Source organism: Prevotella sp. C0026C3, assembly GCF_056590795.1.
Genome location: NZ_JBWPWW010000009.1, coordinates 57,672 through 102,048, shown reverse-complemented (window position 1 = coordinate 102,048; position 44,377 = coordinate 57,672). Strand labels below are relative to the sequence as shown.

The following is a 44,377-nucleotide window of genomic DNA, read 5'->3' as shown; positions in this document are numbered from 1 at the left end:
TTGCTGTATGGATTGTTCAGCGATGCTGCCTCGACTCTGCAACGACCCAAAAGAGCCTCTTTTGACGATCAAGGGAGCAGGTTATACAAAAGAAATGCGGTAGAAAGCATATGCAACTACTTTCTACCGCACTTACGTCGGAATATATACTTTAAAAAGATATATTACTTCTTCAGCTTACCGTAACGGTTCATGAAGCGGTCTACGCGACCTGCTGTGTCGACAAGCTTGCTCTTACCCGTGTAGAATGGGTGTGAAGTGCTAGAGATTTCGACCTTAACCACTGGGTAAGTCTCACCTTCAAACTCTACTGTATCTGTAGCCTTGCATGTAGATTTTGAAAGGAACATATCGCCGTTGGACATATCCTTGAATACGACGGGGCGATAGTTTTCTGGATGAATACCTTTTTTCATTTCGTTTTAATATTATTGTTTGATAATTAATCTTGCTATATGCAATTCGAAGTGCAAAAGTACTAATTATTCCGCAAGCCGCCAAATAATTGTTTTATTATTTCTTTTGGGTTCGTTTTTCATTATGGTAAATTGACCATTTTATGGAAAAAGCAGTATATTTGCACGATAATGCAAGAGATAGAAGTTCATCCTTTCGAACCGTGGTTGCCCTCCGATGCTCGTTTGTTGATGTTGGGTACGTTCCCACCTGCACCGAAACGTTGGTGTATGGAGTTTTATTACCCCAACTTCCTAAATGATATGTGGCGTATCTTCGGCCTCTGTTTTTATGGCGATAAGAATCATTTCGTGCTCCAAGAGCAGAAAACGTTCGACTTGGAAGGTATCAAACAGATGCTTAGAGAGCGCCGCGTGGCCCTATTCGATACTGCTTTGCGCATTCGTCGTACCAAGAACAATGCCTCGGATAAGGATTTGGAGATTGTGGAACAAGCCGACTTGGACGGCATGTTGCGCAGTTTGCCCGACTGTCAAGGCGTTTTGGCGGCCGGACAGCTGGCTACCAGCGTGTTCACAAGCCATTATGGCATCACCGAAAAGCCTGCCATGGGGCATTATACCGAGTTTGAATTCGAAGGACGCAAGCTCTGTCTCTATCGCATGCCAAGCAGTTCGCGGGCTTATCCGCTTGCCGTAGAGAAGAAAGCTGCCTATTATCAAACGATGTTTGACGACATACTATGAATCAGAATTTAGATAAAATCACCATTATCGGCATTGCCGGAGGTACGGGTAGCGGCAAGTCTACCGTCGTACGCAAGATCGTTGAGGCCTTACCACCGCACTATGTGGCTGTGGTTCCGCTCGATTCGTATTATAACGATACCACAGAGATGACCGAAGAGGAACGCCATGCCATCAATTTCGACCATCCCGATGCGTTCGATTGGAAGTTGCTTGTGAAGCACATGAAGGATTTGAGCGAGGGGATAGCTGTGGAACAGCCCACTTATTCTTACTTGAAATGCAATCGATTACCCGAAACCATCCATGTAGAACCGCGTCCAGTGATTATCATTGAGGGTATCATGACGCTGCTCAATAAGAAGTTGCGCGACATGATGGATTTGAAGATATTTGTGGATTGCGACTCTGATGAGCGTCTTATTCGTAACATTCAGCGCGATATAGTGGAGCGTGGGCGCAATGTACAGATGGTTGTAGACCGCTATTTGGAGGTGCTCAAGCCCATGCACGAGCAGTTTATAGAACCCACGAAACGCTATGCTGACCTCATCATACCGCAAGGTGGCGAGAATATTACGGGCATTGGCATCGTTTGTAAATACATCGAAGGACTCGTACCTAAGGAATAAAGAATTCTATTATAAACGAGAACGGCTCGCATGCTATAATGACATGCGAGCCGTTTTTCTGTTTTGTAGGGTTTAACCTTTTGGTCGTTTAGAGCCAAATACCACCTTTACCGTGTCCCGGAGTATAGGTATAATAGTAGTATTCATGCAATGCTTCGGCCCAAGTGATACCGAATGCTTTCATAATGCGATGCAAAGTGGGGTTACTGTCTTCGTCGAAATCAGACTCTTTGAGCTTAGATAAATCAGCATCTTCATCAACATCAACAGACATTTCATTTCTATCCATGTACACGATAAAGGGAACATCAACGTTCACATCCCATGTTCCGGCCTGAATGAGTGAGCCTGATGGCTTGTTGAATGGGCAGAACTTGTTGGTCTTAGGATCGGTCTTGCCTTTGTATCCGTGGTAAAGGCGAATTCTAAGGTCGAACTCTTTGTCGTTTTTCAAGAATCTGATGACTCCCTTAAAGCCCACAGGATTCTCTTTACCAGTGATTTTTGCTGTGCCTTCGTGTTTCGTTCCGTCCCATGGAGTAGTATCGGTGTAGAGGTAATCTACCAATTCAGACTTATCGGCATTGTCTGTTTCAGGCTTTCCATCAACGAAAGACTTTACGTTAACCGGTGTAAAGAAGTGCTGATGGATGCGTGCTTGGTCTTCTGTCATGAACTCTTGGTTGATGAGTTTTCCTGCTGTATTGTAGTATTTGATGAACAACAAGTACACCGGTGCAGGCTGAAACTCTTTGTTAGCTCCATTTTCATTGTAGTACTCTCCATTCTTCATGACGTAGAATTTCTTTGGACTACCCTCAGCCAATTGCCATCCTTTGCCCTCAACATTTTGATATGTGATGGTTTGAATCTTCTTCATGTACTTCGTTTTGTCCGATTCTGTGTTCTGGTGGGGGCCACCTACCTCTTGAATATTCTCCCAAGCGGTGTGCAAGTGACACTCAACGAGCTGTATTTCCATCTTTGCCGGGTCTTCGTGCAGCTTGTTCTTGCGCTCATCTTGAGGATTTTCGGGATCGTTACTACATGCTGTGAAAGCCATGGTTGCGATGATTCCCATGAATAGGAAAGCCGCTGTCTTTAAAAAGTTTCTTTTCATTGTTGTTTGAATTATATAATTAATAATATGTTGTTAGAATATCCATGAGAGCGTACAACGCACGTCTCGTCCCATATCGTGGGCGTAATAGCGTGCGCGGTTGGTGTATTCCTTGTACTCTTTGTTGAATAGATTGTCGGCCGAAATGAATAATTTCAGTCGTTGTTCGTTCTTCATCGTATAGTTAATGCCCACTTCCAAGCCGAACAAACTGTACGATGGGGGAGCGAAACTGATGAGGTCGGACTCCGGATTGAAGCGTCTTTGGCGTGCCACAAAGCGGTGGTTAGCCTCAGCCCAAGCTGATATGCGGCCACTCATGTGAGGCATCCACTTCAAATGATGGTCGAAACGAGTTGACGGAATGCACGGCAAATAGTTGCCGGTGCTGCGTTCATTGGCCCAAATAAAGGATGTCATGGCGTGATAGGTGAGCGTAGGCAGGGGCTGAAAGCGCAAATCTATGTCTACACCACGGAAGAAGGCAGTGGTCTGTCGATATTGAAATATAGGGTAAGCACCCGATATAACGATGATATTTTGGTGGGTCGGAGCATCGTAGATATAGTTGTCTACCCACTGTAGATAGCCGTCTACGCGTGCTTCCATCCAATCGTTGTGGTATTGGAGCGATGTTACCCACTTGTAACTCCGCTCGGAATTCATCGTAGAATCGCCTATTACGAACATTCCCGAACCCAATTCATTGCCGTTACTGTATAGTTCGTAGACGTGAGGAGCACGCCAAGCGAGTCCCATATTAGATGTAATAGACCAGTGATTGTCAATGCGGTAGCGGCCTCCAAGACTGTAAGTGAAGTTGCCAAAGTTACGAGTTCCACCATAAAGACTCCCTGTCCAGTCGTATCCGCTAGCTTTGGTCTGTTGATAATCGAACCGTACTCCGGCCTCGGCATCCCACTGCTTACGACTGTATTTCTGTACTGCGTAGAGGCCAAAGGTTGTCTCTGTGTAGTTCGGAATGATGGGAACGACACCTGTTCCGGCCTGATTGGTATTCTTGATATAAGCCATTTGTGCACCGGCCTCGCTCTTCCAAGCACCGTAAGTCTTGTCCCATCGAAGTTGGTTGAGCAGAGAATGCAGGTGCAGACTTACTGCGGGTATGTTCGAATGGTTCATTCTGCGGATGCGATTCTCTGTACGGTCGTCGTCTTGATAGGCTGTTTGCCAAAAGAAGTTGCCTATCTTGCCGGGTTGATAGTATATCTTCCCGATAGCCGTTTGGTGAATAACTTCCTGCATGGGATAGTCTATGTGGCGTGAAAAGGGATATACATCGACCGGTTGTCCTAGTTCGATGCGTTCTTTCAACAGGTCGATACTACCCATTTGGGCACTCCGCATGACGCCCAACTTCAAATTGTAGCGGCTGTAATAAGCCTCGGTACGCAGTTTGCGCGTTTGATAACCGATGCCGGCAGAGAAGTCCAATTCGCGTGTGCCAGTATTGTTGAGCAGATAGTGAGCTGTCTTTTGGTCACCGCTATTAGCGTAAGTGCCTTGTACACGCCATGCAAACGACGAGAAAGAACCCTCAGCCGTGCCCACAAGAGAGTAACGTTGGCCGTTGCTTCCATACATGGTGGCCATGCGTCCATGCACCTTTTGTTCACCATATGGTAGCTTGTTTTGTTCCATGACGATGATACCACCGAGTGCTTCAGAGCCATATCTCACGGCTTCGGCACCTTTTACCACTTCTATAGTAGTGCTGCTGTTCTTATCGATTTCGGGTGCATGGTCGGCTCCCCATTGTTGTCCGGTCTGCCTAACACCGTTGTTAACGATGAGGATCCGGTTGCCATACATACCGTTGATGACAGGTTTAGCCACTGTGGTACCCGTATGGATAGAGCTGACACCGCTCACTTGTTCCAACATGGAGGCGAGTGAGAGTCCCATCGACTGGTCAATGACACTCTTTGAAAGCTGGGTAGATACGCTATTGACGCTCGTTAGCCGGCGTCGACCAGTCACAACGATTTCGTGAATGTTCTGTTCTTGGTGTATGGAGGTGGTGTCCTTACTATTCTGTACGACCTCGTCTGCCCCGGCCCATGCCTCTTGTGGCATGGCTACAGCAGCCATTACACCAAGAGCAGTCGCGTACATGCGGTACGCAAATGTTCTTCGTTTCATTTGAAATATGTTATACTGAATGTGATGCTACACTGGTTTTCTTGCATTGAAGAAATCATGTGAGCATAGGATTTGACGCATTCCGGCCATAGGGGCGGCATGCGTTAGTCCATAAAATGTGTGATAATTACGCCACGAAAGGGGGCGAATGGCTGTTTATGGCATCAATATGGCGATAAACAGTTTGCTGTACGAAATGGTAAGGAGTCACCACTACATAGCACAAAATAGGCTGGTAAGTGGTCGACTTGGCTACATCTACTTTGTGTAATACGAAATCGCAGATGTGACAAACAGCGTTGAAAGCTGCCGTTCCTTGCTCTTGATGAGTCTGAGAGAGTGCACTATCGGCACTATCATGGATGTGGAAATCCTTGATACCCAGCACTGCCATGAATGCAACGAGTAGCACCCAAGCATAGATAGTACGTATGTTTCTGCTGTGTCTCATCAATATGCTGCCAGATAAAAATCTGTATGGAGTTAATAACTTATGCTACAAAATTATGCAAGAAATATGGAATGTGCAAATACATAGTCCGTAATTCTTGCATAATCACTCATTTTTAGGTATTATAAGCAACCGTTATAATCCCTTAATAATATCATTGAGCTTCGTTTTGTGTTTCGTCTTCGGTTTTGGTAGCAGTGATGGCCACTTTTTGGGCGGCTTCTGTTGCAGCTTTATACTGCTTGCGGCACCGGTAAATCTTGATAGACTGAATACACTCTGTCGCTCCATAAAGAATCATACACCACCCTATAATAAATAAAGGTGTGGCTGCTGTCTCCATAGGTTTCACCATTACGAAGATGGCTATGAGCATGATGATGGAGGGGAGAAGCCAATAGAAGAATCCGATGCGGGCTATTTTGGTCACACCGGCAAGCACTACGTATTGGCTAATGGCTCCCAATACGAGGATGGCAGCAAGGATGTACATCAGTCCGGTGATGAAGGTGTTAGGCAGGAAGGCTAAGATGACGCCTAGAATCAGACTGCCCAAGCCTACCAAAGGAAAGCTGGGGCGGAGTCCTGCAATCTGATTTCCATCGGTATCGAATACTTCCACGTCGCCCGACTTGCGCTTGGAAGCGTAGTAGGCAGCCAATGAAATGATACCCGAAAGGAAGAACAACACGCCGATAGCAATGGTAATCCACGTCACGGTCTGCTCGCGATACTGGATAATGAGCGCACCTACGATGATAGCAGAGATGGCTCTGAAGAATGAACTTTGCAATACTTTCATGCCACAAATATAAAGAAAAAAAGCAGATTGTGGTTCATATTCTTCTAAAAAAGTAGATATTGAAGGCTATTTACGCCATTTCTGAGATGCTGGTATGCTCTTCCTTGCTTTGTTGCAGTGGCGTGGCAGCGCAGTGAGTTTATGAGTTTTTGAGTTCATGAGTTATAGGTTAAAGGCTAACAGTAATATGGACACATGATTAATGCTACTCGTATTACGCATGTCTTGAGGTAAAATTGATGAGAAACAGAGAACGAGTAAGGGGGTAATATACCGCATTCAACTTTGTATAGTCCCATTATAATAAATGAGAAGTGATGACGTTATAGTGATAATATGAACCGTTTGAAGACAAAACTGTATGTTTGCCTAAGCTTGGTAGCACTGCATGCCATGCCGATGATGGCTCAAGAGTGGGGCGATAAAGCAAAATCATGGAAACCGTTAGAACAATTGGACTATAAGGTAGAGATGCAAGCCTCGTTGTCGAGAGGACATACGCCGTTGTGGCTGAATGCCAATAAATATGGACTCTCGTCGCTCGATAAAGGGAATGGATATTTGCGCATGGGCGTGATGCGTCCATTGAAGACCGATTCTGTGCGTCGTTGGGGGCTGGGTTATGGACTTGATGTGGCTGTACCTTGGCATTATACCAGTCATGTGGTGGTACAACAAGCCTTTGCTGAAGTGCGTTGGCTGCACGGATTGTTAACTATTGGTAGCAAACAAGAGCCCATGCAACTGAAGAATAATACTTTGAGTAGTGGCTCACAGGCGCTAGGTATCAATGCTAGACCGGTGCCACAAGTGCGCTTGTCGTTGCCTGATTATTGGATACTACCTTTTGCTGATGGATGGTTGCGCGTGAAAGGACATATAGCCTACGGTCGTATGACGGATGATGCGTGGCAGCACGACTTTACAGGAAAGCGTTCGCGTTATGCCGACAATGTGCTGTATCACAGCAAGGCGGGCTATCTGATGATAGGAAATCCCGACCGCTTTATGCCTCTGACGTTGGAATTGGGATTGGAGATGGCTGCTACGTTTGGCGGAACATCCCACATGATGCAGGATGATGGGACGTTGGCGACGGTCAAGAATGGTACCGGACTGAAGTCTTTTTGGAAAGCTTTCATTCCGGGAGGGGCTGAGACGGTAGAGCAGGGTACGGTATATCAGAATGCCGAAGGCAACCAACTGGGTTCATGGTTGGTGAGATTGAACTACGATGCTACTAATTGGCGATTCTCATTGTACGCCGATAAATATTTTGAAGACCATTCTTCGATGTTCCAACTCGATTATGACGGTTATGGTACAGGCAAGGAATGGAACGTGAGGAAGAAACATCGCTATCTGCTCTACGACCTACGCGACATATTGTTAGGTGCCGAGTTGGAGTTGAAACGTGGATGGTGGCTGCGTACCATCGTGCTGGAATATCTGAATACACGCTATCAGAGTGGTCCTGTCTATCATGACCATACGCAGTCTATCAGCGACCATATCGGTGGAATAGACAATTATTATAATCATCATGTGTATACCGGTTGGCAGCATTGGGGACAGGTGATGGGCAACGCATTGTTCCTTTCGCCGATATATAATACTGATGGGAAAATCGGGGTGAAAGACAATCGCTTCAGAGCTTTGCACTTAGGGCTTGCCGGTTCGCCCACCGACAACATTGATTATCGCATTCTAGGTACGCTCCAAGAGGGCATGGGTACCTATGCCTATCCCTATACGGCTCACCGATATAATATAAGTGTGTTGGCAGAGGTGGCAGCTAGGTTGCACAACGGTTGGTCAATGAAGGGTGGATATGGCATGGATTTAGGTTCAATTCTAGGCCATAACTACGGTTTTCAACTGACTGTGACGAAGCAAGGAGTGTTTAAGTTTGGAGGGAAAAAATAAGATGAAGAAGTGTTTGTCGATATATGCGCTTACCGGTTTGCTGGTAGGTATGCTCACCTCTTGCGAGGTAGAGATTTCGGGCAATGGAAATTTGGATGGATTTTGGCATCTAGAGCAGGTAGATACATTGTCTACCGGTGGTGTGGCTGACTTGTCCGGGCAATTAATGTTTTGGTCGTTCCAGCATCATTTGATGGCTGTGGTAGACCGGAACAATAAGAATCCAGAGATGGTTTTGCGTTTCTTGCACGACTCAAATCGACTCGTGGTATCAGAACCTTATATCTCTGACCGGGAAACAGGAGATATAAAGGTGACCGATGCCGGCCAACTGGCACCATACGGTATTACGGCTTTGGCCGATACCTTTACTATAGAAAAATTGAAGAGGAGTACGTTTATACTGAAAAATAAGACGTTGAGGTTGACATTGAAGAAATTTTAGAATGCTAAAATTTCTTCCCGATGGCGATATTTAAGAATGTATTGATTAGAATTTTGATGTCAAGCAGCCACGAACGATGTTCCAAATAGTATAAATCAAGTTCGAGTCGGCGCAACATTTTCTCCATACTGTCTGTATAACCATTATATAATGTGGCATACGATGTGACTCCCGGACGAATTTGATAAAGGTAGGTGTAGCGTGGATCGTGTTTGATGATTTGGTTGATATAATACTGTCGTTCGGGGCGTGGTCCCACAAACGACATGTCACCTCTTAATACATTCCACAATTGCGGAAGCTCATCAAGATGGTGAGTACGCAGGAAACGCCCTGTTCGCGTCATCCTTTTGTTTTTTTCATGTTGATAGAGTGAAGGCCCACTCTTCTCTGCATCAAGGCGCATAGACCGGAATTTGTAAATATAGAAAGGTTTTCCGAAACGTCCGATACGCTCTTGTTTGAAAATCACAGGACCACCGTCGATGCATTTGATGACTATATAGCAAATAAGGAATAAGGGAGAAAAGACAACCATAGAAATAGTTGACACACATATATCTATGAAACGCTTAACAATGCGTTCCATGATAGTCATCCCATCTTTGTACGAGTCGTTCAAAATTCTTATATTTCCAATGATAGCATTTCCCAATATCATGACGTTTACTGTTTTCAATAAAACGACAGAGTCTCTGAATTATTGCAGGGGAATGGTAAAAATATAGTGTTTTAAGCTAAAAGAAAAATTTTAATAACGATTAAGTTATTTCCTTTTTCTAAGAAATTTGATATAAAAGACTTTTCTGAAACTGTTAGGAAGTAGTCTTACAAGGATTCTTACAACAATGTTGCTAAGAAAGATGAATGGAGAAATAAAGTGATATTTTAATAATTGTTTCTGAAATTTTATTTCTGAACGAATGTACTTGATTCCACCTCTACGATTGAACATCTCATTCGATTGTCTGAAATATAGGAGTGGTTGTTGGATGTTGTGAAATATATAGCCACGGAGAAGCAATCTAATCCAAAGATAATAATCTTCAAACCAATAGAAGGTTTTGTATCCTCCAACTGCTTCAACCGCTTGTTTCCTAAGCACTACTACTGGGTGATTGATAGGATTGCGCCGCTTGGCGAAAGACAGTATTTCTTGATGGGATTCAGGTATAGTGCGTATAAAGTTTATATTGTTTGTGGTATCTATAAATTCGGAAATCCATGAACTTAAAATAGCAACTTCCGGATGGGCTTCCATATATGGGATTTGTTTTTCAAAACGTTCGGGATAGCAAATATCATCAGCATCCATTCGCGCAACAATATCATGGGTACATTGATGCAATCCTATGTTAAGGGCATAACCAAGTCCTTTATTCTCTTTGTATGATATGATCTTTAAAGAATTAAATTCCTTTTGGAATTCATTGATAATGCGATACAGTTCTTCCGTTAATATACCGTCTTCGACCAATACAATCTCTTCCGGTAGCAATGTTTGTGCCATCAGACTCTCGAAACACTGCCATAGGTGGTTGGGATTATCTTTCGCATATACCGACATTAAAACTGAGAATTGATACTCCATACTTTGATTTACCATATGATATGATAGAGAGCTTAGTTATAATTGTAGCCAGTCTCCACACATTGGAGAATGAAACTCTTTTCTATTAGCCCAAGTTTTTGGACCAATGACTATTTTTTTTGAGTAGCTGTTTAGCCAAGCACCCCACCATGAAAAAGAAGAATTGGCTATAATGTGATGTTTGCACAGTGACATAAGCTGCATGTCTTTATAATTATCATCTTGTTGATTCCAGTCGACAAATATAGTGTTTGTATTCTTTAGACAAACAGAAAAATGTTTTTTGCACCAATCCATATCGTCAGAAAAGATACAAAAGAGATCTGGCTTTGTTAGGGTACACATTGTCGAAATGGCTTGTTTATAATATGAAATAGGACAAGTACCTTTGAATAAAGGGTCTTTGATATAGTCTCCCCTACGAATATGAATACTAATACTATTAGAGTTAGTTAACTGTTGTGATAGCTTCTCATTTTTAATGTCTAAAATGGGAAACTTAAATGTCTGAAGGATTTCTGCTCTAACATCTTTAAAATAAAGTTCATTCTGCCAATACCCATCGAAATATTGGTTACCTTTTTGCTGTAGAACGGTTTCGTTAAAAGCCATATCAACGCTTTCTACACACATTTTCTTACGGTTGGGAAGGATATGTCTTGCAAATCTCCATATCTGATAATGTGGGTATGGATATGCTATTTTCATAATGTCGATAAATGTTGCTTCAGGGAATCTCATCTCGAACAGGCGAGATAATTCTAGTCCATTGTGTTTTGAATACCCATTAAAGCAGTGAGTATCTAGCTTAATGCTTTCTTGGGGAAAGCTTTTTGCAAGTGAAATGCCAAGTGCATACTGAAACATTTGGTTGCCAAGCCCACCTAGAATCTTTACTATCTTCATGTATTGAGTTGTTTTAAGCGTAAGAATAAGGTGTTGATATATAGCATCAAAGATATACAATGTTGATGATATATGTTTTTAATTTTAGCACTATCTGCTTTGAGCATTGTATTTTTATCTATATTTAGGGTGATTTGCTCTTGATGTCCATGTGAAGATATTATTTGGAAATCTTTCCCCAGTAGAATTGTTTGATGATGCAAAAGTAGTCTATAATACCATTCTACATCGACCAACCATCTTAAATCCTCGTTGAAAGGGACATATATTTCCTTATGTATGGCAATACATGCTGTAGGTCCAATTGTGTTAACAGCAAAAAGAAGACTTGGATATTTCAGACAAATATGCTTGAATAGAGTATTACCTAACAGTCGATGGTGTCTTTTTCCGCGTTGAAATACTTGTATAGGCGAAACAACGACTTGATAACCATTGTCTAATAATCGTTTGACAGCAGCCAAATGATGTGTATTTATCAAAGCTTCATCATGATGAAAGACTATTAGGTACCGTCCCAAAGCATGTTTAATCCCTTGATTCCAATTTTTGATAGCTCCTAATGATGGACAATTTTTATAATACTTGATTCTATTATCTGCTATCTTTTCTACTTGCTCAGCAATACAATTGTCTATTGTGTCGTCAACTACGATGAGTTCGAGAGTTACCTCTTCCTGTATTAATATTGATTGAGCAGCCTTGTAAAATAATGCTACGTTGTTATATGTTGGGATAATTATAGAGAAATCAATTTTCATCATTTCTTGATTTTGCGAGTGAATGGTATTCAAATCTTCTTTCATTGATAGAATACCAACTTAGTGTGAGGACGCTGATACTAAGTGAGTTATCAAAACTTCCTCCCCAAAATAAATCAAGACTAAGTCCTAAAAATAATGCTAATTCAGTATGGAAAGTCTTATATATCTGGTATCCTTGTAATGTTCTGATGATAGAAATGAAGAATAAGCAAAGAATAGGTAGGCCAAAGCAATATGCTACTAATAAGATGCAAGATTCTGTAACACCATTGGCAATCAATATTTGATATGTATAAATAGAGACATCATTTAAATGCATGTTCATAAAGCCATGTCCAATGATTGGCTGTATCATTACTTCACCGATATAATAATCCCAAATCATATACCTCATAAAGTTGCTTAAACTCAAGAACATAGTATATTTGGTAAGGAAATATACGATGATAATGCTTCCCATGTAAGTGAGGAAGAGTAAGATTCGGTATTTATATAGGCTGAAATAATATAGGGCGAAAATGACAATACTGATAATGAAATAACGATATGAACCTGAAAGTATCATATTGATAACCATACATGCTAAGAAGATGCTTCTTAAGATAGTCCGACTATTCTTCTCTTGAAGGAAATAGCATATTGCAATAAAAGTTATACTCCCAGAGTATAGAGCACTTCCTTTTATTCCGCCATATCTTAGCATAGATTCTCCTGCTCGTAATGGAGGTAGTGGCGACCATGGAACATCAAATCCTGTAATCAGAAGAATATTAGTAAGGAAATCACCTATAAATATTGCCATTACGCAATATTTGAGTGCCATTATACATTGTTTTTTATCTCTGATAGCTAGAAGGATAAATGAGAAAAAATAATATTGCCCCCAATAGGGTATATTCCATGAATAAATTCCATGAGCCAATGCAAAGTAAATGCCAGTGGTGAGTGAAAGTGTCAGATAAAAGAAAAAAAATGGGATAGTTTTTAGCCTATCAAAGAATTCATTCAGGGAAGTAATAGGGAGGAATGAGATCGCGAGGATGGCTAAGGTTATAACATTGTATCCTAATATTTGGAAAAGAAACAGTGCTAAACAGAATGGATAGTATTTATAGGTATCTATAGTTGTCATTCTATATTTTTTTCTGATTTGACAAGTTGCCATAGGTAAATGGCAAAGATAATGCAGGATGCACTATAAGCAAATAGAATTCCAATGGCAATACCAGTTGCTCCCATGTTGTTTTGAAGACAGATGTAGGCCGTTGTTAAAGTACAAATAGCCCAAATAATATTGATACTAAAGCATTTCCATACTTTCCCCAAACTGTAAATAGCCATTTCCAATACATTGGCGATGGCGGAGAATACGGTAGAAATCGCCAGTATTTTAAGCGGAAGTGTTTCTGTGAAATCTTTGCCATATAGTCGCATAATATAGAAACTTGCGAAATAAATAATAATGGATATGAAAAAGGAAGTGCATGTGATGATGACAATATTTAATTGAAGCGTCTTAATGAATGTTTTGTTTTTGTGCTGCAGGCTTGATAAAATAGGAAGTACTATTTGGCTAATGGCAGTTGGTATGAAGAGTATAATCACTTTCCACTGATCGGCAGCCTCAAATGTTGCTAATTCACCTAGCCCTGATTTTCTTACAAGCATAGTTCGTAGCAAGAAAAATACCGGTGTTATAAGGAGTGATGACAATGCAGCAGGGATACTATATTCCAGTATCATTTGTAAGTTTGGTAATGAGAGTGCTTTTATAGGAAGAAAAGTTAGGTTTTGTTTTTTAAATTGCTTTGTCAGTGAGTGCCTGTTTGCAAGATAAATAACAATAAAACCACTACCAAATCCAAGAATAGCACCGTTCAGACCATAGAAGTAAGCTCCCAATACCATCAGGATTGTTTCAAAAACACCTCCAAGTAACATATTCTGAGCTATGCTCTTGAAATCTTCAAACCCACTTAACGCACCATGTTGTACACCGTTGAGAACTGAAAAAAAAAGCAGTATACTACCAATTCGTATCGTAGTAGCTAAGCTATCGTCTTTCAGAAAAAACACAGAGAGGCTATCAGCAAAGAAGAGAATTAAAATACTACAAAGCAATCCCATAAAAAGTGCAAAAGTGTTTGCGGCTAAATAAATGGCAGGGATTTGATCTTTCTGCTTTCCTGATAAATATTCTGAAATATATTTCGTAGCGGTAACGCCTAACCCACTGGCACCAAAAATAACAAAGAGGTTAATGGTGGAGCGTACCATACCAAATGATCCATATGTTTCCTTTTTCAAGATATGAGCACATAATATACCGGCTATCAATGTGAGGAACTTGGCCATGGCTGTACCAGAGAATGACCAAATCATTCCATTGGCCATCCTTTTCCCGATGTTTGAGGCTTTAATTTGTTGAACAAATTGCATGTAAGATTTAATCTTCCTAAAGGCTGAATAGTAGATGCCTATTTGTATAGGCTGTGGTAAATAGCAAACTTAACATCATCATTGCAGCTATGAATGCCATTCTTTTGGGGCCAGCCGGTTTTACGGGGACACTTACTCGCTGAACAATCGTAAATGCCGGAGTTCTTTCTTGCAATTTTGCCATAGCTGTTTGCAATTGGTTGTTCAAGGCGGTATATGTGTTATATTTGAGTTGCATGTCATTTTCTAGATCATCCCTTTTGGACTTGAAACTTTGAAGTATGATTTCACTATTAGTATCGGCATAGTTGGCATATATTAGTCTAGACTTTTCGTATTTTTGTTTGGCCTCTATGGTTAACTTACGATAGTAGTTTAGGTCTGTTTGTGCCTTACTGGTTCTGTACTTGGTGATGAAATTTTGGAGTTTTACTCTTACTGAATCTGCTATGATTGCAGCAACAATTGGCTCTTGATCTTCTACAGATATGGTAATCAAGTCGGTCTTTATATCTATTTTGCAAGAAATTTTAGATTTTATTTTCTCAAAGATTTCGTATTCAGTCTTGGTTAATATATATGGATTGATACGTTTATTTGTTTCTGTGGCTTTATCTGATAATAGTGTTTTTTTTAGCATATTCCCACACCATGTTATTGGTATTATATAAAAAGCTCCCTTTTGGTAGTCTTTCAGATAGTTGAAATAGCTGATTGTCCCTTTTGTCCTTTTGGTCTTTATAGAGATATTCGCAAGACTTAATATGAAGTCATTGGATTTGATGATGTCAGGATACAGACTAGGAGAGATAGCATCTGTTGTTACATTGGTTCCAAGATTCAACCCCATAGATGATGCGATAGAACTAATCTTTCCTTCCGTCCCGGTACTTCCAAGTTCAGGTGCTAGTGTCGTTTGGCAATTATAGTATCGTGGAATAGGTAATATTATCAATGAAGAGATCACGAATGTTATAGATAATACTTTTAAATATAACATTTTATGACTCTTGATTTGTTGAAAAACGAGTCTTGTATATTCCTTCTGATTCTTATTATTAGTATTCATCTTGTTGCATGATATAGTAATTAGCTTTCCTTTCTTACTTCAACAGATTTGCTATTGATGCTATCATCGTGGCAATGCTGGCTACGGAAGTACCGACGGTGAGCCATTCAGCCAATGTACTTGCACTGCGTTTGGGCTTGCCCGGTACCACAATTTCGCAGCCGGGACGGATGGGGGCATCATGGCCAATGCGCGAAACGGTGCCGTTTTGATAGATAATAAACGTGTGGCTCTTCTTCGCACGATAGCCCCAACCACCGGCTTGGTTGATATACCAAGAGGTGTGCTTGCCTTTCTGATAAGCCACGGTATTTGGGTACATTACGCTACCGCTGATTCTTACCGTACCGTTGTATTCCGGAATGATGAGCTTATCGCCCTCACGAAGTACGATGTCGGCCTCACTTCCCGGATTTGCCAAAGCCTTATCGAGTTCGATACCTACATAGTAAGTCTCTCCCAAATCTATTTTATTCACATCCAAAGTGTCTTTAGAGTTGCTTTGTGAGCCTATCAGTCGCATGATATTTTGCATCCTCAATCGCTCGTCGAGTGATATTTTGCGTTCTAGTCTGGCCCCTTTGGTGTAAGCCAGATTGGTCACTCCGCCGGCCATTCTCACGACATCACTCAATCGTTCGCCTTGTTTGGACAGGGCATATCTGCCGACAAACATGATTTGTCCTTCCACGTTGACATTCTTAGGAACGGAGAATCCCGGACTACGACGCACGTATACTTGGTCGAAGGGGGCTAATACGAAGCCGGGTGTGCCGTCGACAACGAATCCATCTTTCAGTGCAAAGCTGTAAGTTTGGGATAGAATGCTGTCGTTGGTCGTCGCTTTCGGGTCCACGATGCGGCGTGCCACGTCTACTTTGATGGTCGAGGCGGCATCGAGCAAGCCACCGGCCTGTAACACAAAGTCTTCCAAAGTTTCGTTATCGGCATATTGATAGGTACCCGGATGCCTCACTTCGCCCGATATAGTGATGGTGCGCTGAATGGCAATATCGTTTCGGGTGGGGATGAATAGCACGTCGTTCTCTAGCAAAGGAATGTCGGCAACTTTGCCACTCATGATTCCTCCCACATCTACACTGATGACTTTCAGCGTGCGGTCTTCCTTCATACGATGCAAAACGGCACGAGCCGTGAATGCATCTTCTTTAAGTCCTTCGGCACTGGTAATCAGTGTCCGCACGCTATTGATGCTTCCGCCTAGCTGATAGAGGCCGGGGCGGAATACCGAGCCTTTGATTTCTACGGTGTTCTCGTAGCGATCAAGAATGCTATCTACGTATACAGAGTCGCCGTCGGCAACGCGGAATGTGTGCATGTCAAACTCTTCTACGTTGAATATAGCACGCTCCCTACCGGTTTTACGGAAAATTCTCACGGCCTTGGTATAGGCATCACCAGTGAATCCTCCCGAATATTTCAGCAGACTCCCCATACTCTCGCTCTTCTTCATTTCGTAGAACATCGGTCGTTTCACCTTGCCCGTGATATTCACCAAACAGTCGTATGGGCCTACCACGATGACGTCGTTGTCGGCCAATCTTACGTTGCCTGTGAGTTTACCATTTAATATATAGTCGTAGATGTCGACCACGGTTACGAGCCGATTGTTGCGATACACCTTGATATTGCGCAGTGTTCCCAACTCGTTGGTACCCCCGGCCATGTACAAGGCATGGAATACGGTGGCGAAAGCCGATAGGGTATAGGTGCCCGGTACTTTCACTTCGCCCATCACGTTTATCATGATGGTCTTGGTTTGTCCTACGGTCAGCTTGACTTTACTGCTACTGTAGCGTGCGCCCAGCGATGAGCGAAGCCGAGCATTGGCTTGAGCTACAGTGAGTCCCGACACTTGTACAGGGCCATAGCCTTCTATCGTTACCTCGCCTTCGGGCGATACTGTGGCATCAATAGTTTTTTGCGAAGCTCCGTAAATATCGATGATGACAGCGTCGCCCGGCCCTAATCGATAGTTTTGTGGCGTCGCTATGTTCATGTTTGGTTCAAATGTCAGGTTCTTCTTATTGAATATATCGCGGCCAAACACCTTTGTTTTCTTTTGTTCAGATGGCCATTCTTCTTCCCATGTCAGACTATCTTCATTTAATGTATCGACACGTTTGGTACGCATATCAGAAGAAATTTGATCTGATATGCTGTACATCTTGTCCTCTTTCTCGCCAAGTTCCTCTTCCGGGAAAGTTTTCTTAGTTCTGTCTTGCTTTACTTTTTCCCCGTTATTGGTGCGCATTCTACTTTCAGCCTCGTTTATTCCTGCTTTCACTTGGGCTTCCATTCCGTTCTTTTTGATGAGTTTTTGATAGCGCTCCCTCACTCGTCTGATTTGCGCAATGTCCACACCGCTCTGCATAAGCTTCGTAACAATCTGTGCTTGCGACTTACCTGCTTGGTATTCACGTGCTGCAATACGCATCACTTGTTCATCGCTCATGGAACTTTGGGCTTGTATGCTCAGCGGCAATATCAAGCTGAATAGAGTGTATATCAGTATTCTTTTCATAGCTGAAGAAATGTTTCGGACAGTGTATAACTTTCCCTTGGCCAAGCTCTACCCCGCCGAGGTAAAACAGCAGTGCGAAATGCAATCCGCACCTGCGGATGGGGCAAGACACCGCCGTGAAATGCAATCCGCACCTGCGGACGGGGCAAGACACTGCCGCGAAACGCAATCCGCGCCTGCGGACGGGGCAAGACACCGCCGCGAAACGCAATCCGCGCCTGCGGACGGGGCAAGACACTGCCGCGAAACGCAATCCGCGCCTGCGGACGGGGCAAGACACCACCGTGAAATGCAATCCGCGCCTGCGGACGGGGCAAGACACCGCCGTGTACACGCAATAAGGACGTTCAAGGGCTTAGTTGCGGATTTGAGGACCATTAAATTGTTGCAAAGTTAGTGAAAAATATTTTGTTCTTTATAGAGGTGACAGAGAAAAGCTGGATTGGCGTTTGGCATTGATGGGATGCAACCTCGTTGAGTTTGAACAGAATTGACTGGTACTGAAGCAGCATTTTCAACGCTTTTACCTTAGCTTCTTCGTCAAGGTGCTGCCATGAAGAGTTTTCACCCGCACTACAACCACTTGCGTGGCAGGTATGTGCAACCTCACCGTATGTTGTCCGTGGGCATCGGAGGCGGCAATCAGGGTTCCGTTAAGTGCGAACACCTGCACATGCGCCAAGTCCTCACCCTGCACGTCAATCCAGTTACCACCTCTCACCATGCGTAGCGAGCTTTGTGTTGCGTCTATATGAGTAGTTTCGTCAGGATAAACGCTGTGAACACTGTTGATGAACGATAGTTCAAAGGGTGCACAATTCTCGTTCCACAAATCACACTCCCCACCGTCTACCATGCCCATCAACGCCAATCGGTATATACGGTTGTTGATGACGCATAAGTTATCTTTGTTCTTCAACCATCCTGTAACAAATGTTTCATCATCCCCTCCACCTAACAAGTTGTATTGCTTTTGAGCATCGCTGCCCAAAGATATGCGTTGCTGAGTTTGCGTATCAATCAGGCAAAGCGTCAATTTGCCGTTGTAGGTAGCTTGTGGTGCGAGCTTCATGACCACTCCAATCTTGAGCAATGGATTGCCACTGAGGTCTACGTTCGTGGGCGATATGGTAGAACCGCTGTTGTCTTGCACCATGCCTAAGAGTTGTACGAAAAGCTTGTCGCTTGGCTTAGCGGCCTCCACCTGCAACGTAGACGGCTCGTTGCCATGTACCATGCCCACCGTGGCAATGTTTTCGGCATCATATTGCTTGATTACCTCCACCTTCAATTTGTATTTCTTGGGTTGCAGGTTATCGGGCAAGCTCATGTCCACCCTCACCTCGGTCTCGGCAAACATCTCAAAGTCCACCACACCTGCTGTTTGTCCAGTGGCAACCGTATGGTCATCATCGTCCACGAGCGACACCCTCACTGTGCCATCGAACGGTGTACCCGTGAGTTTGCGTATCGTCAGGCACAGCGTAGCCTTGTTGCCGGCAGTACATGGTTTGAGCGTATAGGGATGTGAAGCCAGCGCAAAAGGAGCCTTGCCATCGGGTTTCTCGAATATACGCACATTGTTGCCCTGCACCTGAAAGGCTATGCGTGGTGCCGTTTTCATCTTGCACCATACTCCATAGGTGGCATTATTTTTAATACTGGCGCATACAGCCTGCAAATAATAACGTCCATCGGCAAGGTCTTCAAGATTCATCGTAAACGTGCAAGCATCGTCAATCAGCTGTCCCGATTGCAGCACGCCACCGTTATACTTGCCGCGCTCTGCGGTGTATCCGCCTTTGTCGTGCCATTCCGATGGCACTACTTTTACTTGTTCGCCCTGCTCGTTGTACACTCCCAAGCCAATATCACCGGCAAACGTTCCGTCGGCTTGATTCTTGAAGTGGTGATAGCTCACCGTCACTGGTTGCTGTTTGTTGGTGGGCATGTTGCCAACTACGGTCATGTCGCCCTCCGAGTTGAAACATAAGTTGGGGGCATCGTCAGCAAGTTCGGCATCAATGGGTGCGCTTCCCTGTTTGTTAGGATGCACCAAGACAATCTGCACCTGCTTGTTGAAGGAGAGTGGCTTTCCTCCAAACTCCTGTCCTGTGGTAGCAAGGTTCAGTGCTGTGACGGAGAAGTAGCCATCGCCACCGCCTCCCCAACCAAAGTTCATGTGAAACAGGTTGTCCTTATCCACACCGTCTACCACCCATGCGTGCCCGCTACCGCCCGACTTCACACTACCGCTGATGTACACAGGGAAGCCGTTTTCTATCTCCTTGCGCAATATCTGGGTGAAAGCAGCTGCACCCTCATCTGACTTGTTGAGCATGGAGGTGGAATAATTGAAATACGTTTTCAGTGCCTTGGCAGCCATGAAGGTTTGTGCACCGCTGGATGTGGGGGTATACTGCATGTTCACCGACACGCCCACATCACGCATGAGCAGCGCCACGGCATCGCAAGCCTCCGCATTGTCAAGTGCCATACGTGTGTTGTATTTGGGCAACATCTTGCCCCATTGGTATACCGACTCACTGAAATCCACGCTCATCGTGCGGTTGTCAGAGCGTACTACATACGAGTAGCTACCCTTTCCCCGCTCAGGCCAGCGGTGATAATACATGATTTGTGCCACCGCCGTAGCCACACATCCCGTGAAGTTGTACCCCGTACGACGACTGTAAGGGTCGTTTTGATTCCATGCCGATTTGAGCAACGGAGCTACCTCCTTTCGGTAAGGGGGTGTAGTGGGAACGGTAGCTCTTGTGCTGGGTTGTCTTTGTATTTGGTGAAAGGCGTCACGATAGGCACTCAGCAGGAATTTAAGTTCCTCACTTGCACGCAACGTGTCGAGCGTTCCTGTGTGCGAGTAACCCAACACTTGTCCCATGTCATCATCGCCTGCCACTACTACGAAACCTCGTCCGTGACGGTCGTTATAAATATAATAAGGTGGTGTACGATGCAAAGCCCTCGTTGCAGGACGTTCCGAAAGGTTCACATTGACATATTTGCGGGCAATGCTTATCGACTTGTCCACTGTTACTATCTTGCCCAAGGTGGGAATGCTCACCGTCGTGGCAAGCACAATGCCCCATAAGGTGGGGCTTAACCATCTTTTAATTTTCATTTTTTTAGTCTTGTTTGGTTTGGACTACGAAAGTATGATACAAAGCCACTAACCACACCGACAACACAAAAGGTGCGGTGAGCGTGACAAACCCCATGTGCAAACCTGCATACTGCATCAGCAACGAGAGTAGCAAGGCTATCAATGCTTTGACGTGAGTACACGAGCCAACGCCAAGAATGTTGGTAACTGCCAAAACCGCAAGTATGGCATTGTAGCCATACATACCGCTGTTCACCGAGGTGGTACTGACAAACGGCACGCTCACCACGGCGAGACACAGTCCGCAGGCGACAAGCGACTCCACGCCCATCTTCCGTGAATTGACACAAATGGCAAGAAGAAACAACAAACCTGTGAGCAGGTTGTTGCCTTGAAGCATGATTTGTCCAAAGCTCAGTGAGGCGGCTCTAATCAGCGAGAAACTTTCCGCAGTACCAGCAGCTGTCGTTGCTGGCAGCTGTAGCTGTGGAAAAACGTGACTCAACAGCAGCATTGCCCAGGTGATGAGTATGAAGGGTGCGGTGAGCGTAGGTACAAACCGTTGCCGCTCGAACAGTCGCGTCACCAGCGCAGACAGCACACATGCCACTACCATGAGCAAAACAGAGGCGGCATGAATGGGCATGAAACAGGGTACAGCAATACCTACCAGCGCAGCGTTGAAGCCATACAAGCCGTTCTGAATATTTTTAGCGTCATATCGAAGGGCAACAGCTGTACATGTGCCGATGGCACTACCAGCCAAAGCAAATATGCACATGAGGAGGGAGTTGCAACCAATACCTGCAAGCATAAGTGCGCCCGACAGCGCATTGCCTTGAAACATGACTTGTCCCACACCACGGAATATACTTTTCATCATCTGCATTGAGTTGTCACTTAAGAAGTGTTTTTGTTCGTTTCAGCGCACAAAATTACGTAAAAGTTACAATATATACGTAAAAGAGAACTAAAAAACGGGAATATAATCCTTAACGACTCTCCTTATTCACGAAATAAGAGTAAAAGTGTACATTATCATCTGTAATCGACCCTCGGTCTAAGGTGTAGATCGAGGGTCGATTACAGATGATAATATGGAGTCAAAGAACCTATTGAGCCGGAATATCCGCTCATCAAGCGCAACCAGTTGGTGTTCACTTATTTCCATTTTGCATGCGATAGGCCATTGACCGATGCCATGTTGCAGCCGGGAACGGTGCTCGTAGATGTGGCAATAGACCAAGGGGGATGCTTTGAGACGTCGCGTCCGACAAGCCATACCAATCCCGTGTATACGGTTGATGGCATTGTGCACTATGCAGTGGCTAATATTCCGGGTGCTGTGCCCCACACTTCTACTACGGCATTGACCAATGCCACGTTACGTTATGCACTGGCTTTGGCCGATAAAGGATGGCAACAGGCATGTCGAGATGATGAGGCTTTGTATCGTGGGCTGAACATCGTGAATGGCAAGGTCGTGTTTAAGGCGGTGGCCGATGCCTTTGGTTTGCCTTATGAACCGTTGAAGTTGTAGTGGGATTGAATCGTTAATGAAGCGAAGATAATATATTATGGTAGAGCCGGAGTGTACTCTGTTTTGAGGTAAAAAATAACCACGAACTCATGTTCGTGGTTAAAAATATTAGAGAAATCAATAACGAAAGTGCTTTATATTAATTCGTCAATGGTGTCGTCCCGTTCTTTTGCTCGTCTTTTGCCAGTTGGGCGTAGTTCTTCTCTAATTGCTTATTGAATTCTTCGGGACTTTTTTGATATAGGTTTAGATACTTGTCCATCTCCTTGACTGGTTTCTTGAGAATTTTCTTGTTGGCACTATAGTGATTGAGGGCTGCGATGATGGCATATTTATATAGGTCGAGCGAGAATTCTTTGGTGCCGTTTTTGATGGCATACTCGGCACATCCTGCGGAATAACTGGTAAAGAATGGAATTGCATTTTCTTTGTTGAACATCTTAGCTTCAGCCTCTCCTAGTTTGATAGTAACGAGGTCGGTGGTGATGGTCCAGTTCATAATATACTGCGAGGCATCGCCCATTTGCTCGGCCGAGAGGAGATGATGTAGGTAATAATCGCAATATCTGAGCATGTCGTTCTTATGCTTTGTACATGCTTCCACGGTTTTAAATTCCATCATCGGAGGTAGATCTGCCTTGCCGGCTTTGGTCTCTTCGGTGAGCGTCTTGATGCGGTCGGCCAGTTTGTTGGCCTTGTCCATCTCATCGTTCATCTTGTAATATTTCTCTAGATAGGATACCTCGTCGAGATATTGCTGGGAATGTTCGCCGTAGAGTTGCTTTAATATGCCCAAAGCACGCAATTCGTACTTCACGGCATCGGCATGCAAACCCTCGAAAGAAGAGTTTTCGGCCACGTGCATGAGTATCACTGCCATGTCGTGATTGTTTTCTAGCTTGGTCTCATATATCTTTAATGCTTTCTTGGAATTATCCAATGCTGCTTTCGTATCTTTGGCCGTGCCTTGATACAGAGCCAGATTGTCGAGTAGAAAGGCGTATTGTGCGTCCTCATTGCTGACGTATTGGCCATATATGTCGGCTGCTTCTTGGGCAGTAGCTATGGCCTTTTCCAGTTGGTTGAGACGATACTGGCATTTGCCAAGTTGTACTAGAGACATGGCGTATGTCTTACTATGTGCATTGTTTGCTTCTTTAAAAAGGTTCAGAATCTTCTGCATGACCTCGCCTGCTTGCTTGAATTTCTCTTGTTTGAAGAGTTGGATGTACTCTGGAGCCAATTTGTCGGCAGCCTTAATCTTGGTAGAATCGACAGTATTTTGTGCATTGATGGCCAATGCGCAGAATACCATCAGATTAATAAGGAATAATTTTCTCATGATGATTTGGATTTGATAGATTTCAAATCCAAAGATAAATAAAAAGTATATATAAAAAAAATATTCCCTGAAAAAGTTTTCAGGGAATATTTTGATTCACTATCTGTAGATTCTCTAAAGGGATAGAGATACCAGAATATGTATTATTTTACAATCACTTTCTTCGTACTTCCGTCGCTCATCTTTATGATTTGGATGCCTTTAGTAGTTGCGGTTGCACGCTTGCCATCGAGCGTGTAGCGTGCAACTTCTTTTACTTCGGTTTTAGCTACAACATCGTTGATGCCTGTAGTGACCTTGGTGAAGGGCTTCCATAGTGGATGTGCGGCATATTCTTCCGCAGCATCTTTGTCAATAGTTAGCTTGCAATTGGCATATTTAAGATTATGAAACGTGCTCTCGTCAATGGCTGGAGGAGTGATAGCAGCCACACGAAGGTCGGTAATAGGGCAAACAGCGAAAGCTCCTTTGCCTAGCTTCGTGAGGCTTTTGGGCAAATTGATATCCTCTAGTGATCCACATGAGGAGAAAGCATATTCACCTATACGTTGTAGTTTCTCACCGAATACTACTTTTTTTAGTCTACTATTATTAGACAAAGCTTGACTTTCGATTTCTGTTAATGCATCGGGGAGCACGAGTGTTACCAAGCGTGTGCTTACAAATATATTGGTTTTAAGTGTATTTGCCTCTTTCTGTATATTGTCCTTTGTTGCCAAATGGATGGTGTTCGTCTTTATCTATGGTGGCTTCTTTTAGGTCAAGATGGTCAAGGCTTGCCTCTTTTACCTGTTCATCATCGCCATTTAACCCAACCATTTCGCACAATACACGCATGTCTTCACCGTTGAGAGGACCCACAACTTTTAAATCTGTAATGGTGAGATAGTTTTCTGGAAGTACTGTTTTGAGTCTTTTTGTTTTGTCAAGTTTAGCAGTAAAGGTTTCTGCATGTGAGCCGATTGCGAGTAAAACGCATAACGTGAGCATGTAAATTTTTCTCATAAACTCTGTTTCTATTAAGGTGGGCTCTAATAATTAGCTTTGTTATAGATAGCAACTGTTTGTAAAATCCAATCCAGTATGTGGCAAAGCGTAATCCATTTATCATTATTTGTTATTGTGGTGGTAATTATTAGAACCCACCTTTGTTAATTACTTATGTCCGTATCCTGAAGTGCCAACCCTCTTTCTAATTCCCAATTGGTATTAAGCATGTGTGATATTAGTTACCTTTATGGGGGAAGTTGCTACTCTTCGACTGCACCGGTGCGTATTTTGGCAATACTTGCTCTCCAGTGTACGCCATCTCATTGCTCCGTCTATCTTTGTCAATCTATGAATCGTTTCGTTATGTCACCGTAATTTTCAATGCGTCGGTCGCGAAGGAAAGGCCACCAGCGGCGTACATCTTCACTATGATCAAGGTCAATATCCATGACTATGCTCTCTTCATCGTCGTCGCAAGCACGGTAATGTATCTCTCCTTGTGGGCCGGCAACGAAACTTGAACCCCAGAACTGGATGCCTTCGGTCTGTCTGGAAGGGTCGGGTTCAAAGCCAACTCGGTTGACTGCCACTACAGGGAGGCCATTAGCAACGGCATGACCACGCATAACGGTAGTCCAAGCTTCGCGCTGTCGCTGCTGTTCTTCAGCCGTATCGCTGGCCGCATAACCTATGGCTGTGGGATAGATAAGCATGTCTGCTCCTTGCAAAGCCATGAGTCGGGCTGCTTCCGGATACCATTGATCCCAACATACTAGTACACCAAGTTTGCCTATAGAGGTTTGGATGGGATGGAAACCGAGGTCTCCGGGGGTGAAATAAAACTTCTCGTAGTAGGCAGGGTCGTCTGGAATGTGCATCTTACGGTACTTGCCGGCGATGCTACCATCGCGCTCTATCACCACAGCTGTATTGTGATAAAGTCCCGGAGCGCGTTTCTCGAAGAGCGAAGTGACGATGACGACACCATATTCGCGTGCCAACCGGCCGTAAAAGTCAGTCGAAGGACCGGGTATCGGTTCTGCTAAATCGAAGTTGGCAACATCTTCTACTTGGCAAAAATAGAGCGAGTTGTGCAACTCCTGTAGGATGATGAGTTGTGCACCGCGGCGTGCCAAGTCGGCTATTTCGGTGGCAATGCGTGCTATGTTGTTCTCAATATCAGCCACATTGTGCTGTTGTAAGAATCCTATTCTGATTTCTCTCATGTGCTATAAAAATAAATGGAGGAATGAATTTAAATGACTCCGATGGGGAATTGCATCGTCAAGCAATGCAGAGAACCGTGTTGTCTAATGACGGTACGGGCGTCTATACCCACTATTTCATGTTCCGGGAAGGCTTCACGGATAGTCTCTATCGCTCTTTGATCGTTGTCTGGTTGAGCATAGGTGGGGCAGATAACAGCCCTGTTGAGTATCACAAAGTTGGCATAAGTGGCTGGCAGTCGCTCTCCATCGTCGTAGATAGCGGTGGGCATAGGTAGCTTTAGCAATCTATAAGGTTCGCCCTCGCTTGTTCGGAGCGATTGTAACTGTTTCTCAAGGGCTTTGAAATCGGCATATTGTTCGTCGCTCTCGTCGTCACACCCTACATATAATAAAGTGTCGTTGGGAGCACATCGCACGATGGTATCTATGTGTCCGTCGGTGTCATCGCCCACCAAATTGCCGTGGTCGAGCCACACAATGCGCTCAGCATGTAGCTGTTGGCGAAGCCGTTGCTCTATTTCGGCTTGTGTAAGCGGTTGGTTACGATGTGGAGCCATGAGACATTGAGAGGTGGTAAATACCGTTCTCGCACCATCACACTCTATACTTCCGCCTTCCAACACGAAGTCGGTGTGGTCTTCAAGCGTTCCTTGGAGGATGCCGTGTGCCGACAATTGGCGAGTAATAGCATTGTCTTTCTCCCACAGGAACTTCTCGCCCCATCCGTTAAACTTGTAATCCAACAATACAGGGTGCCCATCGTGCAGGAGTGTGATAGCCCCATGATCGCGTGCCCATGTATCGTTTGTAGGGCATTCGAAGAAGATGACGCGCTCCATTTGTGTGGTAGACAACTTGTTCTCTAGCAATGTTCGCACCTTAGAAGTATTGGGTGAGACCACTAATAGCTTCTCGTGCAGCGTGATGACTTGAGCCATTTGCACAAAGGTATTGGTGATGTCATCTAGATAAGGCAGCCAATCGGTATCTCCATGTGGCCACGTCAATTGGATAGCACTTTGTTCGTACCACTCTGCTGGAAGCGTATATGTAGCGTTCGTATCTGTCATTTGAAATGTATTATGACTGCAAATATAGCGAATTTATTTATGAAAGAGAATAGCTTATAATATAATATGGTGCATATATATAAAACAAAAATCCCTCATTGAGGGATTGATTTCTTTATTTTGGTCCCTCAATGAGGGAATTAGCTAGTTGCAACCATGAATTCCGCAAGCCTTGCCGTCGGTATCGATGTCGGCATTCGGGGCTTTACCTTCATAGGCGTTTTCGAGCAACTGTAGGATTTCGCCTACCGTCTTTGCACCATTTATGTTGAATTGACGGTTCACAACATAGGCTGGAATATACTCGAACTCAATCTTCCATGCGTCATCTTCCTCTTGTTTTACATCTTCTTCGTAACGGTTACTGGTCAATACGGACTGCACCTCTTCGCTGGGTAGGCCGACTTCGGCAGCTGCCTGAATCAATACTTGATGGTTGGCCACATTCTTGGCTTCAATGAAATAAGCGTGGAACAAGGCTTCCAACAACTCAGCACGTTTTCCATATACATCGGCCAAAACGGCTAATCGATGTGCATCATGGGTACTTACTCGTTTAAGATGCTCTATATCGTAGTCAAGTCCATCACCGGCTGCATAGTCTTTCACTTCGTATAGATGCTTTAAAGTCATGATACTTTCGGCATCACCTTTGGCCTTTGCTTCTTCTATCATGGATAGCTCGGTGTCTTTTGGGGCATCAGGATTCAGTTCAAAAGCACGGAATTGCACATTCACCTCGTCGCGATGGATGAAATTTTTCATTGCTTGGGCGAAGCGACGTTCACCGATATAACAGTAAGGGCACGCGATGTCGTACCATATTTCCACGTTTAATTTCTTGTCTTGTTGATTGATTCTTTCCATGATTTCCTCCTTGAAAAGTGATATGATGTACATTATAAAAAAGAAAGGAGCTATTCTGTAGTAGAATAACTCCTTTTCTTGGGTGGACGGTGGGACTCGAACCCACGACATTCAGAACCACAATCTGACGCTCTAACCAACTGAACTACGCCCACCATGTTGCTTTCTTTCTTAAAAGCGAGTGCAAAGGTAGCAGAATTATTTGAACTCGCCAAATAAATCTGCTACTTTTTGCAGAATTATTTTGCAGGAGTCGTTGGAGCCTTAGGAGCAGCAGCCGGTGTACCCTGTTGGCCACTAGCGGCCGGAGCTGTCTGCTGTTGGCTGGCGCCAAAGCCCTGTGTATTGGTAGGATTGGTAGTCTGAGTCTCTGTTGCACTCTGCTCCATAACGCTCTGGTCGGTTGTTGCCTGAGGAGCTACATAGGCACAAACGATGCTGAAGAGAACCATAGCTGCAGCGAGTCCCCAAGTGGTTTTCTCTACGACATCAGTGGTTTTGCGAACACCCATGATGGTGTTTGAAGAGGAGAAATTAGACGATAGACCACCGCCCTTTGACTCCTGAATCAATACGACAGCAACCATGAGGATGGATGCCAAAACTATCAGAATTACGAAAAGTGTGTAAATCATTTTGTTGTTATTTTGTTTTTATTGTTTATTATCAATTTTTCTAAGAATCGTATTTGGTCTGCAAAGTAAGCATTTTTTTTTGGATAATTCAAATCTAAACGCTTAATTATTTCGAGAGCTTTCTCATATCTACCTTGTTTAATATAGATCTTGGCCAGTGTTTCGGTGAAATATCCCTCATCGGTAGGACTCGATTCGTCATCAGAAGTGTCTTCTATCTCAGGTACGAATTCCGGTTCTTCTTTCAGTTGAATTTTCCCTTTTTCATTATTAATGAAGTTATCGATGAGGCTTTGGCCTCGTAATTGGGGCTTATCCTCGCCCTCGACAATGTGTTCTTCTTCCGTTTCTGTCTCCAATAAGTAGGCCACGTAGTCCACAGCTGCGTCGGCCGGAGTGGGTTTGCGCTTTGCTTTCCTGTCGGTCTCCTGTTCTTTTTCCGAGGGGATGGAATCCAAGAAACTGTCGATAAGTGCTGTGGTGCGGTCTTCCAAAGGCTGCTCTTCTTGTTTGTTTTTAGCTGTGAGAGCCGACCGTTGAGGGCGAATTTTGTAGTGAGTGGCCTCAATCATGTCGAAAATTTTGCGACGGTCGGTCATATAGAGAGCAGCACTACGCAATTCTTCGTCGAAAGTTGCATCGTGTAGTAAATAGAGATTCTGCAACATCAGCAGACGTGCGGTCTGGTAATAGGGGTGTAGTGCCAGCAGACTTCGGAGATCGTAGAGGGTCTCCTTGTCCATCAGTTCCGGATGTTGTATGAGCTGTTGAATTTCCATTTCTATTTTTCGCAGTGCTGTCTTTGGCGCTTTGAGCGTATAAGACAACTGTGCTTTCCTTATATGATATTACCAGTTGGCTACTGTTGCGTTGAATATTTGTTCAGTTATGTCTTCAATCATCTGTGTTACTAGTTCCTCTTGTACCGAGTTCAAGCTTCGTGTAGACTCGTAAGTGGCGGTAGATGTGAACGAACGTTCAAAGTCTTCGTGATGGTTCACACGGTTTGTAAAGCGTACATTCACCGTGATAGACAATTCTACTTGGGCTGATTTACCTTCGCTTGATACCGATTTGTTGCGCTGGTTGTATTGCGAAATCTCACCTTCTATCTTCAAGTCGCCGTTGCGTTTCACTTGAATGAGGCGAGTGTGGTCGGCAAATTTATCTTTCAGTTTGTTGTTGAACATCGACGCCATAGGTCCCCACACGTAGCTACTACGAATAGGGAACTCGACGATCTGAATGGTCTTGGTCTTCGTATAGTCGATGCTCGAACCGTTAAACTTGTAACTGATGGAGCATGCGGAGAGCAATAAAGCCATGCATAGCGTGATGGCTGCTGCCTTTCGAGGGTGTTGTAAACTATTTATTGCTTTCCAAACCATATTGTTTGATTCTTCTATAGAGTGTTCTGTCGGATATTCCTAGTTCTATGGCAGCCTTTTTTCGGTTGCCTCCATTGCGCTCCAAGGCTTTCTCAACCATCTGTCGGCCAAGGTCGCTCAAGTTCAAACTCTCCGGTTCTTCTATCTCTTCGGCCACCGCTTCTTCTGCCGCCGTGCCTCTAGGAGCTGCTACCACGGGATAAGGTGTGGCTGTGGCGGGTATCAATGGAGCGTCGTTTACGGGTAGTGTACTATTGAATCCGCCTGCTCCGGCTAGATGGTGGAGCTCGTCGAACTGCTTGCGCAGGTTGTTCATGTCGCGACGTAGGTCGCCCACATTGCCCCGTAGCTCGTACAATATCTTATAAAGTATCTCGCGTTCGCTCTCGTATGAGTGTGCACCGGGCTTGGCTATGGTGGCCAACTGCGTACTCTCCACATCTTGGGGAATAAAGTGTAGCAGGGTCTCTTCGTCTATTTCGCGCTTCTCACTGAGTATAGACATCTGCTCGGTGATGTTTTTGAGCTGGCGGACGTTGCCCGGCCACTTATATTTGAGCATGATTTGTTTGGCTCCGTCGGTCAGTGTTACCTTGGGAAGTCGATACTTCTCGGCCATTTGCATGGCAAACAAGCGAAACAACAAAATAATGTCTTCGCCACGAGAGCGTAGTGGCGGCATTTGAATAGGAATGGTGTTCAAACGATAAAATAGGTCTTCGCGGAAGCGACCTTCGCTCACTGCCTTGCGCATATTTACGTTGGTGGCTGCCACAATGCGTACATCCGTCTTCATAATTTTCTGTCCGCCCACGCGAATATATTCTCCTGTTTCGAGTACGCGTAGCAGTCGAGCCTGTGTGGCAAGCGGCAGTTCACCCACCTCATCAAGGAAGATGGTACCCTTGTTGGCCGTACCGAAGTAGCCTTCGCTTTCGCCTATGGCTCCTGTGAACGAACCTTTCTCGTGTCCGAACAGCTCGCTGTCAATGGTACCTTCGGGAATTGAACCACAGTTGATGGCGAAATACTTCTCTCGGCGACGCGGAGAATTGTCGTGAATCACGCGTGGTACAATCTCTTTACCCACACCGCTTTCACCTATTATCAATACGCTCAAGTCGGTAGGTGCCACCTGTAGGGCGACATCTAAGGCTCTGTTCAATCCGTCGCAGTTGCCGACGATATTGTAACGTTGCTTTATCTTTTGCAGTTCGGATGTATTCATTGGATGACAAAATTACGCATTTTATTCCAAAGGTCTGTAATTTTGGCAGTTTATTTATCTATTTTTAGGTAACAATCTTGTGTAGGTAAAGGTGACAAACTAAAAAACTCATCATGCTGCATAGCCGAGGCAATGTTGCTGCCGAGCCCATGCAGCATTGCTGAAAAGCCGAGACAGCGATGCTGAGGAGGCGCTGCAATAACCTCACCCCAGCCCTCTCCCAAAGAGAGGGAGAATATTTAGATTTACAAGTGGACGAGTTGAGATTTCTGTTTTTAAGTCTTTGAGTTGATGAGTTCTTTGTTTTCTTTCTCTTTTGGGGAAAGTTCGGGGTGGGGGTTATAGCACAGGAGACGGTGTACACACCATATTTACAAAGCTAATAAAAGAGCTTTTGCCAGTCTGTAAGGGTGAATGCCGTTAACATAATCCTGCCGACGAGTTGTCAATAAAGTTTTGTAGAGTTGGCATGATAATCATTTTTTATCTTTAACTTTGCATACAGTATCATTTGCTATTGGTAATGTTAGAGATAAAAGATCCATCGCTGACGCTTGGTGGCCGCGAGTTGCTGAGTCCTCACCACTCATTCATCGTGTATGAGGGGGAGATACTGTGTGTCACAGGTGGCGAGGGGAGTGGTAAAACGACGCTGTTGCGTGTGTTGATGGGATTGCAACCGCTTGATAGGGGATTTGTGAATACCGATGGAGATTTGCTTGATGAGCGGTCGGCACCGTATTTACGTAGAGAGATGGGGTATGTTCCGCAATATTTGGATTTACCCGATGAGACGGTGGAGCAGTTGATAGAAGAATATCTCTACATGCAGGTGAATGCTTCCCACCGCTTGAATCAAGACCATGTGTTGGCACAATGGCGAGCCATGGGCATTGATAAGGCTTATTACCAGAAGTGTGTGAAAGATGTGCCACGCGGCATGTTGCAATGGATCATGATAAGCCTTATCGCAGTAACGAAAAAGAAATATGTGCTTGTAGACGAATGGGACGCATCGTTGAATCGTCAGTTGGTGATGATGGCATTGCGGCAGATGGCTGATAATGGGGCTGCCGTGGTGGTCGTAAGCAACGATGGAACCATCTATTCGGGCTGTCAGAAGCATGTGGCATTGAGTGAATGGAGATAGAGTAAACGAGATATAATATTGTAAGAAATGGCTATAACGATAGGAGGAATGATTTTTGGATTGGTATTATTGTTGATACCACTGTTCGTGATATACCAATTTAATTTGGGATTGATGCGTCAATTGGCAGTATCGGTGGGCAAGATGATAGTCTATGTAGGGCTGCTGGGCGTTTTTGTCAATGTACTGATGAAGTGGAACAGCGTTACGTTGAATATCCTTTGGGTGCTCTTGGTGGCGGTATTGGCATCGGCATCGGTTTTGACGCGGGCTAAATTGAGTGTAGCGCGATTCATAATTCCTACTTCCATCGGGCTGTTTACAGCTGCTATCGTGGTGGGGGTGTATTTTGTTTTCCTAGTTTTGAATTCGCAGAGTCCGCTGAGTGCGCAGATATTCTTACCATTGACGGGATTGCTTTTGGGTTCAATGCTCGAAGTAAATGCTAAAGCACTACATATATATTATATAGGTATAAGAAACCATCATCAGCTTTATGACTATCTGTTGGGTAATGGAGCCACGCATGGTGAGGCCGTGAACTACTTCATTCGCAGGGCTTTACAACGCAGTTTGACACCTTGTCTCGCTCAGATGGGGCTGCTCGTGGTGGCTCATGCACCTGTAATGATGTGGATGTTGTTGCTAGCCGGCGTCGATACATGGACGGCTGTAGGACTCGAAGTCCTCGTGCATGTGGCAGCGTTGGCGGGTGTTTGCATCTCGATGGTGGTAACGTTGTTTGTGGCTCGCAAGTATGCCTTCGATGGATATGGCCGTTTGAAGAATGTGGCATAGAGCCTCTCATGTTGTAATTTGAATCCGATGAAAAGATATTTATTGAGTATATACGCCTTTGTAGGCATCTCTTTGTTGTGCGGTTGTCAGTTTGGTAAGGCAGGACATAGGCAGTTGATGCCCGGTATCAGCAAGGATAAAGAGGCATGGGCGAGCAATGAAAGGGTAGAAGAGGAAGTTGAAAGGAAAGTAGGAAGTGAGCCTGTAGTGGTTGATACTGGCATGCTTATACAGAAAACTCCAGTCGGTTTACCTGCTCAGATACTCCATCGGACGGGCTATGTGGTGTCTTATAACCCGGAAACGCGTATTCCTAACTGGGTGGCATGGGAATTGACGGCCGACCATACAAGGGGGCCTTACAAGCGTAAAGGAATCGAATTTCACTCTGATGATGAGGCTGAAGGGCCACGAGTAGATACGTATGACTATGCACGTTCGGGCTATGACCGTGGTCACATGTGCCCTTCGGGCGATAATAAGTGGAGCAGGCAGGCGCAGGAAGAATCGTTCTTACTGACCAATGTGTGTCCGCAAAACCATCAACTCAATACCGGTGACTGGAATGAATTAGAAATGCAATGCCGGCGATGGGCACAAGAATTTGGTCGTGTGTATGTAGTTGCCGGACCAATTCTGTTCGATAAGAAACATAAGACGATTGGTCGGAACAAGGTAACTGTGCCTGAGGCCTTCTTTAAAGTGGTTCTGTGTATGGAGGGAACGCCTAAGGCTATCGGGTTTATTTATCGCAATGAGAGTGGAAACAGACCCAAAGGAGACTACGTAAACTCCATCGATCAAATAGAACGAATTACGGGTATTGACTTTTTCTCGGCTTTGCCCGATGATATTGAGGCCAAAGTGGAGAAGGAAGCCGACCTAAATGAATGGTAAATATTAAAACTTGTTAACTATAATTGGTTGGAGTTGATAATGTAAATAAAAAACTGTATCTTTGCCATTCGCAAAGTGCTGAATATGAAAATAAAACAGGTGGTTGATGCCCTTGAACGATTCGCGCCTCTGCCCTTGCAAGAAGACTACGATAATGCCGGCTTACAAGTAGGATTAACAGAAGCGGAAATTTCAGGGGCTTTATTGTGTCTAGACGTTACGCCCAAGGTTGTTGACGAAGCCATAGCGCTTGGTTGCAATCTCATAGTGTCTCATCATCCCCTTATTTTCCATAAACTGCGCTGCTTGACAGATGAAAACGAGGTGCAATTGACGGTTCGTAAGGCCATCGAAAATCACGTGGCTATCATGTCGATGCATACGAATATAGATAGCGCTATGGGTGGTGTAAACTTCAAGATTGCGCAGAAAATGGGGCTTGTGAACCCTGTCTTCTTCGGTAAAACGAAGACCGTTGATGGAGTAGATGGTGGTGAAGGCGTTGTAGCGGAATTTGAATCACCGGTGGCGGCAGACGATTTGGTGTTGCTCTTGAAACGTACTTTCGATGTGGAATGCGTGATGTGCAATCAATTATTACGCCGTCCTATCAAGCGAGTGGCTATCTGTGGTGGTGCAGGCTCGTTCTTGTTGGACGATGCTATAGCCGCGGGAGCTGATGCATTCATTACCGGTGAGATGCACTATCACGAGTATTTTGGGCATGACCAAGAGATACAAATTGCTGTCATCGGTCATTATCAGAGCGAACAATATACCAACGAAATATTTAAATCAATCATAGAGGAGGCGTGTCCGGGAGTAGTTTGCTATCTCGCAAAGACGAATACGAATCCTATAATTTACTTATAATATATGGCAAAGAAAGATCCTACAGACTTGTCAGTAGAGGAAAAGCTGAAGACCCTCTATCAGTTGCAGGCCACATTGAGTGGTATTGATGAGAAGAAAGCGCTCCGTGGAGAGCTTCCACTCGAAGTTCAGGACCTCGAAGATGAGCTAGAAGGCTTGAATACTCGCGTTGAAAAGATAGAGTCAGAGATACGCGAATTCAAGGACGCAATGGCTCAAAAGAAAGAAGAAATTGCTAAGGCTGAAATTAGTGTAAACCGTTATCAGGAGCAACTTAACGATGTTAAGAACAATCGTGAGTACGATACATTGACCAAAGAGATTGAGTTTCAGTCGTTGGAAATCGAACTTTGCAACAAGAAAATCAAAGAGGCTCTCATCAAAATCGAGGAAAAGAAGGCCGGTTTGGAGCAGACTCAAGCTTTGATTTCAGAACGTGAGGCCGATTTGGAGCATAAGAAGAGCGAGTTGGAAGAAATCATGCAAGAGACTCGTGAAGAAGAAGATAGACTGAAAGCAAAAGCAAAAGATTTGGAAACAAAGATTGAATCACGTCTGCTTTCCAGCTTCAAGCGTATTCGTAAGAATGCCCGTAACGGTCTTGGAATCGTGTATGTACAGCGCGATGCTTGCGGTGGTTGCTTCAATAAGATACCGCCACAGCGCCAGCTTGACATCAAAATGCACAAGAAAATCATCGTTTGCGAATATTGCGGACGTATCATGGTTGACCCGGAATTGGCAGGTGTAAAGCCTGAGCATGCAGAAATGGAGGAGAAACCGAAGCGTAAGCGTGCCATCCGTAAGACCAAGAAAGAGGAAGAAGAGGATTAATTAGTTCTCTATAAGGAAGGGTATTGGTATACAATGATACCCTTTTCAAATGAAAAGACATAGGATTTAGCGATGTATCTATGCCGATATTCGGCTGTTATGGAAGCATTGGTAAATCTTATGTCTTTTTGTTTTTTATACGCGATTTACAATCCACGAGCCTTGTAAATCTTTTCTTTAGCCTCGTTTATTTCCTGTAATTTTATCTCAGCCGCTTTACGAATATCCTCTCCGAGGGCTGCCACGCGATCAGGATGATGCTTGAGTGCCATCTTGCGGTAGGCTACTTTTATCTCCTCATCGGTGGCATGCGGAGTGATACCCAATACTTGATAAGCTGCATCGAGGTTGTTTTTGCCGATGTTGAGCAGCGAGTTGATATCTTCGTGATCCATACCGAGCTGCCTACCCATGAATCGAATAGCCTCTATTTCGGCTGTTACGACACTGCCGTCTGCTTGCGCTATCATCAGCAAAAAGTGGAGTAGTTGCAATCGTTGGGCGTAGTCCATGTTCATGGCAATCTGTCTGCACGAGTCGGCGATGATGTTTCGATAAGCAATATCGCCCATTTGTTTCTGCTGTTCAAACAGTCTTCGCATGATTTGGTCGCCTTGTTGTACGGCAGACTCGCCGAAATTCTGGCGTAGGAAGTTGCGTACCAACTCCATTTCAGAGTGCATTACCTTGCCATCGGCTTTCACCTCGTACGATGCAAGTACCAATAATGAGAATAGAAAGGAGTTTCGTTGTCCCTCATACGACTGTTGATATGCGTATTGATGAGCTGAATGTTGCTGGTCGTTCGTGTACCTCGGTTCGTTATCAGGCGTATTGACAGCGTCCAATCCGGCATCGAAGAGGGCGCCAAGTGCAAATCCTGCGAGTGCACCGAGCGGTCCCGCGTTGATAAAACCAAGAAATCCTCCTATCCATTTTCCTATTGCCATAGTGTGTTACGATTGTTGTAAGTAAATCTGAGTGGCATTTTCAAAGTGCTTACTCGTTGATGTTGTTGTATAATAAGGTTGTCATTGACAACTGATGGAGTGAGTGCAAAATGTATGCCATTTGTTGAAAATTGTATCATATTGCCCGAAGTAAAGCTCATAGAGGTTTTGAAAGTGAATAAAGGTAGACTACCTTGCAATTTCAAAGAAATGTGCAAAGTGAGTTTAATAATCAAAAAAAATAAACTAAGATGGTGAGATGTGTCAAATATTTACTAATTTTGTCGGTCATGTTAGGTATTACCACTGTATGAAGTGGATTTAAGGTAATTAAGTTTTAGCGGAAGATGGCAAAGTATAATATCAAAGAAAAAAAAGAGAAGAAAGCGGCTTACCGCACGTACATGAATCCCGATGTAAAGGACGATTTGTATGAAAAGATTCGTAATAAGATTGTATTGGAAGCTAAGTATAAGGATAAGGCTTACAGCGCAAGGCAACTTGCCAGCGATCTTGCTACCAATGTAAGGTATATTTCGGCAGTATGTGCCGATCGTTTTCATATGAATTATTGCGAATTAGTGAATTCTTATCGCATTAACGAGGCCATGAGTATTTTGGCAGACAGGCGTTATGCCAAGTTGAGAATGGAAGATGTGAGTGAGATGGTAGGATTCTCTAATCGTCAAAGTTTTTATAGTGCATTCTTTAAGTTACAGGGCAAGACTCCTCGTCAGTATAAGAAGGAGTTTTTGAAGGTAGAACCTGCGGCTGAAAAGAAGCAGGGGCGTCGTGGTAGACCGGCTAAACAGGCGGTCTAAGTACGAACGGAAAGTATTAATAAACAGCATCAAGGGCATGGCCGACGGATTTGTCGGTCGTGCCCTTTTCTTTTTATGTTACTTGTAATAAAAAGCGATTGGAAGAGAACACTTATCAACTTATTTTGCTATATTTGTGAAGTTATTAAAATATGCGACTATGAGAAATGTTGATATTCTTTGTGCTAAGGCTATGAAATTGGCCGGTGAGAAGCATCAAGGGCAAACCGATAAAGGGGGAGCTAAGTATGTGGAGCATGTGAAACGTGTGGCTGCTCGCTGCTATGCGGATGAAACGAAGATTGTAGCGTGGCTTCATGATCTGCTGGAGGATACGGATGTGACGCCTGACTATTTGCTTTCGATGGGATTTCCGCAAGAAGTTGTAGACGATGTTTTGGCTGTGACTCGGCAAGAAGGAGAGAGTTATGCTGATTTCATTTTGCGAGTAGAGCAGTCTGAACGGGGCAAAGAGGTGAAGATAGCCGACTTGGAAGACAACATGGATATACGTAGATTGAACGATTTATCAGAAGAGGATTGCCGGCGATTGCGCAAATATTTGCATAGTTGGAGGTATCTTCGAGGCTTGGAAAAGGATACCAGTAAGATATTAGATTAGTACTCTTGTTTTGCTGCAAGGGGATGTCAGCATCGCTGCGAAGCCTCGCCAGCGTTTTTGCAGTGGTTTGGCAGTGATACTGATAAGCCTCTGCAGTGAGTGAAGAGTTAGGAGTTTATCCCATTTCTGTGTACATCGGTATGTCTTGAAGGAAGACATATCGGTGATTTTTGTAGTCCATTTTACAGCAATAATGTTGTAAGCCATTGCTTACAACGAGGTAATCTACATGTAGAATGAGATTGTAAACGGATATTTGGTCGAATACTTTCTGTGTGAGCGTAATATGGGGTGCTTTGTATTCTACAATCATACGCGGGTGTAACAACGTGTCGTATAATATGCTATCTGCACGCAATGTCTTGTTACCTACGTTGAGTTTTACCTCGTTGGCCAGCAGGGTAGCGGGGTAACCTTTGTGTTCTATTAGAAAATGTACGAAGTGTTGTCTCACCCATTCCTCCGGTGTCAAGGCTACATAGCGGCGTCTGAGCAGGTCGAAAATGGTCGGCTTGTCTTGTGTGCCCGACAATTTTATGGGGTATGGAGGCAGGTTTAATGGAATCATTTTCTTAACTTTGTGGATAACTACGACAAAGTTAAGTAAAAAATGGCTGAAAAACGACAAGCAGGAATTTCTTATGAAACATTGATGCGTGACCTCGTGGCTCGCAAATTTTCACCTATTTATATATTGATGGGCGATGAATCGTTCTATATAGATAAGATAGCAGACTATATAGCCGACCACGTATTGCAGCCGGAAGAGCGTGATTTCAACCAAACAGTGGTGTTTGGAGCTGATGTTACGGGTGCTCAGGTGGTTGATTTGGCAAAAGGTTATCCCATGATGGCGGAATATCGATTGGTCATTGTGAAAGAGGCTAAAGATATGAAAGGTGCAGATGCACTGGAAAAGTATGTGGAAAAACCTGTGAAGTCGACCATTTTGGTACTCTGTCATAAGAATGGGACGCTTGACCGACGTAAGAAATGGGTAGGGAAAGCGGAAGCTGCCGGTGTAGTTTTTGAAAGTAAGAAGTTGAAAGACTATCAGCTTCCCGGTTTTATCACTTCGTACTTGTCGGCTAGGAAAGCAACGATTGAACAGAAAGCGTCGCAGATGATTGCCGATCATGTGGGTGCTGACTTGCATCGTTTGACTTCGGAATTGGATAAAGTGTTAATTTCTCTTTCGGCTGATGATAGGAGAGTGACCCCTGAAATTGTTGAAAGAGAAATTGGAGTGAGCAAAGATTTCAATGCATTCGAGTTGAAAAATGCTATCATAAATCGTGACATTTATAAAGCAAATCAAATTATTAATTATTTTGACAAAAACCCTAAGTCTGGTTCACTCTATGCTTTCTTGCCATTACTGTTCTCTTTCTTCGAAAATTTAATGATTGCTCACTATGCTCCAAACAAAACTAATGAAGGAGAGTTGGCTCGACATTTAGATCTTAGGAGTATGTGGGCAGTGAAAGATTACCTCGCTGGTATGAGAAATTATACAGCGATGAAAACTCTCCAGATAATTTCTAAAATAAGAGAAATAGATGGTAAAAGTAAGGGATTGGACAATCCAAACACCTCTGCAGGTGACCTGATGAAAGAGCTTATTTTCTATATTTTGCACTAAAACGGTCATTTTTATCTCTTATTTTCTCTAGAATGAGTGCTCTTCAAGAGCACTTTTTTTATGCCTAAATGCTTTGTTATAGGGGATTTAGGTCTATTTTCCCCCCTCTGAAAATCGCATATATGTAGCTTTTCGGCCACTTGTTAGGAATATGGCAGCCACGCTTGTTTTGTCATATTTACCCTCTTGTATCTTTTTTATTCACGTTTGTTTGCATTTAGAAAGCTGTATAGGATGGTCGTTATTTAGATTTTGAAATCTAAATATGTAAACACAAGAGAATAAGAATGATTGTTTTATATTGTAAATTAGATTTGTTGATACGAATATATGAATCAAAATATATAAATATATGTATGTATACAAATATTTATTCGATGCATTTATATTGATTATAATGTGTTGATAACTAGTTATTTATGTATTTGTAATAAACTAAATGCCATGAAGTTTATGCGAAATATTGGGCTATATAGGATGTAATATACACTATTTAAACTATGTTACAACTGTAAGTTGCTGTATATCATATAATTATTTGTTTATATTAAATAGAAAATTTGCTAAGTAATACTAGATTCAATTTACAATATACAAAACCGAAGTATACCCTAGGCAATCATGGTATTGAAATTTGAATATTTAAAAATACAAATATTAAATTTAGACTTTAAAAAACTATATTAGACTGTTGGTGATGTGTTTTTTTTACTTTACCTTTGTAAAGTTAACGTCAATGCCCTATTTTGGGGGCTTACTCACCAAATTGAAGCAATTATGAAGGATAGAATTAGGAATATTATGGAGAGTCGAAAAATGACTCAACAAGAATTTGCAGAATTTATTGGGATGTCTCCGGCATCGTTGAGTAGTATTTTTAATGGACGTACTCGTCCGACACTCAATATTGTAGAAGCCATCAAAAATAAAATTCCCAGTATCTCTACTGATTGGTTGATGTTTGGTACTGGGACGATGTATGAATCAGAGAGCAGTAATGTTGAACAGTCAAAGGAGGAAACTCACTCCTCCACTGCTAGTGGTATGTTGGATTTTTCGGCTCAGGGTGAAATTCCAACACCTGATCTCTTTACCGATACGTCTGCTCAACGTGTGCCTAAAATGACTCCAAATCAAGCTAAAAATATTATTAATATTCTTGACAAAAAGACTCGTAGAATAACAGAAATAAGAATCTTTTTTGACGATAAGACATGGGAGACGTTTGTCCCTAAGGAATAGTTGATTTATGACTTTTGCTATTTGCACCTTATTATATATATAAGTGTAGAATTCAATCTGAATATTTTGATTTGGCTTTAAATTAAGTTATCTTTGCAGATACATACCAAAAGCATCGATGAAAAAATACGTTTTAGACCTTCGGGTTTCTTCTGTAGAGGCTTTGAGCGATAAGCATGTGCTTATTAAATTGACTGCTTCACAGGCTTTACCTGATATGCTTCCCGGACAATTTGTTGAAGTTCGTGTAGACAATTCGCCTTCTACATTTCTTCGGCGTCCTATTTCCATTTGTTTTGTAGATAGAGATAGCAATGAGTTGTGGCTTCTAGTGGCTGCCATAGGCGACGGAACACGTCAATTAGCGCGTCTGAATACAGGTGATATGGTGAACTGTGTATTGCCGCTTGGTACCAGTTTCTCTATGCCGGCATCTGCTGATAAGAAGGTGTTGTTGATTGGTGGCGGTGTGGGGGTAGCCCCGTTGCTGTTCTGGGGAAAAGCATTGAAGGATATGGGGTGTGAGGCTACGTTCATTCTAGGCGCTCGTTCTGCGAAAGATGTGTTGCTTCTAGACGAGTTTAATAAGTATGGGCGTGTGTGTGTAACGACCGAGGACGGCTGTATGGGAGAGCGAGGTTTTGTGACCAATCATTCTGTCTTGGTGGCTGAAAAGTTCGACCAGATTGGTACGTGTGGGCCAAAGCCTATGATGTTGAGTGTGGCTCGATATGCCCATGAGCATCAAATTATGTGCGAAGTATCGCTAGAAAACCAGATGGCTTGCGGTCTTGGAGCGTGTCTTTGTTGTGTAGAGAAGACCGATGAAGGCAATGTATGTGTGTGCAAAGAAGGTCCGGTGATGAATATTAATCGATTATTATGGCAGCTTTAGGAGTCAAGATAGGTGGTTTGTCGTTGAAGAATCCGGTGATGACGGCTTCCGGAACGTTTGGTTATGGGGTTGAGTTTGCTGATTTCGTACCGCTCAATGAACTTGGTGGTATTGTGGTAAAAGGGACGACTTTGGTTTCTCGTGAGGGCAATGATTATCCTCGTATGGCCGAAACTGCGATGGGTATGCTCAACTGTGTGGGGCTTCAGAACAAAGGGGTGGACTACTTTTGTGAGCATATCTATCCTGAAATTAAGGATATTGATACCAATATGATAGTCAATGTGAGTGGCAGTTCACCGGAGAATTATGCTGAATGTGCTGCTCGTCTGAACGATTTGGAGTGTATTCCGGCGATAGAGTTGAATGTAAGTTGCCCCAATGTGAAAGATGGAGGGATGGCTTTCGGTACGACATGTGCCGGTGCTGCCAGTGTCGTAAAGGCTGTGCGTGAGGCTTACCATAAACCTATTATCGTGAAACTTTCGCCCAATGTGTCGAATATTGCGGACATTGCGCGTGCTTGTGAAGCTGAGGGAGCCGATAGTGTGTCGCTTATCAATACACTCATGGGAATGGCTGTGGATATAGAAAAGCGTAAACCGCTGTTGAGTATTCGTACCGGTGGACTCAGTGGGCCGGCTGTAAAGCCCGTTGCTTTACGTATGGTGTACGATGTATATCATGCAGTAAAGATTCCTGTAGTGGGAATGGGAGGCATCTCTACGGCCAAAGATGCGATAGAATTTATGATGTGTGGTGCTACGGCGGTGGAGATAGGAGTGGCTAACTTTATCGATCCTGCTGTCACAATCAAGGTGCGTAATGGTATTGAAGCGTGGCTTGATGAGCATGGTATTGCTGATGTGAATGAGATAATTGGCGCAATAGAATAAAAAAATGAGGGTGGCTTATGAGCCACCCTCAACCAACACAAAAACTAAACTAGACTTTACTAAACACATTATTGGAATCTCTCGATTCCGCAAATTGTTGTTGTAAATTTCATATAATTTTGTAGATAAAGCCTTGTAGTAAGGTCTTTTTTCTTCGCTTTTACCATTTAACGGCGCGATTCAGTAGATAGTTGTCGAGTAAAACCATGGCGGTCATGGCCTCTACGATAGGTACTGCGCGTGGTAAGACGCATGAATCGTGACGTCCACGTACGTCAAGTATCGCAGCATTTCCTTGTTTGTCCACTGTATTTTGCGGCATTAAGATAGTTGCAACAGGCTTGAATGCCACTCTAAAGTAAATGTCTTGGCCGTTGCTGATACCACCTTGGATGCCACCACTACGGTTGGTTGCAGTAGTAATTTGGTCATCGACATTGATGAATTCGTCGTTTTGCTGACTTCCTCGTGCCGATACGCCATTGAATCCTTCGCCATATTCAAAACCTTTGACAGCATTGATAGTGAGCATGGCACCCCCTAATTGGGCATGGAGTTTACCAAATTCGGGTTCTCCCAATCCTATGGGGCAACCCTTTATCATGCATGTGATGATGCCGCCAACGGTATCTCCTTGTTTTTTAACGCTTCTAATGAGTTCTTCCATCTTTGCAGCTACCTCTTGGTCGGGACACCTTACAGGGTTGTCTTCAATCTTAGAGAGGTCGTATTTGCGATAGTCTCTGTCCAAAGCAATGTCGCCTACCTGCGAAGTATAGGCTTTGATGTCGATGTCCAGTTGCTTGAGAGCAAGCTTGGCAAGCGCTCCTCCAACGACTCTGGCAAGTGTGATACGAGCCGAAGAGCGCCCTCCGCCACGATGATCTCGATTCCCATACTTGTTGTAATAGGTGTAATCTGCATGTGAAGGACGGAAAAGATTGCGCATATTGTCGTAATCTTTGGAGTGCTGATTGCGATTACGAACCTCAAAACCAATCGGAGCACCGGTCGATTTTCCCTCAAATATGCCACTTAAAAACTCTACTTGGTCGAATTCTTTGCGGTCGGTAGTAATCTTGCTTTGTCCCGGACGGCGTCGATTGAGTTCGTTTTGGATAAACTCAAGGTCTATCTCTATACCGGCCGGAAAACCGTCTATGATACCGCCAACAGCGATACCGTGGCTTTCACCAAATGTGGTGAGGGTGAAAATATTTCCAAAAGTATTTCTCATATTGCTTTGAATATGATGGGAGTGTGACTATTCATCATGATGATGGCAGCTGCATTCACCATCGTGATGGTGCTTTCCACAGCATCCTTCA

Annotated in this window: 44 protein-coding genes, 1 tRNA gene and 1 pseudogene (1 of these 46 running past the window's edge); 16 read left to right on the top strand and 30 right to left on the bottom strand. The window is 43.8% G+C overall.

Annotated elements, in window-relative coordinates; genetic code table 11:
- Window positions 1–164 precede the first annotated feature (164 nt).
- Complete coding sequence (locus AC1EK4_RS07515) at window positions 165–416, bottom strand: type B 50S ribosomal protein L31 (RefSeq protein ID WP_036899698.1); 252 nt, start codon at window positions 414–416, stop codon at window positions 165–167.
- Between the two features lie 171 nt (window positions 417–587).
- On the opposite strand from AC1EK4_RS07515, the gene AC1EK4_RS07510 reads away from it, so the two are divergent.
- On the top strand, window positions 588–1,163 hold the full coding sequence (locus AC1EK4_RS07510; protein ID WP_036899700.1) for a uracil-DNA glycosylase family protein: 576 nt from the start codon (window positions 588–590) through the stop codon (window positions 1,161–1,163).
- Entirely contained in the window at window positions 1,160–1,795 is a 636-nt protein-coding gene (gene udk, locus AC1EK4_RS07505) for a uridine kinase (protein ID WP_036899702.1), read from the top strand. Before AC1EK4_RS07510 ends, udk begins: the two co-directional genes overlap by 4 nt.
- A gap of 88 nt (window positions 1,796–1,883) precedes the next feature.
- On the opposite strand, the gene AC1EK4_RS07500 is transcribed toward udk, so the two are convergent.
- The 4 genes from AC1EK4_RS07500 to AC1EK4_RS07485 form a co-directional block, all read right to left on the bottom strand.
- The gene (locus AC1EK4_RS07500) at window positions 1,884–2,915 is read right to left on the bottom strand and encodes a hypothetical protein (protein ID WP_036899704.1); all 1,032 of its coding nucleotides are present in this window, start codon (window positions 2,913–2,915) and stop codon (window positions 1,884–1,886) included.
- 33 nt (window positions 2,916–2,948) lie between these two features.
- Entirely contained in the window at window positions 2,949–5,027 is a 2,079-nt protein-coding gene (locus AC1EK4_RS07495; RefSeq protein ID WP_480357678.1) for a TonB-dependent receptor, read from the bottom strand.
- Window positions 5,028–5,205: 178 nt separating this feature from the next.
- Window positions 5,206–5,529, bottom strand: a complete 324-nt coding sequence (locus tag AC1EK4_RS07490) for a hypothetical protein (protein ID WP_480357675.1) — start codon at window positions 5,527–5,529, stop codon at window positions 5,206–5,208.
- Between the two features lie 154 nt (window positions 5,530–5,683).
- Window positions 5,684–6,331, bottom strand: coding sequence for an HdeD family acid-resistance protein (locus tag AC1EK4_RS07485; RefSeq protein WP_036899709.1), 648 nt, complete (start codon window positions 6,329–6,331; stop codon window positions 5,684–5,686).
- Window positions 6,332–6,667: 336 nt separating this feature from the next.
- Between AC1EK4_RS07485 and AC1EK4_RS07480 the strand changes: the two genes are divergently transcribed.
- Together AC1EK4_RS07480 and AC1EK4_RS07475 are read left to right on the top strand one after the other, a co-directional pair.
- On the top strand, window positions 6,668–8,257 hold the full coding sequence (locus AC1EK4_RS07480; RefSeq protein WP_480357673.1) for a capsule assembly Wzi family protein: 1,590 nt from the start codon (window positions 6,668–6,670) through the stop codon (window positions 8,255–8,257).
- Window position 8,258: 1 nt separating this feature from the next.
- On the top strand, window positions 8,259–8,702 hold the full coding sequence (locus AC1EK4_RS07475) for a lipocalin-like domain-containing protein (RefSeq protein ID WP_036899713.1): 444 nt from the start codon (window positions 8,259–8,261) through the stop codon (window positions 8,700–8,702).
- Window positions 8,703–8,706: 4 nt separating this feature from the next.
- Here AC1EK4_RS07475 and AC1EK4_RS07470 read toward each other — a convergent pair whose 3' ends face one another.
- The 10 genes from AC1EK4_RS07470 to AC1EK4_RS07425 form a co-directional block, all read right to left on the bottom strand.
- A complete protein-coding gene (locus AC1EK4_RS07470; protein WP_480357672.1) occupies window positions 8,707–9,363 on the bottom strand; it encodes a sugar transferase in 657 nt (218 codons plus the stop codon).
- Between the two features lie 105 nt (window positions 9,364–9,468).
- Window positions 9,469–10,293, bottom strand: a complete 825-nt coding sequence (locus tag AC1EK4_RS07465) for a glycosyltransferase (RefSeq protein WP_480357670.1) — start codon at window positions 10,291–10,293, stop codon at window positions 9,469–9,471.
- A 36-nt stretch (window positions 10,294–10,329) separates the two neighbouring features.
- Window positions 10,330–11,199 carry an alpha-1,2-fucosyltransferase gene (locus AC1EK4_RS07460; RefSeq protein ID WP_480357668.1) on the bottom strand — a complete coding sequence of 290 codons (870 nt, stop codon included), beginning with the start codon at window positions 11,197–11,199 and terminating at the stop codon, window positions 10,330–10,332.
- Entirely contained in the window at window positions 11,196–11,963 is a 768-nt protein-coding gene (locus AC1EK4_RS07455; RefSeq protein WP_480357667.1) for a glycosyltransferase family 2 protein, read from the bottom strand. Before AC1EK4_RS07455 ends, AC1EK4_RS07460 begins: the two co-directional genes overlap by 4 nt.
- Window positions 11,950–13,095: a ligase gene (locus tag AC1EK4_RS07450; RefSeq protein ID WP_480357665.1), complete on the bottom strand. Its 1,146-nt coding sequence runs from the start codon at window positions 13,093–13,095 to the stop codon at window positions 11,950–11,952. The genes AC1EK4_RS07455 and AC1EK4_RS07450 overlap by 14 nt, the downstream gene beginning before the upstream one ends.
- Window positions 13,092–14,357 (bottom strand): oligosaccharide flippase family protein, encoded by a 1,266-nt coding sequence (locus AC1EK4_RS07445; protein ID WP_480357664.1) that lies wholly within the window; start codon window positions 14,355–14,357, stop codon window positions 13,092–13,094. Before AC1EK4_RS07445 ends, AC1EK4_RS07450 begins: the two co-directional genes overlap by 4 nt.
- Before the next feature lie 61 nt (window positions 14,358–14,418).
- Window positions 14,419–15,471, bottom strand: coding sequence for a chain-length determining protein (locus AC1EK4_RS07440; protein WP_480357662.1), 1,053 nt, complete (start codon window positions 15,469–15,471; stop codon window positions 14,419–14,421).
- 34 nt (window positions 15,472–15,505) lie between these two features.
- Window positions 15,506–18,016 (bottom strand): polysaccharide biosynthesis/export family protein, encoded by a 2,511-nt coding sequence (locus AC1EK4_RS07435; protein WP_480357661.1) that lies wholly within the window; start codon window positions 18,014–18,016, stop codon window positions 15,506–15,508.
- A gap of 523 nt (window positions 18,017–18,539) precedes the next feature.
- Window positions 18,540–21,158 carry a C10 family peptidase gene (locus AC1EK4_RS07430; RefSeq protein WP_480357659.1) on the bottom strand — a complete coding sequence of 873 codons (2,619 nt, stop codon included), beginning with the start codon at window positions 21,156–21,158 and terminating at the stop codon, window positions 18,540–18,542.
- Between the two features lie 4 nt (window positions 21,159–21,162).
- Entirely contained in the window at window positions 21,163–22,023 is an 861-nt protein-coding gene (locus tag AC1EK4_RS07425; RefSeq protein ID WP_480357658.1) for an urea transporter, read from the bottom strand.
- A gap of 318 nt (window positions 22,024–22,341) precedes the next feature.
- Between AC1EK4_RS07425 and AC1EK4_RS07420 the strand changes: the two are divergent.
- Window positions 22,342–22,680 (top strand): annotated as a pseudogene (locus AC1EK4_RS07420) (alanine dehydrogenase); the annotation flags it as partial.
- A gap of 139 nt (window positions 22,681–22,819) precedes the next feature.
- Here AC1EK4_RS07420 and AC1EK4_RS07415 read toward each other — a convergent pair.
- From AC1EK4_RS07415 to AC1EK4_RS07365, 11 genes are all read right to left on the bottom strand, one after another.
- Complete coding sequence (locus tag AC1EK4_RS07415; RefSeq protein WP_062434540.1) at window positions 22,820–24,022, bottom strand: tetratricopeptide repeat protein; 1,203 nt, start codon at window positions 24,020–24,022, stop codon at window positions 22,820–22,822.
- Window positions 24,023–24,165: 143 nt separating this feature from the next.
- Window positions 24,166–24,741, bottom strand: coding sequence for a leucine-rich repeat domain-containing protein (locus AC1EK4_RS07410; RefSeq protein WP_197421744.1), 576 nt, complete (start codon window positions 24,739–24,741; stop codon window positions 24,166–24,168).
- Entirely contained in the window at window positions 24,698–25,027 is a 330-nt protein-coding gene (locus AC1EK4_RS07405; RefSeq protein WP_062434545.1) for a hypothetical protein, read from the bottom strand. Before AC1EK4_RS07405 ends, AC1EK4_RS07410 begins: the two co-directional genes overlap by 44 nt.
- A 326-nt stretch (window positions 25,028–25,353) precedes the next feature.
- Window positions 25,354–26,238: a carbon-nitrogen hydrolase gene (locus tag AC1EK4_RS07400; RefSeq protein ID WP_062434548.1), complete on the bottom strand. Its 885-nt coding sequence runs from the start codon at window positions 26,236–26,238 to the stop codon at window positions 25,354–25,356.
- Window positions 26,239–26,267: 29 nt separating this feature from the next.
- The gene (locus AC1EK4_RS07395) at window positions 26,268–27,311 is read right to left on the bottom strand and encodes an agmatine deiminase family protein (RefSeq protein ID WP_062434551.1); all 1,044 of its coding nucleotides are present in this window, start codon (window positions 27,309–27,311) and stop codon (window positions 26,268–26,270) included.
- A gap of 144 nt (window positions 27,312–27,455) precedes the next feature.
- Complete coding sequence (locus AC1EK4_RS07390) at window positions 27,456–28,178, bottom strand: DsbA family oxidoreductase (RefSeq protein ID WP_480357654.1); 723 nt, start codon at window positions 28,176–28,178, stop codon at window positions 27,456–27,458.
- 81 nt (window positions 28,179–28,259) lie between these two features.
- Window positions 28,260–28,333: transfer RNA gene (locus tag AC1EK4_RS07385), tRNA-His, on the bottom strand.
- 84 nt (window positions 28,334–28,417) lie between these two features.
- Window positions 28,418–28,813, bottom strand: a complete 396-nt coding sequence (gene secG, locus AC1EK4_RS07380; protein WP_036900210.1) for a preprotein translocase subunit SecG — start codon at window positions 28,811–28,813, stop codon at window positions 28,418–28,420.
- A complete protein-coding gene (locus AC1EK4_RS07375; RefSeq protein ID WP_036900212.1) occupies window positions 28,810–29,592 on the bottom strand; it encodes a hypothetical protein in 783 nt (260 codons plus the stop codon). The genes secG and AC1EK4_RS07375 overlap by 4 nt, the downstream gene beginning before the upstream one ends.
- Window positions 29,593–29,661: 69 nt before the next feature.
- Window positions 29,662–30,138, bottom strand: a complete 477-nt coding sequence (locus AC1EK4_RS07370) for an LptE family protein (RefSeq protein ID WP_369793991.1) — start codon at window positions 30,136–30,138, stop codon at window positions 29,662–29,664.
- Between the two features lie 40 nt (window positions 30,139–30,178).
- The gene (locus tag AC1EK4_RS07365) at window positions 30,179–31,429 is read right to left on the bottom strand and encodes a sigma-54 interaction domain-containing protein (RefSeq protein WP_036900213.1); all 1,251 of its coding nucleotides are present in this window, start codon (window positions 31,427–31,429) and stop codon (window positions 30,179–30,181) included.
- 523 nt (window positions 31,430–31,952) lie between these two features.
- Between AC1EK4_RS07365 and AC1EK4_RS07360 the strand changes: the two genes are divergently transcribed.
- The 5 genes from AC1EK4_RS07360 (at window position 31,953) to AC1EK4_RS07340 (ending at window position 35,981) form a co-directional block, all read left to right on the top strand.
- The gene (locus tag AC1EK4_RS07360) at window positions 31,953–32,579 is read left to right on the top strand and encodes an ABC transporter ATP-binding protein (RefSeq protein WP_480357651.1); all 627 of its coding nucleotides are present in this window, start codon (window positions 31,953–31,955) and stop codon (window positions 32,577–32,579) included.
- A 27-nt stretch (window positions 32,580–32,606) separates the two neighbouring features.
- Complete coding sequence (locus AC1EK4_RS07355; RefSeq protein ID WP_036900243.1) at window positions 32,607–33,377, top strand: ABC transporter permease; 771 nt, start codon at window positions 32,607–32,609, stop codon at window positions 33,375–33,377.
- Between the two features lie 27 nt (window positions 33,378–33,404).
- Window positions 33,405–34,274, top strand: coding sequence for a DNA/RNA non-specific endonuclease (locus AC1EK4_RS07350; protein WP_480357649.1), 870 nt, complete (start codon window positions 33,405–33,407; stop codon window positions 34,272–34,274).
- Between the two features lie 84 nt (window positions 34,275–34,358).
- Window positions 34,359–35,147, top strand: a complete 789-nt coding sequence (locus tag AC1EK4_RS07345) for a Nif3-like dinuclear metal center hexameric protein (RefSeq protein ID WP_036900217.1) — start codon at window positions 34,359–34,361, stop codon at window positions 35,145–35,147.
- A 3-nt stretch (window positions 35,148–35,150) separates the two neighbouring features.
- Window positions 35,151–35,981 carry a zinc ribbon domain-containing protein gene (locus AC1EK4_RS07340; protein WP_036900218.1) on the top strand — a complete coding sequence of 277 codons (831 nt, stop codon included), beginning with the start codon at window positions 35,151–35,153 and terminating at the stop codon, window positions 35,979–35,981.
- Window positions 35,982–36,127: 146 nt separating this feature from the next.
- Here AC1EK4_RS07340 and AC1EK4_RS07335 read toward each other — a convergent pair whose 3' ends face one another.
- On the bottom strand, window positions 36,128–36,931 hold the full coding sequence (locus tag AC1EK4_RS07335; protein WP_480357645.1) for a TerB family tellurite resistance protein: 804 nt from the start codon (window positions 36,929–36,931) through the stop codon (window positions 36,128–36,130).
- Window positions 36,932–37,278: 347 nt separating this feature from the next.
- On the opposite strand from AC1EK4_RS07335, the gene AC1EK4_RS07330 reads away from it, so the two are divergent.
- Window positions 37,279–37,752, top strand: a complete 474-nt coding sequence (locus AC1EK4_RS07330; RefSeq protein WP_036900222.1) for a helix-turn-helix domain-containing protein — start codon at window positions 37,279–37,281, stop codon at window positions 37,750–37,752.
- 160 nt (window positions 37,753–37,912) lie between these two features.
- Entirely contained in the window at window positions 37,913–38,374 is a 462-nt protein-coding gene (locus AC1EK4_RS07325) for an HD domain-containing protein (RefSeq protein WP_036900223.1), read from the top strand.
- A gap of 115 nt (window positions 38,375–38,489) precedes the next feature.
- On the opposite strand, the gene AC1EK4_RS07320 is transcribed toward AC1EK4_RS07325, so the two are convergent.
- Window positions 38,490–38,942, bottom strand: coding sequence for a type I restriction enzyme HsdR N-terminal domain-containing protein (locus AC1EK4_RS07320; RefSeq protein WP_480357642.1), 453 nt, complete (start codon window positions 38,940–38,942; stop codon window positions 38,490–38,492).
- 42 nt (window positions 38,943–38,984) lie between these two features.
- On the opposite strand from AC1EK4_RS07320, the gene holA reads away from it, so the two are divergent.
- The 4 genes from holA (at window position 38,985) to AC1EK4_RS07300 (ending at window position 43,049) form a co-directional block, all read left to right on the top strand.
- Window positions 38,985–40,016, top strand: a complete 1,032-nt coding sequence (holA, locus tag AC1EK4_RS07315) for a DNA polymerase III subunit delta (RefSeq protein WP_480357640.1) — start codon at window positions 38,985–38,987, stop codon at window positions 40,014–40,016.
- 777 nt (window positions 40,017–40,793) lie between these two features.
- Window positions 40,794–41,258, top strand: coding sequence for a helix-turn-helix domain-containing protein (locus AC1EK4_RS07310; protein WP_480357638.1), 465 nt, complete (start codon window positions 40,794–40,796; stop codon window positions 41,256–41,258).
- A gap of 118 nt (window positions 41,259–41,376) precedes the next feature.
- On the top strand, window positions 41,377–42,153 hold the full coding sequence (locus AC1EK4_RS07305) for a dihydroorotate dehydrogenase electron transfer subunit (RefSeq protein ID WP_036900228.1): 777 nt from the start codon (window positions 41,377–41,379) through the stop codon (window positions 42,151–42,153).
- Complete coding sequence (locus AC1EK4_RS07300) at window positions 42,141–43,049, top strand: dihydroorotate dehydrogenase (RefSeq protein ID WP_062434572.1); 909 nt, start codon at window positions 42,141–42,143, stop codon at window positions 43,047–43,049. Before AC1EK4_RS07305 ends, AC1EK4_RS07300 begins: the two co-directional genes overlap by 13 nt.
- Before the next feature lie 160 nt (window positions 43,050–43,209).
- Here AC1EK4_RS07300 and aroC read toward each other — a convergent pair whose 3' ends face one another.
- Both aroC and AC1EK4_RS07290 read right to left on the bottom strand, forming a co-directional pair.
- Window positions 43,210–44,286, bottom strand: a complete 1,077-nt coding sequence (gene aroC / locus AC1EK4_RS07295) for a chorismate synthase (RefSeq protein WP_062434575.1) — start codon at window positions 44,284–44,286, stop codon at window positions 43,210–43,212.
- Window positions 44,287–44,313: 27 nt separating this feature from the next.
- Window positions 44,314–44,377, bottom strand: partial view of an FKBP-type peptidyl-prolyl cis-trans isomerase gene (locus tag AC1EK4_RS07290; RefSeq protein ID WP_062434577.1) — the end only. The gene runs 569 nt beyond the window's last position; the window shows 64 of its 633 coding nt (coding positions 570–633); its start codon lies off the right edge, out of view; its stop codon occupies window positions 44,314–44,316.

Coding starts and splice junctions, on each gene's coding strand:
- AC1EK4_RS07480 (WP_480357673.1), top strand. CDS start 6,668: ATGAACCGTTTGAAGACAAAACTGTATGTTTGCCTAAGCTTGGTAGCA.
- udk (WP_036899702.1), top strand. CDS start 1,160: ATGAATCAGAATTTAGATAAAATCACCATTATCGGCATTGCCGGAGGT.
- AC1EK4_RS07375 (WP_036900212.1), bottom strand. CDS start 29,592: ATGGAAATTCAACAGCTCATACAACATCCGGAACTGATGGACAAGGAG.
- AC1EK4_RS07345 (WP_036900217.1), top strand. CDS start 34,359: ATGAAAATAAAACAGGTGGTTGATGCCCTTGAACGATTCGCGCCTCTG.
- AC1EK4_RS07400 (WP_062434548.1), bottom strand. CDS start 26,238: ATGAGAGAAATCAGAATAGGATTCTTACAACAGCACAATGTGGCTGAT.
- AC1EK4_RS07460 (WP_480357668.1), bottom strand. CDS start 11,199: ATGAAGATAGTAAAGATTCTAGGTGGGCTTGGCAACCAAATGTTTCAG.
- AC1EK4_RS07495 (WP_480357678.1), bottom strand. CDS start 5,027: ATGGCTGCTGTAGCCATGCCACAAGAGGCATGGGCCGGGGCAGACGAG.
- AC1EK4_RS07320 (WP_480357642.1), bottom strand. CDS start 38,942: ATGATTCCATTAAACCTGCCTCCATACCCCATAAAATTGTCGGGCACA.
- AC1EK4_RS07425 (WP_480357658.1), bottom strand. CDS start 22,023: ATGATGAAAAGTATATTCCGTGGTGTGGGACAAGTCATGTTTCAAGGC.
- AC1EK4_RS07405 (WP_062434545.1), bottom strand. CDS start 25,027: ATGAGAAAAATTTACATGCTCACGTTATGCGTTTTACTCGCAATCGGC.
- AC1EK4_RS07370 (WP_369793991.1), bottom strand. CDS start 30,138: ATGGCTTTATTGCTCTCCGCATGCTCCATCAGTTACAAGTTTAACGGT.
- AC1EK4_RS07305 (WP_036900228.1), top strand. CDS start 41,377: ATGAAAAAATACGTTTTAGACCTTCGGGTTTCTTCTGTAGAGGCTTTG.
- AC1EK4_RS07450 (WP_480357665.1), bottom strand. CDS start 13,095: ATGACAACTATAGATACCTATAAATACTATCCATTCTGTTTAGCACTG.
- AC1EK4_RS07335 (WP_480357645.1), bottom strand. CDS start 36,931: ATGGCAATAGGAAAATGGATAGGAGGATTTCTTGGTTTTATCAACGCG.
- AC1EK4_RS07470 (WP_480357672.1), bottom strand. CDS start 9,363: ATGATATTGGGAAATGCTATCATTGGAAATATAAGAATTTTGAACGAC.
- AC1EK4_RS07515 (WP_036899698.1), bottom strand. CDS start 416: ATGAAAAAAGGTATTCATCCAGAAAACTATCGCCCCGTCGTATTCAAG.
- AC1EK4_RS07390 (WP_480357654.1), bottom strand. CDS start 28,178: ATGGAAAGAATCAATCAACAAGACAAGAAATTAAACGTGGAAATATGG.
- AC1EK4_RS07485 (WP_036899709.1), bottom strand. CDS start 6,331: ATGAAAGTATTGCAAAGTTCATTCTTCAGAGCCATCTCTGCTATCATC.
- AC1EK4_RS07395 (WP_062434551.1), bottom strand. CDS start 27,311: ATGACAGATACGAACGCTACATATACGCTTCCAGCAGAGTGGTACGAA.
- AC1EK4_RS07510 (WP_036899700.1), top strand. CDS start 588: ATGCAAGAGATAGAAGTTCATCCTTTCGAACCGTGGTTGCCCTCCGAT.
- AC1EK4_RS07415 (WP_062434540.1), bottom strand. CDS start 24,022: ATGAGAAAATTATTCCTTATTAATCTGATGGTATTCTGCGCATTGGCC.
- AC1EK4_RS07340 (WP_036900218.1), top strand. CDS start 35,151: ATGGCAAAGAAAGATCCTACAGACTTGTCAGTAGAGGAAAAGCTGAAG.
- AC1EK4_RS07475 (WP_036899713.1), top strand. CDS start 8,259: ATGAAGAAGTGTTTGTCGATATATGCGCTTACCGGTTTGCTGGTAGGT.
- AC1EK4_RS07455 (WP_480357667.1), bottom strand. CDS start 11,963: ATGATGAAAATTGATTTCTCTATAATTATCCCAACATATAACAACGTA.
- AC1EK4_RS07350 (WP_480357649.1), top strand. CDS start 33,405: ATGAAAAGATATTTATTGAGTATATACGCCTTTGTAGGCATCTCTTTG.
- AC1EK4_RS07325 (WP_036900223.1), top strand. CDS start 37,913: ATGAGAAATGTTGATATTCTTTGTGCTAAGGCTATGAAATTGGCCGGT.
- AC1EK4_RS07430 (WP_480357659.1), bottom strand. CDS start 21,158: ATGAAAATTAAAAGATGGTTAAGCCCCACCTTATGGGGCATTGTGCTT.
- AC1EK4_RS07365 (WP_036900213.1), bottom strand. CDS start 31,429: ATGAATACATCCGAACTGCAAAAGATAAAGCAACGTTACAATATCGTC.
- AC1EK4_RS07445 (WP_480357664.1), bottom strand. CDS start 14,357: ATGGCCAATGGAATGATTTGGTCATTCTCTGGTACAGCCATGGCCAAG.
- AC1EK4_RS07500 (WP_036899704.1), bottom strand. CDS start 2,915: ATGAAAAGAAACTTTTTAAAGACAGCGGCTTTCCTATTCATGGGAATC.
- aroC (WP_062434575.1), bottom strand. CDS start 44,286: ATGAGAAATACTTTTGGAAATATTTTCACCCTCACCACATTTGGTGAA.
- holA (WP_480357640.1), top strand. CDS start 38,985: ATGGCTGAAAAACGACAAGCAGGAATTTCTTATGAAACATTGATGCGT.
- AC1EK4_RS07435 (WP_480357661.1), bottom strand. CDS start 18,016: ATGAAAAGAATACTGATATACACTCTATTCAGCTTGATATTGCCGCTG.
- AC1EK4_RS07490 (WP_480357675.1), bottom strand. CDS start 5,529: ATGAGACACAGCAGAAACATACGTACTATCTATGCTTGGGTGCTACTC.
- AC1EK4_RS07360 (WP_480357651.1), top strand. CDS start 31,953: ATGTTAGAGATAAAAGATCCATCGCTGACGCTTGGTGGCCGCGAGTTG.
- AC1EK4_RS07300 (WP_062434572.1), top strand. CDS start 42,141: ATGGCAGCTTTAGGAGTCAAGATAGGTGGTTTGTCGTTGAAGAATCCG.
- AC1EK4_RS07440 (WP_480357662.1), bottom strand. CDS start 15,471: ATGAATACTAATAATAAGAATCAGAAGGAATATACAAGACTCGTTTTT.
- AC1EK4_RS07465 (WP_480357670.1), bottom strand. CDS start 10,293: ATGGAGTATCAATTCTCAGTTTTAATGTCGGTATATGCGAAAGATAAT.
- secG (WP_036900210.1), bottom strand. CDS start 28,813: ATGATTTACACACTTTTCGTAATTCTGATAGTTTTGGCATCCATCCTC.
- AC1EK4_RS07330 (WP_036900222.1), top strand. CDS start 37,279: ATGGCAAAGTATAATATCAAAGAAAAAAAAGAGAAGAAAGCGGCTTAC.
- AC1EK4_RS07310 (WP_480357638.1), top strand. CDS start 40,794: ATGAAGGATAGAATTAGGAATATTATGGAGAGTCGAAAAATGACTCAA.
- AC1EK4_RS07355 (WP_036900243.1), top strand. CDS start 32,607: ATGGCTATAACGATAGGAGGAATGATTTTTGGATTGGTATTATTGTTG.